Genomic DNA, 55804 nt, shown 5'->3' with positions numbered 1-55804 from the left:
TAACGGAGCACTTTTACTGACAAAGACTGACATCATCTGACGGGCATAGGATGACTTATGAGAACGCCACTGATCACACGTGAAGGCTATCAACGCTTAAAACAGGAACTCGACACCCTATGGCGTGAAGAGCGTCCAGAAGTCACTAAAAAAGTGACCTGGGCTGCCAGCCTTGGCGATCGCAGTGAAAATGCTGATTATCAGTATAACAAAAAGCGGCTGCGGGAAATCGACCGCCGGGTCCGCTACCTAAGAAAGAGTCTCGAAAATTTACGGATTGTCGATTATTCCCCACAACAGGAAGGTAAAGTGTTCTTCGGGGCGCGGGTGGAAGTAGAAAATGATGCTGGGGATATCAAGACCTTCCGTATCGTCGGTTACGATGAAATTTTCGGTCAGAAGAATGCCATTTCTATCGACTCGCCAATGGCCCGAGCGTTACTGAAAAAGCAGGAAGGGGATGCAGCACAGGTCACCACCCCGGCCGGTGAAGTCACTTGGTATATCAATGAAATTGTTTATCCGGACGCAGAGTAGGAATAGTGCCCAAAGCCCGTCCGGTGACTGGCATTTTAAGCGCTCAGTCCGTATAACTGTCCGCTGGAAATTAACCTCGCTGAAACCTGATGCTAAAGATGAAAAATTCGCTAAGCCACATTATTGCCGGTGAACTTCAGGTCCGTGCAGAGCAGGTCGATTCTGCTGTGCGTATGCTGGACGAAGGGAACACCGTGCCGTTTATTGCACGTTATCGTAAGGAAGTGACCGGTGGGCTGGATGATACCCAGTTACGTCAGTTAGAGACACGACTGAGCTATCTGCGCGAGCTCGATGACCGCCGTCAAACTATCCTCCGCTCCATTGATGAGCAGGGAAAAATGACTCCGGCACTGTCCGATGCTCTCAATTCCACCCTCAGTAAGACCGAACTTGAAGATCTCTACCTGCCTTACAAACCAAAGCGGCGCACCCGCGGGCAGATCGCTATCGAAGCAGGCTTGGAACCGTTAGCCACCCTGCTGTGGGAACAGCCGCAGCATGATCCCGATACCGAAGCGCAAGCCTTTGTCGATGCAGACAAAGGGATTACCGATAGCCGTGCAGCATTGGACGGTGCCCGCTACATCCTGATGGAAAAATTCGCCGAAGATGCCGTTCTGCTGGCAAAAGTGCGTAACTACCTGACAAAACACGCCCATCTGGTATCACGAGTGGTGGAAGGTAAAGAAGAGTCTGGCGCTAAATTTCGCGATTATTTCGACCATCACGAACCTCTTTCCTCTGTACCTTCTCACCGTGCGCTGGCCATGTTCCGCGGCCGTAATGAAGGGGTATTACAGCTGTCCCTTAACCCAGACCCGCAGTCTGAAGAGCCGCCACGGGAGAGCTACGGTGAAACCCTGGTTGCCGATCACCTACAGGTTATTTTCAACCAAGCACCGGCGGATCGCTGGCGCAAAACCGTGATCAGCTGGACGTGGCGTATCAAGGTGCTGCTGCACCTGGAAACCGAACTGATGGGCACACTGCGCGAGCGCGCCGAAGATGAAGCCATTAATGTGTTTGCCCGTAACCTCAGCGATCTCCTAATGGCTGCCCCGGCGGGCATGCGTGCCACCATGGGCCTCGATCCCGGCCTACGGACCGGCGTTAAAGTGGCGGTTGTCGATGCCACCGGCAAACTGGTGGCCACCGATACTGTTTACCCACATACTGGACAAGCCAGCAAAGCAGCGGCCAGTGTGGCTGCCCTCTGTGCTCGTCATCAGGTGGAACTGGTGGCGATCGGTAACGGTACCGCTTCCCGCGAAACCGAACGCTTTTATGCCGAATTGCAAAAACTCTATCCGCAGGTCACCGCCCAGAAGGTGATCGTCAGTGAAGCAGGTGCCTCGGTCTATTCGGCTTCCGAACTGGCGGCACTGGAGTTCCCGGACCTGGATGTATCGCTGCGTGGTGCGGTGTCTATTGCCCGTCGTCTGCAGGATCCGCTGGCCGAACTGGTGAAAATCGAACCGAAATCTATCGGTGTTGGTCAGTATCAACATGATGTCAGCCAGAGTCAGCTCGCCAAAAAACTGGATGCGGTGGTCGAGGACTGTGTAAACGCCGTCGGCGTCGATCTCAACACGGCATCCGTGCCCCTACTGACCCGGGTTGCCGGACTGACGCGAATGATGGCGCAGAATATCGTTAACTGGCGTGATGAAAACGGTCAGTTCCGCAACCGTCAGCAACTGCTGAAAGTCAGCCGCTTAGGGCCAAAAGCCTTTGAACAGTGTGCCGGATTCCTGCGTATCGGCCGAGGTGAAAACCCGCTGGATGCCTCAACGGTACACCCGGAAGCGTATCCGGTCGTGGAGCGGATTTTACAGGCTACCGAACAGAGCCTCAGCGATTTGATGGGGAACAGCAGTGCCGTCCGTGCGCTGAATGCCTCACAATTTACCGATGAACGCTTTGGTCTGCCTACGGTCAATGACATCCTGAAAGAGCTGGAAAAGCCGGGCCGTGACCCACGTCCGGAATTTAAAACCGCCACCTTCGCGGAAGGTGTTGAGACGATGTCTGACCTGCAGCCGGGGATGGTATTAGAAGGCTCAGTGACCAACGTCACTAACTTCGGGGCTTTTGTGGATATCGGTGTCCATCAAGATGGTCTGGTCCACATTTCGTCGCTGTCTGACAAATTTGTCGAAGACCCTCATCAAGTGGTGAAAGCTGGGGATATCGTCAAAGTGAAAGTGATGGATATCGACCAGCAACGCAAACGTATTGCCCTGAGCATGCGACTGGATGAACAACCGTCTGAAGCCCGCTCTGCATCACGTAACGGTCCTGCGTCCTCCTCACCGGCACGCACCGCCCGCCCGGCGAAACAGCCCGCGTCTCGGCAAAAACCAGCCGGCAACAGTGCGATGGAGGATGCACTGGCCGCCGCCTTCGGTAAAAAACGCTGATTGACCTGATAGCTCCCGACCTTGGGAGCTATCAGCCATCAGGCTGCGGTGACTTCTTGCGTCAGGGTGATCTCTAGGGACGCTCGATCCGCTAAACTACCTGCTAGTTTCTGAAATGGCGCCGCTTTCTCATGCTTATCCAGATGCTGCTGTGATTGCCAACGCTCCAGCATAATAAACTGCAACGGGTTACTGATATTCTGATGCAGCACATAGGACTCACATCCCGGTTCGCCCTGTACCTCACTGACAGCGGTTTGTAATGCTTGCGCCACCGTCTTTTCTTCACCGGCATGTGCGGTGATCACGGCGATAACGTTAATGACCTGACTCATATCGGACCTTCTTGGTTACAGGAAAGGATCCCGGCAGCATTTCCGGGAGGGGTCATTGCAGTATGCGACGGTAATAGGGAGAAAAACAGTCTCGCGGCGGCAGAATGGCACCCAAGGTGAAAAACGGGTGCCGAACAGATTATTTATAGACTTCCGCGGTGGCGCTGATACGCCCGTGCTCACGTCCAGCGATCACTTTAAAATAGCGACCACCTTTTTCATCAGCCAGTTTTGACAGATGCGCCTTCGCATCCATCGGTGAAGTGGTGGCCGCCGTCGTTGAGACAGTGCCAATTTTTTCCAAATGCTGGCTGTCGATATCAGCCTGAGTGATTTCTTTTGCAGCCAATGCCGGTAAAGAAACGGTACCAGCGATCAGGGCGGTGACGATCAGGATTGTCAGTTTCATCATTATTATTCTCTGCGCAAAGGATAGATTACCCGCTCAACGCGTCGATTCTCCCTACAGGAAAGTCCACGCATCTTCAGCGGACCAGAGGTAGACAAAAAACACTCACTAACAGAAATAGCCCCGCTTTAGTTAATGGGCCACTGCCCAACACCGCTATTTATCAAATTTGTGAGAAGTCCGTCAAAATTTGGCTGAAAAAGTCAGGATGAGAGATAAAAGGCGCATGACCGGCTTTCGGGATCACCACCGAATGACCGTTCCCGCTGAGTGTATCCACTCGCGGCACAATGTCTCGTGGAACCAGTGCATCCAGAGCACCGTAAATCCGCAATGAGGGTACTGAAATCTCTGCCAGCCGAGGACGAAAGTCCGTGTTCTGTAACAGGCTCAGCCCGGCATTCAACACTCTAACCTCAGGCAGTGGCTGAGTTAATACCGCCTCCCGCAATGCTACCGCATCTTGACGAGCAGAAGGTGTTCCCAGGGTCTGTAACGCCATAAAGCGTTCGACCGTTTTTTCAAAGTGCTGGCTGAGCTGGTGTTCAAAACCTAACAGCACCGATGGCCGGATACCCGGCCAGTCTCCCTGTGCAGCAAAACAGGGAGAAGTCGCCGCCATGATCAAACCTTGCAGTCGCTGTGGAACCTGCAGGGCCAACTGAGTTGCCACCAGCCCCCCTAGGGACCAGCCGAGTACCAGTGAGCCTTCCGGTAACTGGGGGAGTAACGCTTCGCAGAGTGCGGGCAGGGTGAGCGCCGGGGTATCACGACTGCGTCCGTACCCGGGCAAATCGACCAGATGCAGACGAAAATGCGGGCAAAGCCGCGTCAGGATGCCACGCCAGACTTCAGAATTCATCCCCCAGCCGTGCAATAGCACAAGATCGCGTTTTCCCTCTCCACAGGTGTGCCAATAAAGGGACATGATGGCCAAACTCCGTCAAATAAAAGAGAGCATAGCATGTTCATTTTCAGGACAAATTGCTGGCTGTGCCAGTTACCGGTGGTGGCACAGGGGCGCGGGATTTGCAGCTTCTGTCTACGCCAGTTACCGTCAATGGGCTCACTCTGTAGCCGCTGTGGCCTGCCGGCTGCCCCGAAGACCCGAGAATGTGGTCGCTGTGTACAGAAGCCGCCCCCTTGGCAAACGCTAATCTGTGCCAACGGTTACCAGCCCCCCCTGAGCCGGCTTTTGCATCAATTTAAATTTTCCGGAAATACCGCACTGGCGGTGATGTTGGCAAAACTGATTTTGCTAAGCTGGCTACAGCAGCGCAGAATCTACGGTCTACCACGACCAGACCTGATCCTCAGCTCACCCCTTCACCCTCAGCGGTTATGGTCACGGGGCTATAATCAGTCTGAGCTGCTGGCTAAGCCGCTGTCGCACTGGCTTTCCTGCCACTATGCACCGGATGCTCTGCTACGGGTACGTAAAACCGCCGTCCAGCATCGCCTTAACCATCGGCAGAGACAACGTAACTTGCATCAGGCGTTCAGGGTCACCCAGGACCTCTCCGGATTGAAAGTGGTGCTGATAGACGATGTCGTAACCAGTGGCAGCACTGCCGCGGAAATTACCCGCCGACTTCAGCAGGCAGGCGCGGCGATGATTCAGGTGTGGTGCCTGTGTCGTACCTTGTAGAGTCACGGTGATGGGCGTATTATCACCTACTGTTTCAGTCAACTATTGAGCCATACTATGATCCGTATTACTGATACTGCCCAGGAGCATTTTGTTAAGCTGCTCGCCAAACAGGAAGAAGGCACCCAGATCCGTGTTTTCGTGATCAATCCGGGAACCCCGGGCGCGGAATGCGGAGTCTCTTATTGCCCACCGGATGCGGTAGAAACTACCGATACCGAGCTGAAATATGAGCATCTGATTGCTTATGTTGATGAGTTGAGCGCTCCTTATCTGGAAGACGCAGAAATCGACTTTGTGACCGACAATCTGGGTTCACAACTGACCCTGAAAGCGCCCAATGCCAAAATGCGTAAAGTGGCCGATGATGCGCCATTAGCGGAACGCGTGGAGTACATGCTGCAGGCGCAGATTAACCCGCAGTTAGCCAGCCACGGTGGTAAAGTCTCGCTGATGGAAATCACCGACGACGGCTATGTGATCCTGCAATTCGGCGGGGGCTGCAATGGTTGTTCCATGGTCGATGTGACCTTGAAAGAAGGGATCGAGAAAGAACTGCTGACCACCTTCCCAGAGCTGAAAGGGGTCCGTGATTTGACCGAGCACCAGCCCGGCGAACACTCCTATTACTGATAGACCGTTTATCCATCGCCTTGTGCGGTGGATAAACGTTATGGGTTAGCACAGTACCAACTGTACCTTCTGCTGGTTAATCACCTTCAGTAATTCTTCCGGCGGCTGTTTATCGGTATACAGACTATCCACCATGCCGATATTTCCTAGGCTTACCATCGCATTACGTCCAAATTTGGAATGGTCAGTAACCAGCATCACATTACGGGAGTTCTCAATGATCGCCTGCTTAGTACGGACTTCATGATAGTCAAACTCCAGCAGTGTGCCGTCCCGGTCAATACCACTGATGCCGAGGATACCGTAGTCGAGGCGGAACTGAGAAATAAAGTCCATGGTCGCCTCGCCAATAATACCGCCATCCCGTGAACGCACATCACCACCTGCCAAGATCACACGGAATTCCGGTTTCGCCATCAATAACACCGCGACATTCAGGTTATTAGTGACCACCTGCAAACGTTGATGGTTCAACAGCGCATGTGCAACCGCTTCTGGGGTCGTACCGATATCGATAAATAGGGTTGCCCCTTCCGGGATCTGCGCCGCAACGCTGCGGGCGATACGTGCTTTCTGTTCAGAAAACATCATGCGCCGATCATGCCAAGCAGTGTTCTCTGCACTGGAAGGCAATGCCGCCCCACCGTGATGACGCTGGATCTGATTCTGCTCTGCCAGATCATTCAGGTCTCGGCGAATCGTCTGCGGGCTAACCGAAAAATGCTCAACCAGCTCTTCGGTACTCACATAACCCTGACGTTTGACCATTTCAATAATCACATCATGGCGTTGAGTCTGCTTCACTCTGCTCTCCCCGACAGGTTTTCCCTGCATACTCTGTTAACGTTTATGCCGTTTTGCAGCGGCTTGACTATCAGTAAAGGCCATGGCCAGACCGACCAGTAGCCCAGTAAAGTGCGCCATATTAGCAATATCCATACCGAACATACCGTAGTAGCCCACCACCAACCACAGGATCGAGAACACAATCAGACCTCGTTCCAAGAAGACGCCGCTTTGTGGATCACGTTCACCCCGCAACCAACAATAGCCCATCAGCGCATAGACGACACCGGATAACCCACCAAACCAGATGCCACTGTATTTCGCCTGCATCCAGCCACTGAGTAAGGCGGAGATCAGCGCGATCACAAATAGCTTTCCGCTACCGAGACGTTTTTCGACCAACCCGCCCAAGTACCACCACCACAACAGGTTGAACACGATATGCAGCAGCGAGAAATGCAGAAATGCATGGCTGACCCAACGCCAGACCTGAAAATACTGATCCGGGCCATCTGGCCAAGATAACCAGCGTAATACGGTTTCATCCCCGAGGATCTGCATCAGAATAAACACTGCGATACAGATAACCATCACACCCAGGGTCAGCGGACCGGCACGTTCACGGATATTGCGCCAGAACTGCCCGCGTGGATAGGACATCTGTAAGCCTTTACCGCCACTCTTCCAACTGGCTTCCTGATAACGCGGATGGTTAGGATCTTGGAGAAAACGGCTTAACTCAGTTTCGGTTAACGTCAGTTGCTGCCCATCATCCAGCCATAACAGATAATGTTGCTGCTGTGGTTCAAGATGTAATGTCACGCCACGGGTAGCCATATAATCGACAAATGCTTGCGCCATCCGTGGATTCGAAAACTGTGTAATACATTTCATGAAGGTGCCCCAGGTTGCTGCTACTCGTGGGTGAGTTCGGAACGGATCTGCGCCGGAAAAGCAATACGCCACGCATCAAAGCCACCATCCACGCTATAGACCTGATCAAACCCTTGGTTAATCAGATACTGTGCCGCCCCTTTACTGCTGTTGCCGTGGTAACAGAGCACCAATACAGGCTGGTCAAAATCCGCTTTTTCCATAAACGCATTCATAGTGCCGTTAGTCAGATGAAACGCCTCTGCCACATGTGCGGCCTCGAAACTCTGCGGATCGCGGATATCCACCAGCACCGCTCCCTGCTGTAACAGGCTGTCGGCTTGCAGGACATTAATACATTCGTAGGTTTCCATTTCATATTCTCTAATTAAATCAGCTCACAGTCGTCCATTGTAACCTGATCTGGCCCTTCCGATAATCGGATAAAAATAGCGGTGCTGCTTTTTTGTTGTGCGGTTATGTTACCTGTATCACGCTAAATTGTTTTAAATAGGTTAATTATTGGCATGTATGTTTGTTTTCGATTACTATTACGTTCGAAAACGAACATAACGATGATTATTCCGAACACCGGAGGAAGAAACGTGGAAACCAAAGATCTGATCGTCATCGGCGGGGGTATCAACGGTGCAGGGATTGCAGCAGATGCTGCAGGACGCGGCCTGTCGGTGTTGATGCTGGAAGCCAGGGACTTTGCGTGCGCGACGTCCTCTGCCAGTTCAAAATTGATCCATGGCGGGCTACGCTATCTGGAACATCATGAATTCCGTCTGGTCAGTGAAGCCCTAGCAGAACGCGAAGTACTGCTGAAAATGGCCCCTCACTTGGCGTTCCCAATGCGTTTTCGCCTGCCGCATCGTCCGCATCTGCGTCCAGCATGGATGATCCGTATGGGACTGTTTCTGTACGATCATTTAGGTAAACGAACCAGTTTACCTGCCAGCCAAGGGATCCGCTTTGGCCGTGACTCGGTACTGAAACCCGAAATCACTCGCGGTTTTGAATACTCTGATTGCTGGGTTGATGATGCCCGCATGGTCGTGGCAAATGCTCAATCAGTGATCGAACACGGCGGTGAAGTCAAATCCCACACTCGAGTTACCCGTGCTTGGCGGGAAAACGGCCTGTGGATTGTCGAAGCAGAAAATACTGATAACGGTGAACAGCTCCGCTGGCAGGCGAAGGGATTGGTGAATGCCGCTGGGCCATGGGTGAAAGAGTTCTTTGATGACAGCCTGAAGATCAAGTCTCCGTACGGGATCCGCCTGATCAAAGGTAGCCATATTGTGGTACCGCGGGTGCATACCGGCAAAGAAGCTTATATCTTACAGAATGAAGATCACCGTATCGTATTCGTGATCCCGTGGATGGATGAGTTCTCGATTATCGGCACCACCGATGTCGAATATCATGGCGATCCGAAACAGGTTGCCATTGAAGAAAAAGAGATCGACTACCTGCTGACAGTGTTTAATGTCCATTTCCGCCAGAATCTGACGGCGGAAGACATTGTCTGGACGTATTCCGGTGTACGCCCGCTGTGTGATGATGAATCGGACTCACCGCAGGCAATTACCCGTGATTACACCCTGGATGTCCATGATGATCAGGGTAAAGCACCGCTACTATCAGTATTTGGCGGTAAGCTGACCACCTACCGTAAGCTGGCTGAACATGCGATGGAAAAATTGGCGAAATATTACCCCAATGCTGGCCCGGCTTGGACCAAACAGAGTGTGCTACCGGGTGGCCACTTCTCCGGCAGCCGTGAGGATTTTGCCGCTAGCCTACGCAGACGCTATCCGTTTATCAGCGCCTCCATGGCAATGCACTATGCTCGTACGTATGGCAGTAATACTGAAAAATTGCTCGGCGATGCGCAGTCGCTTGACGATCTGGGCGAGAATTTCGGTCATGAATTCTATGAAGCTGAGTTGCGCTATCTGGTCGATCATGAATGGGTGTATGGTCTGGATGACGCTATCTGGCGTCGAACCAAACAAGGTATGTGGCTGACAGAACCGCAACAAGCGCGTATCAGTGAGTGGCTGAGTTCACAGCATGCCCCAGTGTCGGTACCGCCATTGGTGACCCCACAGCCAGTGAGTGAAATCTAATCGATTCACACAAAAAAGGCGGCACCCGTGCCGCCTTTTCTACGCCTATCGATTACCCTATCAGCCAGCCAGTTGACGTAGCATTCTTCTCAGCGGCTCAGCGGCGCCCCACAACAACTGGTCACCGACAGTAAAGGCTGACAGATATTGTGGCCCCATGTTCAGCTTACGTAAACGCCCAACTGGGGTTGTCAGCGTCCCCGTCACCGCGGCTGGTGTCAGCTCGCGCATTGACAGCTCACGATCGTTCGGTACCACTTTTACCCACTCATTGTGGCTAGCGAGCCGCTGCTCTATCTCACTGAGCGGAATATCCTGCTTCAATTTCAGCGTAAAGGCTTGGCTGTGACAGCGCAGTGCACCGACCCGCACACACAGCCCGTCTACTGGAATAATACTTGGGGTAGCGAGGATTTTGTTTGTCTCTGCCTGACCTTTCCACTCTTCTCGGCTCTGCCCGTTTTCCAGTTGTTTGTCGATCCACGGAATCAAACTACCCGCCAGCGGCACGCCAAAGTTGTCCGTCGGCAGCGTCCCTGAGCGGGTGAGATCAGTGACTTTACGCTCAATATCTAAAATGGCAGACGCTGGGTCCTGCAGCTCTTTCGCCACATTATTATGCAGCATTCCCATCTGAGTCAGCAGTTCGCGCATATGGCGAGCACCACCGCCGGAAGCGGCCTGATACGTCGCCACTGATGCCCACTCGACCAAATCACTAGCAAACAGACCGCCCAGTGACATCAGCATCAAGCTCACGGTACAGTTACCGCCAACAAAGGTCTTGATGCCTTTATCCAGACCCTGCTCAATGACCTTCTGGTTAACCGGATCGAGAATGATAATCGCATCATCATCCATACGCAGGGTTGAGGCCGCGTCAATCCAGTATCCCTGCCAGCCGGAGGCGCGCAGTTTTGGATAAATATCGCTGGTGTAATCACCTCCCTGGCAGGTAATGATAATGTCCAGCGCACGCAGAGCCTCAATATCACTGGCATCCTGCAAAACACCGTTTTCCCGGCCACCGAATGACGGGGCAGGCTGTCCATGTTGGGACGTTGAGAAAAAGACCGGATTGATCGCGTCGAAATCACGTTCTTCGCTCATTCTGGACATCAGTACGGAACCAACCATACCGCGCCAGCCAATAAAACCTACATTTTTCATGTTATGCCTGCTTATCCTGTATTCTGAATCCTGAGCCGTTACATCATATTGCCAAGAACATTGACAACCGATCGCCAAATTATACGATCTGCGGGTAATATAATCCGCTCCGGGCCGCGAGATGGATGAAAAAAGAGACGTCGCCAGTAGAAACCGGCCCCGGATGTCATTATCGGATTTACCTATGACCCCCAACTCTACAAAATGCACGCTATCTGGCAAGTGAATAAATACGATACGCCAGCCCTTTTTAATCATTATGCTAATAGTCGCGTTTGACAAAGGATACCCACCCCCTAATGACCGAGATGATTTCCGTTACCGTATTGCTGTTGCTGATCATGGACCCGCTGGGCAATCTACCGATCTTTATGTCGGTACTGAAGCACCTGGAGCCACGCCGCCGCCGGATCGTAATGATCAGAGAGCTGGTGATTGCCTTGGTCATCATGCTGATTTTTTTGTTTACCGGTGAGAAAATTCTCGCCTTTCTCAACCTACGTACCGAAACCGTGTCAATTTCCGGCGGTATCATTTTGTTCCTGATCGCCATTAAGATGATTTTTCCGGGACAAGAGAGCGGCGGATCTGGCAGTGGGCTACCGGTAGGGGATGAGCCGTTTTTGGTACCACTGGCGATCCCGCTAGTGGCTGGACCTTCACTGCTGGCCACCCTGATGCTGATGTCCCATCAATATCCAGGGTCGTTGGGAATGCTGGTGGTCGCACTGCTGCTGGCTTGGGCGATCACTTCAACGGTGCTGCTGATGTCAGGGGTATTTTTGCGGTTGCTCGGGGATAAAGGGGTTAATGCGCTTGAGCGCCTGATGGGATTGATCTTGATTATGCTGGCGACGCAAATGTTCCTCGACGGCATCCGAGCCTATCTGAAGCTATAACTGATGGGGCGCAGCACATCACTGTGACTGCGCCCATTGCTAGACGCTTAGCTGAGAAGCGAAAACGCTAACATACCGATAAGACCACCGGTAGTCCCGAGGATGGTCTCCATCAGGGTCCAGGTTTTCAGCGTTTCCGCTTCTGTTGCGCCGGTAAACCGCCCGAATAACCAGAATCCCGCATCATTCACATGACTGAAAATGATGGAGCCACCGCCGATGCAAATCGACAATGCCGCCAGTTGTGCCCCACTGTAATGCAGGGGCTCAATCACTGGCGTGATCAGTCCGACAGCCGTCAGGCAGGCGACTGTCGCTGATCCCTGAATGATCCTCACCGCTCCGGCCAGTACAAAACAGGCAACCGCGACTGGTAGACCGGCGCCAGCAATGGCATCACCCAGTGCCGGGCCAACGCCAGAGTCGACCAGGACCTGTTTAAACACGCCCCCGGCACCGATCACCAGCAGAATAATGCCCGCCGGTTGCAGAGCTTCTCCGCAAATCTGCATCACCCGCGACTTTTCCATACCCTGACGACGTGCTAGACCATAAATGGTGATCAGACAGGCCAAGAGAATAGCGATAAACGGATGACCGATGAACTCAAGGATATGGTCAGTACGGCTGCCGTGGGCAACAAAATGGCTGCCAATGGTCTTCAGCCCCACCAGTACCAGCGGGAACAGGATCAACGATAAACTGAGGCCGAAAGAAGGCAGCTTGTCTTTGACCGCTGGTGGGGTCAGCTCCTGCTCCGGTAACGGAAAATGCACGTAACGAGCAATCAGCGAACCGAACAACGGCCCGGCAATGAGCATGCCTGGAATGGCGGCACACAGGCCCAGCAAAATCATCCAGCCAAAATCAGCATGCATCTGTGAGGCCAATAACATCGGTGCCGGCCCCGGCAAGACGAAGGCTGCGGCTGCGGCTACCCCAGCAAACAGTGGGGTCACCAAACGTACCAGATTCCCGCCGGTACGACGTGCCACCGCAAAGGCAATACTGATTAATAGCACAATCGCGACTTCGAAAAATAAGGGTAAGGCACAGATAAATCCAGCGATCCCCATGGCGTAATGGGCTCGCTTTTCACCGAAAGTACTCAACATCCGAGACGCTATTTGATCCACTGCACCGGTTTCATGGAGGATTTTGCCGAACATCGCCCCCAGCGCAACCACGATGGCCAAGAATCCGAGAGTACCGCCCATACCTTGCTGCATGGTGGCCGTGATTTTTTCAAGGGGCATACCTGACAGCAAGCCAGCACCGACCGAGACCAGCATCAGCGCCACAAAGGCGTGTAAACGGGCTTTCATCACCAGCAATAACAGCAGCAGCACAGAGCCCGCCGCCGTCAGTACCAGCGTTGCAGTGCTTATCATGGTCAGCCCCTACGCAATTACCTGTCTGATGGCCGCAATAGTGGCTGCGACAACCTCGTCCACTGACTGATGAATATCAACGTTGATGACATCCGTTTCATCATCACCTGGCTCTTCCAGTGTTTCAAACTGCGTCACCAACATCGCTGGCTTGAAAAAGTGTCCTTTACGCGCCTTCAGCCGGGCTTCGATGGTATCGAAATCCCCCTGCAGATAGATAAATTTCAGATTGCTATTACCTTCACGCAAGATATCACGATATTTTTTCTTCAGCGCCGAGCAGACAATCAGCGACGTTTCCTGGGTGCGCTGCATAGCAAAGGCGGCATCATTGATCGCTTTTAGCCAAGGTTTGCGATCCTCATCATCCAAGGGATTACCGTCAGCCATTTTCTGAATGTTGGCGCGTGGGTGAAGAAAGTCACCGTCAAGAAAGGCGGTCTGTAATTCGTGGGCAACCCGATTGGCAACCACTGATTTGCCGCTGCCTGATACGCCCATCAGGATAAAGACGTAATGTTGTGAAGAAGATGAGGCCATTAGATGCTCCGACAAATGTTACCGATAACAATTCATCAAAACATTGTCATGAGTCGTTCATTTTCTGGCAACAGTTAAAATATAAAAAACATCAAACTGTGAACCAAATCATAAAACTACTTAAAGACTTCCGCCATTTTCGATCGTAAAACCGAGATCTCGGACAGGCTCCGCAATTGGCTCACCACGGAGTCGTTGCAGTAGCAGCGAGGTCGCCACCTCGCCAATACGTTTACGGGGAGTGACTACCGTCGCCAACGCCGGGGTGACCACACGGGTGATATCATGGCCGTGGAAGCCAGAAATCGCTATCTGTTGCGGAACCTCTATCCCTTGACGCTGGCACTCGAACATGGCCCCCACTGCCAGGTCATCGTTGGTACAGCATAGGCTATCCATCTGCGGGAAACGCTGCTGGGCTTCGCAAAACAACAGTGCCCCGGTTGTGAAGGAAGACGCCATTTCGCTCATCACCGAACAAGGCATCAGCCCCGCCTCTTCCATTGCTCGGCGATAACCCTGTTCTTTGAGAAGAGTACGTTCATCAAGACGCGCACCGAGATAGACCGGTGCACGATAACCCCGAGAAAGTAGACGCTGAGTCATTTGCCGAGTTGCCTCAAGGTTATCAAACCCGACCGCCATATCCAGGCAAGGTGAGACAGCATCCATAATTTCCACCACCGGAATCCCGGCGGTTTCCAGCATGCGTAACGTGGCTGTAGTATGGGTCCTTTCGGTGAGGATCACCCCGTCGACATTCCAGCCCAACAGTGAGCGGAGTTGACGTTCCTCTTTTTCCGGCTGATAACCGAAGTGTGCCACCAACGTCTGATAACCGGCAGCATCGGCTACGGACTCAATCCCCTGTAGGACATCGGCAAACACATGGTTGGTCAGAGAGGGTAACAGGACGCCGATGGCTCGGCTGGTAGAATTGGATAACATGTCAGGGACTCGGTTGGGGATATAGCCCAATTCATCCAATACCACCGCAATACGCTCCCCGAGGGCGGAGGAGACCTGTTCCGGATGACGCAGATACCGGCTAACCGTCATTTTGGTCACCCCCAGCTTGTCTGCAACATCTTGAAGGACCGGCCTTTTTTTCTTTATTGTCATAATACTCACCCTTGGAGAGACCCGTTTGAGTTTAGCATTATTTGACGACACAAAAATGTCCTGAGAGCGATCTCGCTCACAGGACATTATTTTTAAAGTGTAAAGCCGTTTGTCAGACCGTCGGGAGATCGAAAATCAACACTTCCGCGGCACTGTCTGCCTGCAGACTGAGCAACGATTCCTGATGCAGCGCTAGCGCATCGCTGGTACTCAGAGACTCGCCATTCAGCGTGACATCGCCCTTCACGACCTGCACCCAGTAATTGCGACGACTGTCGAGGGTCAAGCTGCCGGTTTCACCCTGTGTCAGTGCCCAGCGCGATAACGTCATATCCTGCCAGACTTTCAAAGACCCTTCGCGGCTATCTGGGGTCAGAACCCACTGCCGTCCCTGCGGGGCATCAAACTTTTTCTGCTCATAACGCGGCTCTACCCCTGCTTGCTGCGGGATGATCCAGATCTGATACAGGTGTAGAGGTTCACTTGCACTGGCGTTATATTCTGAGTGTCTGACACCGGTACCGGCACTCATAATCTGAAATTCACCAGCCGGGATCTGCTCTTTGTTACCCATGCTATCCTGATGTTCGACGGTGCCGGACAAAACATACGTCAGGATTTCCATGTCCTTATGAGGATGGGTGCCAAACCCTTGTCCTGGGGCAATCACATCTTCGTTAATCACTCGCAGTGCCGAGAAGCCCATAAATTCTGGGTCGTAATACTCCGCGAAGGAAAAGGTGTGCCAACTGTCCAGCCAGCCATGTTGGGCATGGCCACGCTGCTCTGCTTTACGTACATAAATCATGTCAGACTCCTTAGCTGTTAAGGTCAGTCTGAACCGGATCCGTCAGAAAAAACAGCGGAATAAGTTCATCCCTCTGTTCAAAAAAAATGAATAAACGTCGGTGGGTAGCGCAAATAAAAAAAAGCCAGCCTGGCAGGCTGGCAAAGTCATATCGGAAGCAATGTGAGCAATGTCGTCACCCGGCAGGATGTGTCACAGAGCCTGAACGGGATGTGGTAATAATAATCATTATCATTACTATTTGTAAAGCCAGATCGTGGTTTTTTTTTCTTCACATCAGTGATCGGACTATACTCAAGGCAGTAAAAGGTCATGTGGGAGGGGAAAAGATGTTGTGCCGATACATGCTTATACTGAGTCTATTACCGCTATCAGCAATGGCAGCCCTACCTACAACCTCTTTCAATCAGGAGCCGGGGCTAAGGCTGAATCCTTCACAACAACGGCTGAAACAGCAAATGCTGCAACAGCAGCAGCAGCAACAACAGACACTGCGCGAAGATCGCACCAAGCAGTCACAGAAAATCCAGCGCCGGATCCGCCAGCAGCAGGCACAGGCCCGCGAGCGGATCCGTCAGGCCAGCCCGTAAACACTAAGGCTGGCCTTACTGAAATTGCGGGCCGATAAGGTCAATACGGTCTGTGCAGATCATATCCACCCCCCAACCCAGTAATTCCCGAGCACGATATGGGTCGTTGACCGTATACACCAACAGACGTAATCCTGCCTGTTTAAGTTCCCGGGTACGGGCTGCATCGAGTAAACGATGATTGAGGTGTAGCGCCACACACTCCAGCCTGTCGGTCAGTGCCTGCCAATTGTCTCGCCATTCGTCCAGCAGTAACCCACGGGGTAACCCCGGTGCTGCTGCCTGAGCCGCGGCAAGCGATGCTATGGAAAACGAAGAGAGTAACGGCGCGGTCATCCCCTGCCAGAGCTTGTCTGCCTGTTGTGCTACCCGGGTGCCGGTCACTACCTCCTCACCGGGACTCGGTTTAATTTCGATATTGGCCATCATGTCGTATTGCTGGCAACGCAAAGCCACCTGCTGCAAGGTGGCCAAAGGCTCACCTTGAAAAGACTCACCAAACCAAGCGCCGGCATCCAAGCGTGATAGGGACTGCCAACTCTGCTGTCCGGCAAGGCCATGACCGTTAGTGGTCCGATTAACATCATCGTCATGTAGCAGAAAGACCTGCTGATCCGCCGACAGTTTGGCATCAAACTCAATCATCCGCTGCCCATAACGATGGCCGATATCAATCGCAGCAAGGGTATTTTCTGGTGCTAGACAACCACCGCCCCGGTGGGCAACGATATGCGGGTAAGGCCAGAGCGATGTTTTCATTCCAGACGCTGTCCTGTTGTGCTGTCAAAATAGTGCTGAGCGGCAGGAGGAAGTGCCAGCCACAGCAGTTCACCGGGTTGAGGCCGCTGCTGGTGAGGCAGACGAACCACCAGCCGGTGCCCGCCAATGCTACCATGGACCAGATTATCAGCGCCGAGAATTTCCAACGTCTCCACTTGCATCGGGAGCGCCCCTTCTTGTACCTCACTGCACTGGATATGTTCTGGGCGGATCCCCAACGTGAGGGAGTTGTTTGCCAGAGAAGGCAGCTGGCGGTCTAAGGCGATCAACAGTCCCGGTCCAATCAGTAACGCCCAGCCGTCAGCACTGACCTGTACCGGCAATAAATTCATCGCCGGTGACCCGATAAACGCGGCGACAAAGGTGGTAGCCGGTTTCTCATAGATCTCTGCCGGTGACCCAACTTGCTCGACAATTCCTTTATTCATCACCATCACTCGCTGTGCCAAGGTCATGGCTTCCACTTGATCATGAGTGACATACAGGCTGGTGGTTTTCAAACGTCGGTGTAGTTGTTGTAGCTCCAGTCGCATCTGTCCCCGTAACCGCGCATCCAGGTTAGATAAGGGTTCATCGAACAGAAACACCGAGGGTTCGCGCACCATCGCACGCCCCATTGCCACCCTTTGTCGCTGTCCACCAGAGAGTTCTCGAGGATAGCGCGACAGCAGATTATCCAGCTCCAGACTTCTGGCTGCCGCTAGCACACGCTGCCGGACAGACTCTTTACCCATGCCACGAATTTTTAGGCCATAGCCCATATTTTTTTCCACTGACATATGCGGATATAACGCATAGTTTTGGAATACCATCGCAATCCCACGGTCTTTCGGTTCCAGGTGCGTCACACATTGGTTATCGATATAAATATCCCCTGAGCTGACGGTTTCAAGCCCAGCGACCATGCGTAATAAAGTCGATTTTCCACAGCCGGATGGCCCCACCATTACCATAAATTCGCCGTCGGCAATCGTAATATCCAGTGGCTGAATAATCCGGTTTTTACCATCATAGGATTTAGTTACTGCCTGAAACTGTACATTTGCCATCGATTATTTCTCACTCTCAACCAGACCTTTTACAAAGGCGCGCTGCATAATAATGACGACCAGCAACGGTGGGATCATGGTCAGTAACATGGCAGCCATGACCAGATTCCACTGCGTGACGCCTTCTCCCAGCGAAATCATGCTGCGGATCCCAGCGACCGCGGTACTCATCCGCGCATCACTGGTCACTAACAATGGCCAGAGATACTGATTCCAGCCGTAAATAAAGGTGATCACAAACAATGCTGCCAAATTGGTACGCGACAGCGGCAGGACAATATCGATGAAAAATTGCACCGGACTGGCTCCGTCAATACGAGCGGCTTCCATTAGCTCATGGGGTAAAGACAGAAAAAACTGTCGAAACAGGAAAGTTGCCGTTGCGGATGCCATCATCGGCAAGATCAACCCGTTATAACTATTGAGCAAGTGCAATTGGGAGACCACTTCCACCGTCGGGAAAATACGCACCTCGACCGGCAACATCAGAGTCATAAAAATCATCCAGAAGAACAGCTGACGTAGCGGAAAACGGAACCATACTAGGGCGAACGCAGAGATCATCGAAATCGAAATTTTCCCGATAGTGATCCCTAGCGCCATGGCGAGGCTATTTAACAACATCTTACCCAAAGGCGGGCTATTTGGGTTGACACCCTGAGTCCATAACCGTGTGATGTTGTCCCACAAATGACCTCCGGGGATCAGCGACATCGGTGCTTGGAATACCTGATGGTTATCCAGGGTCGCAGCCACAATCGCAATATAAAGCGGCAACAGAATAGCCAGTAAAGCACCCCACAGCATCATGTGGCAGAAGATATCCAGCCCGCGACGATTTTCAATCATTGGTAACGCACCTTACGCTCGATAAAACGGAACTGCAGGACGGTCAATCCCCCCACCATCATCATTAGAATGACGGATTGGGCTGCCGAGGCACTAAGATCAAGACCGGTAAATCCTTCACGATAGACTTTATAAATCAGTGTGGTGGTCGCCTGTACCGGCCCGCCTTGGGTCGCAGCATCGATCACCGGAAAGGTATCAAAGAAGGCATACACCAGATTCACGACCAACAGAAAGAAACTGACCGGGGTGATAAGTGGTAATGAGAGGTGGGTGAAACGGCGAACAGGCCCAGCACCGTCTAGAGCTGCAGCTTCGATTAACGAACGTGGCACAGACTGCAGGGCGGCAAAAAAGAATAAAAAGTTATAACTGATCTGTTGCCACACCGAGGCCAGTACCACCAGAAACATCGCCTGACCACTGTTTTGTGCGGTGTTCCACTGCCAGCCAAACTGCTGCAACACGTAACTGATCACCCCAATGCCGGGACTGAATAAAAACATCCACAACACCGCCGCAATCGCTGGTGCCACGGCATACGGCAATAACAGCAAGGTCTGATAAAACTTTTTCAACCGCAGAACATGATCCACCATTGCAGCCAGCAATAACGAGAGGATCAAACCGATACCGGTAACCAGAACACTGAAGATCAGCGTCGTTTTAAAGGAATCCAAGTAGTAACGGTCATGGAATAATGCAGTGAAGTTTTCCAGACCCACAAACTGCGAGGAGAACCCGAAAGGGTCTACACTCTGCACCGAATACCACAGGGCTTCGGCGGCAGGCCAGATAAAAAAGATCAGGGTTACCGCCAGCTGCGGTAACAGCAGCAGATAAGGCAGCAGACGCTGACGGAAAACAGGGCGAGAAGATGACATATTACGACGCCTCAGACGGTGAGGGCCTACCCTTTGCTGTGATCCACAGCAAAGGGTGGCGAAGAGCATAGACTTATTGAACTTGTCTTTGGAAGCGTTGTAACAGCTGATTACCCCGCTGTACCGCATTATCCAATGCTGTTTTCGGACTCTGCTGACCGGTCCAGACACCTTCCAGTTCTTCATCTATAACAGTACGGATCTGCGGCATATTGCCAAGACGCAACCCTTTGGTAAAAGGCAGTGGCGGCTTATTCATCATCTGCTGCATAGCTATGTCAGCGCCCGGATTTTTGTCATAAAACCCCTGCTGACGGCTTAGCGTATAAGCCGCAGTGGTGGCCGGCAGGTAGCCGGTTTTCTGATGCCATTCTGCGGCAATATCTGGCTGGGCGAGGAATTTCATAAACTCGGCGACACCTTTATAGACCGCAGGGCTTTGTCCGCGCAGGACCCATAAACTAGCTCCACCAATCATCGCATTCTGAGGAGCATTCTTGACACTGGCATCATAGGGCAGTTTCCCTACACCAAAATTAAATTTGGCATACTGGCGAATATCGGCCAGTGAGGCTGAGGAGGCGGTCGTCATCCCACATTCGCCGCTGTAGAATTTAGCAGTAGACTCGTCTTTACGCCCGTAGTACGTAAAGCTGCCAGCTTTGTTCATCTGTTCCAGCATTTCTATATGGCGGATCTGCTCTGGGCCATTAAACACCAGTCGGGCATCCGTTCCGTCAAACCCATTGTTTTCGGTGGCGAAAGGCAACCCGTGCCAGGCACTAAATTCCTCCAATTGGATCCAGCCCTGCCAGCCGCTGGCGTACCCACAATTCATCCCAGCTTGACGCAATGCAGCCGCATCCTTTGCCAGTGCCTGCCAAGTAGCGGGCGGTTGATCCGGATCCAGACCTGCTTTACGGAATGCATCTTTGTTGTAGTAGAGTACCGGCGTAGAACTGTTAAAGGGATCAGAAAGCAGATGCCCGGTTTTGGCATCGCTGTCATAACTGGCGATGGTAGGGACATACTGTTTCTCATCAAGGGGAACACCGGCATCGCGGAACACCTGCCAGACCGGAATGATGGCATGGGACGCCATCATGGTCGCCGTACCGACCTCATACACCTGCAAAATAGCCGGAGCCTCACCACTACGCACTGCCGCAATACCGGCAGCTAGGCTCTGTTCGTAATTCCCTTTATAGACAGGGATCACTTTATATTGCGGGTGAGTCTGGTTAAAACGCTGTGCTAACGAGTCTACTTCACTGCCTAAACCACCTTCCATAGAGTGCCAGAACGGAATATCTGTGGCGGCAAAGGCTTGACCAGTCAGTCCTGCGGCCAATAGCAGTCCTGCGGTATAACGACGTAATCTGAACACTGACATAGTGATTTCCTGTAGCATCGATTTCACTGAAAGAGATGCGAGCTAACATGACACTAAAAAATGACAGTAACATGACGCCTTTATGTCAGTGCGTTTACAGTGGGGTGACACTCCACAATAGGGGAAGACGTTTACTCATGAAGGGAAAAGCCGTGGTCATAGGCAACAAAAAGGGCAGCACTGTGGCCACCCTTAATCAGTCTCTGCGCTAATCAGGCTTCGATTGCCACACGCAGTTTTTTCATGGCATTTTTTTCAAGCTGGCGCACACGCTCTGCAGAGACACCGTACTTATCGGCCAGTTCCTGAAGAGTGGTTTTGCTGTCATCATCTAACCAGCGAGCACGGATAATATGCTGACTGCGTTCGTCCAAACCTTGCATCGCATCGCTTAACTTATCGGCCGCGTTGGCTTCCCAGTTATCTTCTTCAATACCTTCCGCAAAGTCAGACGCTTTATCCTGCAGATACAGCATCGGTGCCATCGATTTCCCTTCGCTGTTTTCGTCTTCCGGCGTCGGGTCAAAGGTCATATCCTGAGCGGACATGCGGGATTCCATTTCGCGCACATCTTTACTGCTGACACCCAGTTCACGCGCCACCATCTCCACTTCATCTTGGTTAAACCAGCCAAGACGCTGTTTGGTTTTACGCAGGTTAAAGAACAGCTTACGCTGAGCTTTAGTGGTCGCCACTTTCACAATACGCCAGTTACGCAGCACGTATTCGTGGATCTCTGCTTTGATCCAGTGTACGGCAAAAGAGACCAAACGTACTCCGACCTCGGGATTAAAACGGCGTACCGCTTTCATCAGGCCGATATTTCCTTCTTGGATAAGGTCAGCCTGTGGCAGACCATAGCCTGAATAATTACGAGCGATATGAACCACAAAGCGCAGATGAGACAGGATCAGCTTTTTCGCTGCATCCAGATCGCCCTGGTAATGCAGCCGTTCAGCCAACGCTTTTTCCTCATCAGCTGTCAACATAGGACAGCCGTTGGCGGCCCGGATGTAGGCATCCAGATTACCCAGAGGAGCAATAGCTAATGCTTGCATTTCTTTGGTCATTCAAACCCTCTCAAAATAGTGAGTAGTAGTGCCTTGTCCTGACAGACAGCCTTACATTATGTCAGCCGTGTCGAAAGATCGAAAGCGATGAGTGCTATTAATTATTAAGACCATAAAGTTATCCACAGGTTCAACTTTATTTGTGAATAATTTATACCTGACAAAAGACTGGCGGGAGAATTGTTCCCTGCTCCCCCGATACTCGGCAACAGAGAACAATTATAGCAAAAAAATATGTCTTCAGATTACTGCGGTGTAAAACGGCGTAAATGTTGCGCAGTGGCCATCCATGCCGCGATCCAGCCGACAATGGCCGCAACCAGCAGCAACAGCAGTGCCTCATCGAATGAAAAACCTTTCAGATCAAAGGAGGTACTGAACACACTGGCGACATGCGACACCACCGACTCAAGACGGAAAACCAGAATTTCCGATAAAATCAACGAGACAACCGCGCCAGACAGACCCAGCATTGCGCCACCATAGACAAACGGACGCAGGATAAACCCATCAGTGGCCCCGATCAGTTTTTGGACATTTATCGTATCTCGGCGGGCAAAGATACTGAGCCGCACGCTGTTACCAATCACCAAGAACACGGCCACAACCATAAGCAAGCCGATCATCAACGCCACTTGGCCTACCAACCCGGTAAGTGCAGAGAGCCGCGCAAACCAGCTGTCATCCATACGGACTTGATCAATACCGCTAACTTTCGCCACCCGGTCACGCAGGGTAGCCATAGTGTCAGAGTTCTGGAAATTGAGCGCAGGGGTAATGATGGCCACCGCCGGTAAAGGGTTTTGCTCCAGCATATCCATAGCACCGCCGAAGCCAGACCAGTTACGGAACTCATTCAATGCTTCATCGCGGCTCAGGTAGTCGACATGCTGGACACCCTGAGTCTGTTTCAACTGATTAATCACATTCTGCGCAGCGTTATCGTCGAGGGTTTTCGACAGATACACCGTCAACTGCGGTGCCGGATACCATTCGGAAGCCGCCTGATCGACGTTTTTCCAGACGATATAACAGACGCTGGGCAGCGTCAGTGAAATCGCGATCACTAGAACGGTCAGCAGAGTGGCAAGCGGCTGACGCAGCATATCCGCCAGCATTCCGCGCCAAGCATAATGCCACTGTTCCTGCCAGCCGCCCCGTAACGCTTTCTCTTTGGAGACGCGCTTCGCAGGCTTTGTCCGGGCTTTGGCCGCTGGCGCTTTTTTCACCCGGCGGTTGACCTGATTACCCTTGCCAAACTTCATGCCACTCCCCCATGCAAACGTCCCTGACTGAGGGTCATTACACGATAGTTCCTTCTAGAAATCAGGGACATATCATGCGTCGCCATCAGGACAGTAACACCAACGCGGTTAAATTCTTCAAATAAACGCAGAATATCTTCTGATAAAGCGTGATCCAGGTTACCGGTAGGCTCATCCGCCAGCAGTAAGGCCGGTTTATTCACTACCGCACGGGCGATACCTACCCGCTGCTGTTCACCGCCGGATAACTGGATCGGGAAACTTTTCGCTTTGTCGAGTAGACCCACTTTATCCAGCGCCGCAGAGACTCGGCGGCGAATGTCTTCACCGCTGGCACCAGAAATAATCAGCGGAATGGCAATGTTGTCATACACGGTTCTATCCATCAGCAGGTGGTGATCTTGGAAAATCATACCAATCTGCCGGCGCAGAAACGGGATTTCACTGTTGCGCAGACGCGTAATATTATGGCCACTGAACCAGATCTGACCGGCACTTGGCCGTTCAATACCACAAATAAGCTTAAGTAATGTACTCTTACCGGCACCGGAATGACCGGTCAGAAATGCCATTTCTCCTTGGCGCAGATGAAAATCCACACCCTGAAGCGCCTGGCGTCCTCCCAGATAAGCTTTACTGACCTCTTCAAAGCGAATCATCCAAATTATTCCTCTCGGGCAAACAATGCCTCTATAAAGTCGCCAGCCTTAAACGGCCGTAAATCATCGATGCCTTCACCGACACCGATGTATCGGATAGGGATACCAAACTGATCTGCCACGGAGAAGATAACCCCCCCTTTAGCAGTACCGTCTAGCTTGGTCAGGGTGATCCCGGTCAGCCCTACCGCGTCATTAAACAGTTTTGCTTGGCTCACCGCATTCTGCCCAGTACTGGCATCAATGGTCAGCATCACCTCATGAGGTGCACTGTCGTCCAGTTTGCTCATCACACGGGTGATCTTTTTTAGCTCTTCCATCAGGTGCGATTTGTTTTGTAGGCGTCCGGCAGTATCTGCGATTAACACATCAATACCGCGTGATTTTGCTGCCTGAATGGCATCAAAGATCACTGACGCGGAATCTGCTCCAGTATGCTGAGCAATCACCGGAATGTTGTTACGCTGTCCCCAGACTTCCAATTGCTCAACCGCCGCCGCACGGAAGGTATCGCCCGCCGCCAGCATGACCGATTTTCCTTCGGACTGGTACTGACGGGCCAGCTTACCGATGGTGGTGGTTTTACCTACGCCATTGACACCGACCATCAGGATAACAAACGGTGTTTTTCCTTCAATATTCAGCGGTTGCTCAACATTGTTCAGAATAGCGGACATTTCTTCTTTCAGCAGGCCGTATAATGCCTCAGCATCCCGTAGCTGTTTACGGCTAGCATGTGCGGTCAGGTTGTTGATAATCTTACGGGTAGTTTCAACCCCCACGTCAGCGATAAGTAATTGTTCTTCAAGCTCTTCAAATAACTCATCATCGATTTTTTTACCGCGGAACAGGCCAATAAAACCCGAACCGAGATTCTGGCGAGTTTTCACCAGACTGCGCTTTAAACGGGCAAAAAAGCCTTCGCGGGTCGGGCGTTCCTGCTCGGTAATAATGCCATTTTCTACAACCGCCGGTAGCGCCTCTTCCGGACTAATCTTAGCCTCAATTTCTGGGGAAACGGCCGGTTTCTCTTCTTCTAGCACGGTTTCGGGCAGAGTTGGTTCCGACTCCTTTATGATTTCTAGCTCAGGGTCGGGCTGCGGCACGGTTTCAGGCTCTGGTTCCGGTAGGACTTCCGGCTCTTTGACAGGTGCCTGTGGCGACAGCGGCAATTGCTCTGTCGGCTCTGGCAGCGTTTCCTGAGGTTCATCCGGCAGTGCTGTAGGCAGTGACTGTTCGACTTCGACTCGTTGCACAGCCGGTGAGGCGATCTCGCTAGCGGCCGGTACGGCAGGCGCAGAGTCCCCACTGTTCATTCCCGGCAGTTCCGGTTCGACCAGTGGCTCTGGCTCTGTTACATCAGTATCAGGCAGTGTTACCGGCGCGGTAGCCACCGGATGTTCAGCTGTTTCTTCCACGGCAGCCGTATCGCCGCTATGTGGCGACGGTTCCGGATGCTGTGTATTCAGAGGCTCGTCAGGAGTTTCCTGATGGGATGCCGGGGACTCCGTTGACGCACTCTCCGGCGTATTGACCTCACTGGTCTCTTGCTGTTCTTGTTTCTCCTCATCACGACCAAAGCCCAACCAGGAGAAAAAGCCCCGTTTTTTTTCTTTTGCCATTATCCAGCAACACTCCTTTAGGCCCAGATCAGGGAAGGATCAACACTTCCATACTGTAAAATCCGGGACTTTTGTTTGATAGTTCAAATCCCTGCCGGTCAGACAGTACCCACAGGGATCGCGAATGCATAGTCAGATAGTCTATCATTTTCCCACTATCGCATTACAGCACCCTTTTTTACCGTTTCTTATCATGTCCGTGACCGTTACACTAGCTGACAACGTATAATGAGCGCCCATGAAAATGAAGAAATCCCCAAGGACACCGGCAGGTGCCGGACAAATACGCATCATCGGCGGCCAATGGCGTGGCCGTAAGCTGCCGGTACCGGTCAGCGCCGGGTTGCGCCCGACCACCGATCGGGTCAGAGAGACCCTGTTTAACTGGCTAGCCCCGTATCTGCCAGAGGCCCGCTGTCTAGACTGCTTTACGGGCAGTGGTGCCCTCGGTATCGAGGCTTTATCGCGCTATGCTGAGCAGGTCACCTTGCTAGAACTGGAGCCGGCAGTCACTCGCCAGCTAACGGCGAATCTACAGACCTTGAAAAGCACTCGGGGCAAGGTCATCCAAGGCAACGCCCTAACATGGCTGGCAGGTCAGGCCGCTGAACCTTACGATATTGTGTTTATTGACCCACCTTTCCGTAAAGGTCTGCTGACGGAGACCTTCGCACTGCTGGAAAACCAGGGCTGGCTGGCCACAGAGGCGCTGATCTATCTCGAATGTGAAGTGGAACAAGGTACGCCAGAAGTGCCGGCCAATTGGCAGTTACACCGTGAAAAAGTTGCCGGTCAGGTCGCTTATCGTCTTTATCAGCGTTCGCGTTCAGCGGCGCAGGGAGAATAAATTATGTGGATCACCTGTGGCCGCCTACTGATGGCTTTTGTCTGGTTGTTTTTACTAGGCAATATTATTCATCCGGCACCTAAGCCGCTGAAATACTTTATCGATGTTGCCCTGTTTTTTATGGTGGTGATGCACGGCTTACAACTGGTACTACTGCGCGCCACTCAGGATAAGTCACAGCCGCCGTTAAGCGGCCTGACTCAGGCAAAGATTTTCTTCTTCGGTGTCTTTGAACTGCTCGCTTGGCAGAAAAAAAACGCCCCGAAACCTTAAGAATACCAGAGCTGCCCCCTCAGTGACTCCCTGGGGTAAAGCTAATAAACCGGGTGCCCTGCATTTTCAGTGCGCCCCGGTTACCGGGAGTACAGCCCTGATACTGCGCTTCACTCATCAGAACATTGAAATTTTCCCCTACGGGTTCGCGGCGGAACGTCACTTCATAACTGAGCGTTTCACCGGCAATCACTTCCCGCTGGCGGGTATGACGGTCAGGGGTCGGGAATGCCCGCTTACTGACTACCACGGCCTGCTGGGTCGCTACCGGGGCCGCATCATTGCGAGCATTTTCATTGCGCTGTTTAAAAAACTGACTCCCTGCCAGTACGATAATCGTACCAATCACAATGATTAATATCAGGGGAGGTCTAACCATTCGGGGCTCCTTTACAGTCGATGATAAAAAGTCACATCATTTACCTGCATTTTTTCCAGAACGCGGTAATAATCGTTGAACATGCTGGCGGCGTCATAGAGACTCTGAATAACAACAGTATTAACTCACTCCGCTGGATTTAAAGAAGCTGAAGGAAAGAAACTATGTTGTGGTCATTTCTTGCGGTGCTGTTTTCAGGCTGGCTGTATATTGATGCCTCTTATCGAGGACCGCGCTGGCAACGCTGGCTGTTTAAGCCGGTGACCTTCTTACTGATGCTGGTCTGGGCTTGGCAGGCACCCGTTCAGGCGGTAACCGATTATCTGATCCCGGCCGGATTAGTGGCCGCCCTAGCTGGTAGCCTGTTAACCATGCTGTCACGTCAGCAGATGATGTATGCCTTTGGCGCGATGTTTCTCTCCTCATTGCTGTACACCCTGTACCTGACCCGCAGCATCACCTTTACCCTGAGTTGGCCGCTACCCGTCACTTTCCTAGTGATTGGGATTGCCGTGATCGCTGTGATCTGGACCGGTCTTGAGGAGTTACGCTGGCCAGTGTGTACCCTGCTGGGTATGACCTTGGTCATGTGCTGGATAGCCTCTCTGCAATATGCCGCCCAGCAAACAGATAAGACGTTATCATTGATGGCCGGTGCAGATTTACTGTTGCTGGCACATATCTGCGGGCTGATCAGCCTGTTCCGGCGGCGTTTTTCCGCTGACCGGGCGATTGTCGAGGGCCTATTTATCCTCGGACATTTTATGATTGTCCGCTCACTGTGGCTGATGTAGTCCCGAACCTTATTGCCCCTTTTTGATCAGGTATTGAAAGGGCAGTTCTGCAGTATTTTCCGACAGTAGCTGGTGTTCCATAAAGCGGCAGAACCCTGGGATATCACGGGTTGTTGCGGGATCATCGGCGATGATTAGTAAAGTTTCTCCCGGTAGCATCGTACGGATAGTCTTGCGGACCATCATCACCGGCTCCGGACAACGGAGTCCCAGGGTATCTAAGGTATGATCTGCCGGGTGATTTGTTTCGCTCATAACATTCTCTGACTGCCGTAACGGATCACTATTCTACCTCCCGCCCTTCCCCCAGACAATTCCCATCGCAGCTGCCTTGCATTACCCGCTAAAGCAGGTAATATGCGCCGCTTTGTTAAGCAGTACCTGTGATTCAGGGAGCCGCTTCCCTGAAATGTGTTATGGGTTCCCTCACCCCCAGATAAAAAAGGCCTGAAATGCTATTTACTCCCCGCCAGCGCCTGCGTGCGCGTATTGTTCTGTCTGTGTTTCATTTACTGATTATTATTTCCAGTAACTACCTAGTGCAGTTGCCAATCAATATTTTTGGTCTGCACACCACCTGGGGTGCATTCAGCTTTCCCTTTATTTTCTTGGCCACCGATTTGACGGTCCGCATTTTTGGCGCATCGATGGCACGGCGGATTATTTTCCTCGCCATGCTGCCCGCCCTACTGTTCTCCTACCTGATCTCCTGCCTATTTTACCAAGGAGATTGGCAGGGCTGGCAGGCCCTGCAGCATGTGAACACGGTGGTAGCCCGAATTGCCCTAGCCAGTTTTATGGCGTACGTCCTAGGCCAGTTACTGGATATTGCGGTGTTTGATCGCCTGCGCCGCCTATCACGCTGGTGGCTAGCGCCGGCGGCATCGATGTTTTTCGGTAATATCAGCGATACCTTTGCCTTTTTCTCTATCGCCTTTTATCACAGCAGCGATAGTTTTATGGCACAGCACTGGGTGGAAATTGCCCTGGCAGACTATAGCTATAAGGTGCTTATCTGTTTGATCTTTTTCCTACCGGCCTACGGTCTGTTACTCAATGGCTTGCTGAAAGTACTAGCCGGCAAAAAACCGGTATCGGTGACAGATTCAGCGCATGCTGAATGATCATTGCCGTGACACAGGCTAAGATTTGGTGACAAACAACGGATTGCTTTTCTGCGCCATTTTCGTTGTGATCACACTAGGTCAATATTAAAAGGAATTCAGATGCATAAGATTATCAGGTACCTCAGTGTCGGGTTACTGGTTATCGGGCTGGCAGCCTGTGATCAGAAGAAAGAGACGCCCGGCAGTGAAGGCACAGATGCCGCACAGCAAGCAGCCCAGACCATTACCCTGCCAAAGGGGAAACTGAGCTTTACGCTGCCGTCCGGAATGTCAGACCAGACCGGTAAGCTGGGCACCGATACGCACAATATGCATGTCTACGCCAACAACAACGGTCAGCAGGCAGTAATTGTGATTATCGGTGACAATACCAACGAGGGTCTCGATGTCCTGACTCAACGTCTAGAACAACAGCAGCGTAGCCGTGACCCGCAGTTACAGGTAGTGTCCGATAAGGCGATTACCCTCAGTGGACAGCCAGCCCAACAGCTGGATACTGTCATTTCGGCTAAAAACCAGACCAACTGGTCGACAGTCGTGATGACCAAGATAGACGGTAAACTGGTCACCCTGCAGATCTCCCTGCCGGCGGATAACCAGGCACAATCGCAGACTACCGCTGAAAATATTGTCAACACCATTACGCTACAGTAAGCCGTAATCAGCTATCTGCCCTTCCCGGGGCAGATATCTTCTTTTCATATCACCGAGTTTCGTGTCCTGATAAAGATATCGCCGACACCCCGCTGTTTTTACGGGATCCCCTCGCGACTCTCGTCACCACAATCCGCCCAGATACTGGGTGCTTTTTAGCCAAAAATGACTTGAGCCATCAAATAAAGTTATACTTGGCTACTTATAAGACTAAAAATTCAGAAAATTTATTGTCGTGTCAGCACGAGAAAAAACGATATTTAGCATCTATGCTGAGTATCGACGGTAATATTTTCACACATTCATTACCGACTAAACATGCTGATAATTTATGATCAAAATACAGGTATGCATATGAAATTACGTAGGAAGCGTATAAAACCCATAGCCATAGATGATGTCACGATTATTGACGACACCCGGTTACGCAAAGCGATCACCGCTGCGGCACTGGGTAATGCCATGGAGTGGTTCGATTTCGGGGTATACGGCTTCGTTGCTTACGCCCTAGGCCAGGTGTTCTTCCCTTCCGCCTCACCGGGTGTTCAGATGATCGCGGCACTGGCGACCTTCTCTGTTCCGTTTTTAATTCGTCCTCTTGGCGGTGTGTTTTTCGGCATGCTGGGGGATAAATTTGGCCGCCAGAAAGTGCTATCCGTCACCATTGTGATTATGTCGATCAGTACCTTCTGTATCGGCTTGATCCCGTCCTATGCCAGCATTGGCATCTGGGCCCCTATCTTGCTGCTGCTCGCCAAAATGGCACAGGGCTTCTCGGTAGGTGGCGAATATACTGGTGCGTCTATTTTCGTGGCGGAATACTCACCGGACCGTAAGCGTGGGTTTATGGGCAGTTGGCTGGACTTCGGTTCGATTATCGGCTTTATCCTCGGGGCCGGAGTGGTGGTACTGATTTCTGCGATCATCGGTGACCAGCGCTTTACCGAATGGGGCTGGCGCTTGCCGTTCTTCCTTGCCCTGCCGCTTGGGATCATTGGCCTTTACCTGCGTAATGCACTGGAAGAAACCCCAGCATTTAAACAGCACGTGGATAAACTTGAACAGGGTGACCGCGAAGGGCTGAGCGATGGCCCGAAAGTCTCATTTAAAGATGTCGCCACCAAACACTGGAAAAGTCTACTGACCTGTATCGGTCTGGTGATCTCTACCAACGTGACCTACTACATGCTGCTGACCTATATGCCCAGCTACCTGTCACATAACCTGCACTATTCCGAGGACCACGGTGTACTGATCATTATCGCCATTATGATCGGCATGCTGTTTGTGCAGCCCATCATGGGGATGCTCAGTGACCGCTTTGGCCGTCGTCCGTTTGTCATTATCGGCAGTATCGCCTTGATGATCTTCGCCATTCCGGCCTTTATGCTGATCACAAGCCACGTACTGGGACTGATCTTTACCGGTCTGCTGATCCTAGCGGTGATCCTCAATGCCTTTACCGGCGTGATGGCCTCGACGTTACCAGCGATGTTCCCGACCCATATCCGCTACAGTGCACTGGCCAGTGCTTTTAACATCTCGGTCCTGGTTGCCGGTCTATCTCCAACTCTGGCAGCCTGGCTGGTTGAGAGCACCAATAACCTGTTTATGCCCGCCTACTACCTGATGATTATTGCAGTGATTGGCCTGCTGACCGGTATCTTTATGAAAGAGACCGCTAACCAGCCCCTGAGGGGTGCCACTCCGGCAGCCTCTGACTTGGAAGAGGCGCGTGAGCTGTTACAGGAGCATCACGACGGTATCGAGCAGCGTATCAGCGATATTGACGAAGAAATTGCTCGCTTGGAAGCTAAACGTAAAAACCTGGTGTACCAACACCCAGATATTCACGAATAATGCTCTGCTCCCCCCTCCGCCGCCCAGTGGAGGGGGTTCTCTCCTAAATTGGCACAGACAGCATCGTCCCGCTGCCGCAAAAGGAGTACACTGAATCAACATTTCTAATCAATGCAGAGTTAAAAATGTCTGACTTTTCTATCGTACAACGTCCAAGAAGACTGCGTAAAAACGCGTCCGTCCGTGAACTGTTCCGTGAAAATTCCCTGAGCCTCAATGATCTGGTGCTGCCTATCTTTGTAGAAGAAGGGCTGGATGACTATCAGCCGATTAACGCCATGCCGGGCGTAGTGCGTATCCCAGAGAAACGTCTCGCCTATGAGATTGAGCGTATCGCTAAGGCCGGTATCCGTTCGGTGATGACTTTCGGTATCTCCCATCATTTAGATGAAACCGGCAGTGACAGTTGGGCTGAAAATGGTCTGGTATCTCGTATGTCGCGTATCTGTAAAGATACCGTCCCAGAGATGGTGGTGATGTCAGATACCTGCTTCTGTGAATACACCTCCCACGGTCACTGTGGCGTACTCTGTGACGGTCAGGTCCATAACGACCAAACCTTGATAAACCTCGGTAAACAGGCTGTTGCCGCTGCCCATGCTGGGGCCGATTTTATCGCCCCCTCCGCAGCCATGGACGGACAGGTACAGGCGATCCGTCAGGCACTGGATGCTGCCGGTTTTACTGATACGGCCATCATGTCTTATTCGACAAAATTTGCGTCGTCTTACTACGGTCCCTTCCGCGAAGCTGCCGGTACCGCACTGAAAGGAGACCGTAAAACTTATCAAATGAACCCGATGAACCGCCGTGAAGCGATCCGTGAGTCCCTGCTGGATGAAGCCCAAGGCGCGGATGCCCTGATGGTAAAACCAGCGGGTCCTTATCTGGATGTGATCCGCGATATCCGCGAGCGTACCGATTTACCGCTAGCGGCTTATCAGGTCAGTGGCGAATACGCGATGATTAAGTTCGCCGCACAAGCTGGCGCGATCGATGAGCAGAATGTGGCACTAGAGAGCCTAGGGGCGATCAAGCGTGCCGGGGCGGATATTATCCTTAGCTACTTTGCCCTCGACCTGGCTGAAAAAAACCTGATTGGTCGTTAAGACTCTAGGTAGCAAAAAGGCGTCCGCATGGACGCCTTTTTTGTGGGGGCAGAGCCTTATTTGTTCTCTTCAGGCTCGTAATATTGTACACCTATAGTGATACGTTCGCGGCCAGTGGCGACGCGGTGACGGTTAGTATCACGCAGGGAATAGATACAGCCACAATATTCCTGCTGATAGAAACGCTCGCGCTTACTGATGTCGATCATCCGCTTCGAGCCCCCGCCTTTGCGCCAGTTAAATTCCCAGTACATCATGTCCGGGTAACGGGCGGCAGCACGGACACCACAATCATTAATCTGATTCATATCTTTCCAGCGCGAAATCCCCAATGATGAGGTGATCACCGGAAAACCATGCTCATGGGCATAGAGGGCGGTACGTTCAAAGCGCATATCAAAGCACATGGTACAACGCTCACCGCGTTCCGGAGACCATTCCATGCCTTTGGCACGTTCAAACCAGTTATCCCGGTCGTAGTCTGCATCAATAAAGGGAACACCGAATTTCTCTGCAAAGCGGATATTCTCTTCTTTACGCAACTCATACTCTTTGAGCGGGTGAATATTCGGATTATAGAAAAAAATCGTGTACTCAATGCCCGAGGCCAACATGGCCTCCATCACTTCTCCGGAACAGGGGGCGCAGCAGGAGTGCAGTAAAACTTTATTGTGACCGCCAGGCAAAGGCAGGGGTTTTCTCTCGAAAGCGTCAGACATACTCAGATTTCCAAAACGTAGCAACAGCGAATTAGCATGATCAGGTCAGAGCCTGAAGCTAAAGTGTACAGCATATCGGCGGCGGATGCTTTCCCATACCGCCTTCTTCGGCAATGAAACTTTTGCTATGTGGGGAAAATCTGGGTTCTAGCTCAGTAAAGCGCGCCAGCAGACTCGGGGGTTTTTAAACGTGACAGAGCGGCGGTAAAAGCCTGTAACTCGCTGTCAAGACGGCGACTGATCCGCTCCTCAACGTGTATTTCACTGCCCTGCTGGACAATCTGCGAATCATCAGCAAATACGCCGTGCAGAATATCACGGGCTTTAAGGGCACTCAGCACCGGTTTCAGGGCATAATCAATGGCCAACAGATGAGAACTGCTGCCCGCTGTCGCCACCGGCAATACCACTTTGTCTTCCAGTGCCCGCTCCGGCAATAAGTCGAGAATTGTCTTCAAGACCCCAGAATAGGCCGCTTTATACACCGGGGTGGCAATAATGATGCCGCTGGCACTGGCCAAGTCCTCGCGAAACAGTGAGATGGCCGGTGCATCAAAACGGGCTTGGATTAAATCCGCCGGTTCAAAGTGCTGGATATTCCAAGGGATCACCTCTATATCCTGAGATTCAAGAAACGTCTGGCTGAGTGTCAGTAGATGTGTGGAACGTGAAGGATACCGAGGACTTCCGGCCAAAGTGATTACCCGCATCTCTCCCCCTTAGCATAGGCCATTGGCGCAGGAAAATTGAGGGAGAGATAATGGCAGAGGCCACCGGAGAGGAAAAATACTTTATCCGGCAAAGCAATTGCAGGATCCAGCTAAACGGATAGTATTGACTTAGGACATCCGGTAATCAGGTTGCTTAATTAAGGTCTCAAGCTGCGGGGCAATCTCCGTTTCCCAGACGGTAGTTTTCCACTGTTCTTGTGGGACAAAACTGAGGGCCACACTGACCGACCCTTCGCGACTTTGCAGGTATTTCTGCATAAGCTGCGTCATCTCTGCGGCCAGTTCACTTTTTTGTTGTTCCGTCAGTTCCCGTGGAAAGGCTTTAATATCAATATGCGGCATACTCTTCACTCCGGTCAGAAAATACGGTTATCTGCGTTCCGTCACAGCTATAGATCAATACTCATCACCCCGAACCCTATCACGGTAGCTATCCCAATCGAAACGCACCCACATACTGTTGCCAAGACGCATACGGTCCATCACCCTATCTCCCAGTAAGGCGTTCATCCCTTCATGGTTGAGGTTGGACAGCATTCCCGTTGGACGTTTCGAGGATGAGCGGCGGTCAACAATCTGGTTGATGATCACTTTCTCATAGCGGGATTCGGTCTGCATGCCGATCTCATCAATTACCAGTAAATCGACGCTGCTGAGATCGTGCAATAGCCGTTCTTCGGTCAGGGTACTGCCACCACTGAACGTACCCTTCATATTTGACATCAGGTCAGCCACGGTAACAATTAGCACACTTTTCCCCCGCAGGATCAGGTCATTACCGATCGCGGCCGCTAGGTGATTTTTCCCAGTGCCCGGACGTCCGGAAAAGACAAAGCTGGCAATGCTATGTTCAAATTCGTCAGCGTATTGCCGAGCCATTGCTAAGGCTTTGCGCTGTCCTTCACTCTCAACACGGTAGTTATCAAACGAGCAGTTCATATGCAGCTCGCGGATACCAGAGCGCCCCATAATACGTTGCATTTTCATGGCTCGGTTCTCCCGAAATACGGACTCTGAGCGGCGGCGGCCTTCTTCTTGGTTCCACGCCAGCAGATCTTCACCGTTAGTGAATTTCGGCTGTACGCCGGCAGGCATCAGTCTTTGTAACCGGCTAAACAGATTTTCTGGTGTTTTCATTATTCCCCTCTGAAACCATTGGGTATCTGACGGTCAGGCTCGGCGACTTCGGTGCTGTCACGCCGTCCTGCCAGCGGCTTATTCATGCGGCCGGTTTGCAGCGAACGGGCCAATTTCTGCTGCCATTGAACGTGATGAAAGACGCGCCCTTCAGCCTGCCAGTACGCCACAAAAGCGGCCAGTTCTTCACTGCTGACCGGCTCACTTAAGGCAATTCCCCATAGTGCGGCTTGACGCTGGAAATCCGGATCCGGTTGCCAGCCCGCGTACATCGGAAACTTACCTGCTGGAGCCCGTGCCGCTGGCGCCTGCGGTGTAAAAGGTTCAAAAAATTGCTCATCCAGGGTGACATCTGCTGGTTTTTTCAAAGAGGCTTCTGCCGCCAGTAATACTGCCAGACGTTCAGCAGTGATCGCGTACAACGCTGGGGCATTATTATGAAAAACCGCAAGTGTGCCCTGCTCCGCACCTTGCAGGGCAGACAGCGGATCTTGGCTGAATTCATTCAACCCGATGATTGTTGACGATAAAAGTTTAACCGGCATGACATAACCTGAATGTGTAAAATTAACTATCCCCGGACAGGGTGAGTGCAACGGGGAGACTCTGTATATAGTGTATCAATTTTGTCGATACGGGTCGCAAAAACATCACCTGTTTATCCCCTGCTAAACGGCTCTAGCACCTAACGTCCGATGCAGCTAAGAAAAAGGAGTCTGCGCGATGGAACAACGCTGTCAGTGGGTCAGCGATGACCCACTCTATATCCGTTACCATGATGAGGAATGGGGCGTACCACAAACCTCATCGCAGGGATTATTTGCCCTGTTATGCCTGGAAGGGCAACAGGCCGGTCTTTCATGGATCACTGTACTGAAGAAACGTGAAGCCTATTACCGCCTTTTCTATAATTTTTGCCCGCAAAAAATGGCAGTAATGGGCGAGCAGGAGGTCGAAAGGTTACTCCAATACCCTGAGATTATTCGTCATCGCGGTAAAATTAATGCACTGATCAGCAATGCCCGTGCCTGGCTGACGATGCAGCAGGCAGAGGAATCATTCAGCGAATTTATCTGGCAGTTTACCGGTCATCAGTCGCTTATCACCGAACGGTCCGCGGATCAGCCGCCGTTGACCCAAAGTGATGCCTCAGTACAAATGTCAAAAGCACTTAAAAAAAGGGGTTTTAAATTTGTAGGGCCCACCATCTGCTACGCTTTTATGCAGGCCAGCGGCATGATCATTGACCACCAGTCAGACTGCTTCTGCCATCCACGTCATGCGCATCGCACTGATTGTCGGTAAAAACAGTCTGCGAGATAGACAACCGTCGCTATCAGGCTCGAATACCGTGGCACAGACAGGCATAATCTGCACTCCGCGCCACTAACCGGTAGCTTAACCAGGAGATGGAATGACTAACAGGCCGACCCGCGCCACGATCAGTGATGTAGCCAAAGCCGCAGGTACCGGAAAGACCAGTGTCTCCCGCTATCTGAACGGAGAGCAACAGTTGCTCTCTCCGGCCCTGAAAGCCCGCATTGAACAGGCGATAAGCGATCTGGACTACCGCCCCAGCCAAATGGCACGCAGCCTAAAACGTGGGCGTACCCGTCTCATCGGGCTTATCATTGCCGATATTACCAACCCGTATTCGGTAGAAGTGATGTGCGGTATTGAAGCTGCCTGCCGGGACTACGGGTTTACGCTTTTGATGTGCAACACCAACAATGAAGTAGCCTTGGAACAGTATTATATTCAGTTACTCAGCAGCTACCAGGTGGAAGGTCTGATTGTTAACGCCGTCGGTATGCGGGAAGAAGAGCTAAACCGGCTGCTGAAATCACGACTGCCAATGACGTTGATTGACCGCAAAATTGAAGGCGTCGACTGTAATGTGATCGGCCTGAAAAATGGCGAAGCTTCACAGCAAGTGACCCATCATCTGATTGACCAAGGCTTTAATGCACTGCTGTTTATCAGTGAAATCATCGGTTCGGTAAACACCCGACGCGAGCGTCAGCAGGCCTTTCAGGAAACGGTGGCACATACAGAGGGGATCTGCAGTGAAAGTGCAGAGATTTCACTACAACAGCCAGAGAAATTACGTCACTGTATTCTCGACTTTCTACAGCGTCATGCGCAGCAGTCCTGTGCCATTGTGACAGCGAACGGCACCCTGACACTACAGGTCATGAAAGTGTTACAGGCAGAAGGTTTAGAGTGTGGCCGCGACCTGGGTCTGGCCGGTTTTGACGAAATGAGCTGGTCCTCGCTGACCGGGCGGGGGATCACCACCCTAAAACAGCCGACCCATCAGATTGGCTATAGCGCATTGAAAAGCGTAATTAGCCTTATCAAGCAACCGGAGAAGGCCCCTACCGAACAGTTCTTCAGCGGCGAACTGATTGTCCGAGGCTCAAGCACACTGGACTGATCCGCTGTCTCTTCCGTAAATTTTTTATGGCTGAAATCAGTAATCATCCCTTTACCTGACAAGGATGGAACCGATACCATTCTAAAGGTCACACTCTGGCAACATGGGTATAGGAGCAGGATATGGCAGCAGACATTATTGTCGTCACCGGCGCTTATGGACGAAAACAGGTGGCTGATGCCGGTGGGCAACAGGCCTTTATTCCGGTGATTGCCGAAGCCGGGGCTGATGGGGTGGAAATCCGTCGTGAGCTGTTTACAGACTCGCCACTCCGGCAACTTCCGGCATTGGCTACCGCCATACGCAATCACTCCCTGACCGCCTTTTACTCGGTCCCGGACCCGCTATTCAGTGCTAACGGCGTGATTAACCCGCAGCTTCCGCATTTTTTTGAGGAAGCGGAGCAATTGGGGGCTACGCTGATTAAATTTTCCCGTGGCTGTGCCTGTGGCGAGATTAGCGCAGAGAAATTGGCCGAACATTTAGCAGCGTCACCAGTGCCGGTAACGCTGGAAAATGATCAGACGCCAGGCGGGACCATTACTGCGATGGAACAGCTGATGGCCCGTTATGGGCAGTTACCACAGATAGCAGGGATGACCTTTGATACTGGTAACTGGTGTTGGCTGGGGGAGTCTCCCCTTGAAGCCTGTCAACGTCTGTCCCGCTATGTCAGCTATATTCATCTAAAGGTGGCCACGCGTGGTCAGTCTTCACTGCATGCCACGCCACCGGCGCTCAGCGGCGGTGACTGGCAGCATTGGCTGGCGGCATTACCGGATACTGTCCCACGTGGCATTGAGTTTCCGTTAGTCGGCGATGATCTGCTAGCGGTTACCCGACAATATGTCAGTTTGCTGCGTGATCACTGACCGTTCAGCCGCAAACGCTATCATCTGATGTGCCTGGGGCGGCACAGCCGACAGCAGCCTTATCTGCTGAAGGTTTGCCGCATCAACAAATCACTTAACAGTAAGAGAAACCGCAAATGAAACCCTCTGTAATACTTTATGAGTCACTTCCCGACGATTTACTCAGCCGTCTGACAGAGCATTATCAGGTCACCGAAGTGAATGGCCTGGATGCGGATACCGTGGCTGCCCATGCGGAGACTTTTAAGCAAGCCGTCGGTCTGCTTGGTTCCGGCGGCAAAGTAGACCAAGCACTGCTGGATAAAATGCCAGCGTTGAAAGCCTGTTCCACCATCTCTGTCGGTTACGACTTGTTCGATGTCGAGGCGTTGAATCAGCGGAGTATCGCCCTGATGCACACTCCTACCGTGCTTACTGATACGGTGGCTGATACCGTTTTGGCACTGATGCTCGCCAGCGCTCGCCGAGTCACCGAACTGGACAGTTGGGTCAAAGCGGGCCACTGGACTCAGAATATTACGCCTGAGCAATTCAGTATCGATGTACACCATAAAACTCTGGGGATCTTAGGAATGGGGCGTATCGGCAAAGCCGTCGCGCAACGGGCCCATTTTGGGTTTGATATGAACATCCTCTACACTGCCCGTTCGGCCCATACCGATGCCGAGGAACGTTACTCAGCGACTCGTTGTGGACTGGACCAATTGCTGAAGAAGAGCGACTTTGTCTGCGTGATTTTGCCAATGACTGAGCAGACCCGGCACATGATCGGGCCAGAGCAGTTGGCAATGATGAAATCCAGTGCCGTTCTGATTAATGCAGGCCGTGGCCCTGTGGTCGATGAGCAGGCATTGACCCAGGCTCTGAAAGAAAAAACAATCTATGCCGCCGGACTCGATGTCTTTGAACAGGAACCCGTACCAACAGATGCGGAGTTACTGACCCTACCGAATGTGGTCACCCTTCCCCATATCGGTTCAGCCACCCACGAAACCCGTTATGCCATGAAGAAAGATGGCCTAAATAACCTGCTGGCCGCACTGTCTGGCCATACAGATAAGAACTGTGTGAACCCTGATGCGCTGAAAAAGGCCTGATATTCCCGTTATCAGTTCAGATAAAATAGCCATTGCGCCCGCTATATGCGGGCGTTATGGTGTTAAATCCTTTAATCCGTAGGTAATCGGTCAGCAATGCAATTTTCTCAGTTCGGTAACAAATTTACACGCCAAAGCGGTATTAGCCGCCTGATGGAAGATATGGGTGCTGGGCTACGCACCCCAGGTACAGTGATGTTGGGGGGAGGAAATCCCGCCAAAATTCCTGAAATGGAGGCTTATTTTGACCAGTTGCTGGCGGAGATGCAGCAGAGTGGACAACTGAGTGAAGCCTTGTGCAATTACGACGGACCGCGGGGTAAAGCGGTGCTGTTGGAGAGCCTGGCAGTACAGCTAAAACAACAGTGTGGCTGGGATATTTCCGCGAAAAACATTGCCCTGACTAACGGTAGCCAAAGTGCCTTTTTCTATCTGTTTAATCTATTTGCCGGACGACAGGCCGACGGTTCTCTGCGCAAAGTATTATTTCCGCTGACCCCTGAATACTTGGGCTATGCCGATGCGGGGCTGGAAGAAGATCTGTTTGTCGCCGCCAAGCCGTCACTCAGCCTGTTACCGGAAGGTCAGTTTAAATATCATTTGGATACCGATAACCTGCAGGTCGATGAAAATATCGGTCTGATCTGCGTCTCGCGCCCCACTAACCCAACCGGTAATGTGATCACCGATGATGAACTGGCGTATCTCGACCATCTGGCGCAGCAGCACAGCATCCCACTACTGATCGACAATGCCTATGGTTTGCCGTTCCCAGGCATCACCTTTACCGAAGCTACTGCCCTGTGGAACCCGAATATCATTCTGTGTATGAGTCTGTCCAAATTGGGGCTGCCGGGCGCACGTTGCGGAATTATCGTCGCCAGTGAAGAGGTGATTAGCGCGCTCGGGAATATGAACGGCATTATCAGCCTCGCGCCCGGCAGTATCGGCCCGGCCATCGCCAATGAAATGATCCGCCGTAATGACCTGCAGCACCTGTCTGAACAGGTAGTAAAACCTTATTACCAGCAGAAAGCCACAGACACCATCGCACTGATCCGTCGCTATCTATCTGAACAACAGTGCCTTATTCATAAACCAGAAGGAGCTATCTTCCTATGGTTGTGGTTCCGTGATCTGCCGATAACAACCGAAGAGCTTTACCAACGTCTAAAAGCCCGTGGCGTATTGATGGTGCCCGGCCATTTCTTCTTTCCTGGTCTGGAAGAAGAGTGGCCTCACGCTCGGCAGTGTATGCGCATGAACTATGTCCCGGAAAATGCGGAAATTGAGCGTGCGATGCGTATTCTGGCAGAGGAACTGGCGTTAATCGCCGGCTGAGATCTCTTCTTTACAAGGTTCATGATGCGTTTTACCGACCTGTTACTGGCACTGTGTGTGGTGATTATCTGGGGCGTTAACTTTGTGGTGATCAAAGTCGGCCTTGAGGGAATACCGCCTTTTTTACTGGCAGCCCTACGCTTTATGTTGGTCGCCTTCCCGGCCTGTTTTTTTGTTAAACGACCAACGGTACCGCTAAAATGGCTGGTCGCGTATAGCATGACCATCAGCTTTGGCCAATTTTCTCTGCTGTTTCTCGCCATCACATTAGGGATGCCTGCGGGTCTGGCATCACTGATCATTCAGGCACAAGTGTTCTTTACCCTATTGTTCAGTGCTTGTCTGCTGCGGGAGAAACTGCATACCTGGAATCTTGCCGGGCTGGTGGTGGCTATTGCCGGTATGATCCTGCTGGTACAGCACAGTCTCGTAGGCCAAGGCGGCGGCATGACGCTGACCGGCCTGCTATTAACTCTGGCTGCCGCCTTTTCTTGGGGGCTGGGCAATATCAGCAATAAGGTGATTATGCGCGATTATCCGGTACCTGGATTGTCGCTGGTGGTCTGGAGTGCCTTGATCCCAATCCTGCCCTTTGTTCTGTGCAGCCTATGGTTTGAAGGGCCGACCACCATCATGCGGAGCCTGAGCGGGTTTACGGTCAGTGGTGTCTTCTCGGTACTCTACCTGTCATTGCTGTCAACACTGGTGGGCTATGGACTGTGGGGCAGCCTGTTAGGACGCTACGAAGCGTCTAAAGTAGCACCAATGGCGCTGCTGATCCCGGTGGCGGGGATTATCAGTGCCGCGCTGTTGTTGGGTGAAACGATCTCTCGTGGCCAAGTGATCGGTATTGTCGTGATCATCGCTGGATTGATGATCACCACCCTCGGCGGCCGTTTTATTGTTCGGCGACGCACGGCTACGCTCCCCTAGACAGCAAAACGCCGCACTCAGTGCGGCGTTTTTAGTGTTCATCAATCAGCGGCTCTGGCTGATCTCAATCCGACGGGGTTTCAACTCTTCAGGCGTGACCCGCTCGAGATCAATACTGAGTAACCCATTCTCCAGTCGAGCATCGCAGACCACAATATGATCGGCCAGCTGGAATTTACGCTCAAAATTACGCTCAGCGATGCCTTGGTAGAGATATTTTTTCTCACTCTGCACATCAGGATGTGAACCGCGTATCATCAACATATTGTCATGAAAGGTAATATCCAGTTCATCTTGGGAAAAGCCAGCCACCGCAATGGTGATACGGTAGTGAGTCTCATCCACCAGTTCTACATTGTAAGGAGGATAGCCTCCGTTCGCCTGATTAGGGTTGCTTTCAAGCAGGTTTACCAACCGGTCAAAACCAATGGCGGAACGGTACAGTGGGGAGAGATCAAAATTTCGCATACATACTCCTGATTTATCAGCAAGTCAGTGTTACCTTCCCAGTGGGACAGGTTAATTTTGCCCAGGCCCCCTTCCGGCAGTACCTGTGACGTTATACAGTAAGTGGGGACGCTGGTGTTTTTTTCAACCATACATGGATTTTTTGCGTCGGGAAGTCAGAATTGGCATACACTCAGAGGAGTTATCATTCTCTGCGTCATGCTACCCAGACGGCCCGAAGAAAGGCACAATAGAAGGGACGACAATAATGAAAATAATGAGACGGATCCCGGCCGCTGGCGTTATTGCTTGGTGCGCGATCTCCTCCAGTGGCTGCTCTAGTATAATGTCTCATACTGGGCCGGATCAGGGCTATTATCCAGGGACCCGTGCTAATAACCAGATCTTGGGTGACAGTGCGACCCGCTGGCCAATTAAAACACTGGCGGTGGTGGATTACCCGTTCTCCGCAGTGATGGATACCCTATTACTTCCTTGGGACTATTACCGAAAGGACCAGGGTAGCGAAGGAAGCTCGCTACGGGCCAGCGTCGCCCGCAGCGAAGTATTGGCCAAGACCCATGAAAATGAGCCTAAGGTGATTACTGCGGATTTACCGGCACAGTAAATAACTGGTTCCAGCCTGCAACGCTACGTGAATACGCGAGACTTTTTCCGTCTGGCGACCAGACTACCGCATCGCCGTTGGGCGGGATTTCCGTCCGCGGCGTCAGCCGCTGACAATTACCGCTGTGAATATCACACTGCATCACGCTGTGATCACTGATAAAAGCCACCCTGTCTGCCGAAGGATGCCAGTTCACTACCGAACTGATGCTGTGCGCCAACTGGGTAATTTGCCAAGGTTCGCCACCGTTTGGCGACAGTCCCCATAACTGAATAATGCCTTGATCATCGGCCATCAGAAACGAGATCACGCTACCGTCTGCAGAGGTCCGCAGCCAGTGGCGAGGCTGTAACGCGACACCGCGGCTGAAAGTCAGGCGACGCTGCATCACACCGGCTGGTGGTGCAGGTAAACAATCTTCCCGTCCCTGTAACGGTACAGCCCCTGCCAACGCATACTCTGCGGGATCCTCGGGCAGGTCGGTGATAAAAATTTCTGGCACTTTCTCCCCTGCCGCGGAGAGAGTATCGCCGATAAACACCAGTGCCCTTCTCTGCCAATCGCCATTGGCTTTACGATAACCCCGTTGCCCTATCCAGCCTTCTTCGTAGGCACGGTTGATCTGATCACTGCCGGGAGCCGGCGAAACCGTCGTGTGGCTAACCAATACACAAAAGTGGCTGCCGTTGTACTCACGAGGATGATGACCAGGAACCGTGACGGAATGTAACGGGACAGCGATCCCAACGTTGCGCAGATCTTGGGCCAGCGAGCGTTCATGCATCACATGGTCATTGTAGGTAAAACTGAGAAACTGCCCTTCGGCATCGAACATATGGACATGGCTACCGCCGCGTAAGGCTCCCGGTGTATAGGGAGGCGTAATATCGCAGGCATCCAAGGTCTGTGCCTGGTTCTGCTCGATAATCACGCCGCGACGATGGTGGAAATCGTAGTGCCAGTCGCTGTCCGGATTTTCCGGGCCATGAATGCAGACATACCTCCCGGGAATTCGCGGGCAACAGGTTACTACGCCGACACAGGCCTGCTGTGTCGCCTGATAAATCACTTCACTGATCCCAGTGGTTACATTGACCCGCTCAACGATCTGGCTGTTAAAGGTGGCCTCTGGCGGACGGAGGTCATACACCAACCACTGGCTGTCGGCACTCCAGATACGATCGTTGGTCAATTGATGATGACGAGGAGCAAAGGTGATCTGCTTTTCTTGCATGGGTGATTTCCACTGTTTCAGGGCAGTGGGTGGAATATGCAATATTCTGACAGTGCGGTCACCTGTTTATTCCTAATCCAAGGATAACAGAAAATCGGCATAGGGCACTTTTCTGTTCTCCGCTTAACGGTTAGCCGAGCTGGGATAGTGTAATTCTGCGGTCATAAAGATTCGGTTAGTATCGCTGGCACTGATAATGGTGTACGAAGAAGCCCCCTCTGCTTTCGCCTGAGCCGCAATTTTCGCTTCCGTATTATCAAGGGTACTGCCAGTGGCAGAGACCGTCTCAGCGTAGGTACCAAACGAGAATACGGCCAGTGCTGTTGCCATGACTACAGCAGAAATCGTTTTCATCACTCTACCCCTTGTGTTCACACTGCACGGCTTCCAGCCAGCGGAGTGTTTCAAGATTTTAGAGGTTCTGGTCGTTTCAGACCGTCCGCAGCAACATCGGCGAGCTTATTTATGCAGCTGGGCAGTCATATACACGCCATTATCTGCGCGGGCACTGGTAATGGTGTAGGAAGAGGCACCTGCTGCTTTGGCTTGGGCGGCAATACTGGCCTGAGCACCATCCAAGGTACTGCCAGTCGCAGAAACCATGTCGGCGGCAAAGGCACCAAATGACAGAGCAGATAAGGTGGCAGCGGTAACTAAAGTAGTGAGCGTTTTCATCGTAAATTCCTTCTTGTTGATTACACGGCGCTGTTCATCCTGTCGAACCGTCGGTAATACAGTGGATCATTAAAATAAAGAGATAATGTGAGTCTGAGCCGAGACCCGATTATTTATGCAGCTGGGCAGTCATATACACGCCATTGTCAGTGCGGGCACTGGTAATGGTGTAGGAAGAGGCACCTGCTGCTTTGGCTTGGGCGGCGATATGAGCCTGAGCACTGTCTAACGTACTGCCGGTGGCGGAAACCATGTCGGCGGCAAAGGCACCAAATGACAGAGCAGATAAGGTGGCAGCGGTAACTAAAGTAGTGAGCATTTTCATCGTAAATTCCTTCTTGTTGATTACACGGCGCTGTTCATCCTGTCGAACCGTCGGTAATACAGTGGATCTTTAAAATAAAGGGATAATGTGAGTCTGAGCCGTGACCCGATTATTTATGCAGCTGGGCAGTCATATACACGCCATTGTCAGTGCGGGCACTGGTAATGGTGTAGGAAGAGGCACCTTCTGCTTTGGCTTGGGCGGCAATACTGGCCTGAGCACCATCCAAGGTACTGCCAGTCGCAGAAACCATATCGGCGGCAAAAGCACCAAATGACAGGGCAGATAAGGTGGCGGCAGCGGCTAACGCTGTTAGGGTTTTCATGATTAACTCCTCAATAATAAGAAACGGTGTATCTTGCGTTGAAGTTATAATACCCCACGTTACTATTAGCTGATTAACAGAAAATGCGATCGTCGTCACGTTAAGACAGTCAAGCCGCAACTCTCTGTTAACAATAATTAAATTTATCTGCGACATCGTATGACTAGGCGGCCAAGAGGCATCAGGGGAAAGAAGAGAAAGGGGGAGACAGTGCCTAACAGCGGGTGGGTAGACGACGGGCACAAAGAATATGCCCGTCAGGGGTGATTAACCGTTGAGTGCCCAGCGCTGTATCGCCTGTGCTACCCCGTCTTCGGCATTAGTTGCCGTCTGATAGCGGGCCTGCTGCTTAACGCTGTCAATGGCATTTCCCATTGCCACGCCATAACCTGCATAAGAGAGCATCGCTAAGTCATTTTCCTGATCGCCGACGGCCATCACTTCATCCGCCGTGAAACCAAGCTGCTCTGCCAAAATACGTACCGCTTGGCCTTTATTGACCTGCTTATTAAGGATCTCTAGGTAATAAGGGGCACTTTTCAGCAGAGTATAATTCTCTGTGATCTCTGCAGGCATTTGCGCAATCGCGTCATCCAACCGCGCTGGCTCATCCACCATCATCAGTTTCGGGAAACGCAGTGTCGGATCCATCTGCTCGACAGCACGATAGCGCAACGGGATACCGGTCAGAGAGACTTCGTGCACCGTGTAATGGCTGATATCCTGGTTAGGGGTATACAAATGGGTCTTGTCTAGGGCTTGGAAATGTACCCCGAGTTGACGAGCAAGCTGTTCGAATTTCAGATAGTCATTATGGTCGAGAGTCACTTCCGCGACACAACTGCCGTCTTCGGCCCGCTGCACCAGCCCACCGTTATAGCTAATACAGAACTGGCCAGGGATATCCAGCCCTAGCTCTGCCACATATTTTTTCATGCCGATATAAGGCCTGCCGGACGCTAATACCACCACAATACCCTGTGCCCGAGCGTCATGGATTGCCTGTTTTACTGCAGGGCTTATCTGATGCTCTGGGGTCAATAGTGTGCCGTCCATATCAAGTGCTATCAGTCTGATTGCCATAACGTCCTCATTTTCCGTAAACAGACTTTCGATGCTAACGTGTTTACGCTAGCACTGATAGCATTTCACCGTCTAACAGCCCTTCAGATCACAGTTTGTCGCTGCAAACGGTTAATTTTTCTGTCAGGTCCTCTAGGATCCAGTGTGGTCTTTGAAGGTTAGCCAGACTGAGGATGAACAGACACATCAAAGCTAAACCATTGCTGATTGAGGCGTTTAAAACTTCCGTCCTGATACATATCAGTAATAGCCTGATTAATTTGTTTTTTTAGTTGCTCCTCTCCCTGTTTTGGGAAACCGATGCCAGTGCCCTGCCCGAATAAGGCTGGGTCTTTGACTTCTTTGCCTTTCAGCGCGAAATCCGCACCCTGCGGCTTTTTCAGAAATGCGTCACTGGCCGAGACGGCATCGTCCAGCGTCGCATCCAAACGACCTGCAGAGAGGTCTGCGTAAATCTGGTCAGGAGAGGCATAGGTGACCACCGTCACGCCCTGTGGCTGCCAGTATTTATCGGCGTAACTTTCAAATACTGACCCCTGCTGGACACCGACCCGCTTCCCTTTGAGTGAAGCAGCATTGGGAAGATAGTGGCTAGATTTGGCGGCCACCAGATAGACAGGCGTGGTGAAAAGCGGTACAGAAAAATCGATGGATTTCTGACGTTCCGCATTAATCGACAGTGATGAGAGGATCATGTCAAATTTTCTTGCCTGCAAGGCAGGGATCAATGAATCAAAGGGTAGAGATATAAACTGGCATTGCCTCTCAATTTTGTGGCAAATCGCTTTACCCAGTTCCACATCGAATCCCGCCAGTTGCCCGTGACTGTCCGTATATTCAAAGGGGGGAAAAGTGGGGTCAATCCCTATGGTGATTGGGGCGGAGTGTGCCGAGGCCAAGCCAGCCGACAATAACAGCGGCAGAAAGACTAAACGAGTATAAGGCATTGTTCACGCTCCTAAGGGTGCCGGCTCACTGATGAAAACGCTCTGGTCTGAAATCAGCCAGCATCGGATGACGGGTGCCACAGAGAATTTCCCCGCTCAGTAATTCGCCAATAATCAGCGCGAGAGTGGCACCGGAATGAGTAAATGCAACAAAACATCCTTCATATCCCGGAACGGCCCCAACTACCGGGAAGCCGTCAGCAGGCACCGGCTTAGGGCCAGCCTTATATCCTGACAGTGTCAATGGAGCAGGAAGAGACAAAATCCGATCTGCTTCCGCAAAGAGCTGTGTGGTGATCGCCTCACTGACTTGGTAACTATCGTCAGCCTGCCGTTGGATATCATCGACATACCAACTATGGTCAATCGCCAGCGCCTGTCCTGGATGAGGGCGTAGTGCCACCCGTGGTGTGTTAAATACCCGCTCCGGTAAACTGTCGGCCGGTTCACTGAGCGCCAGCATCGACAATACCGAGCCATCCGGTAACCTATATCCTAAAGAGGCCAACAGTGCTGGGGTATCAGCACCACAGGCAATCAGTACCTTATCGAAGTTTTCATGGCTGCCATCCGGCAGCCTAATCCCCGTAATTTGCCCGTCATCACCGCTAACCGGTCGCACCTTACCGCATCCAGTACGGCTGATCCCGCCACAGACAGTCAATGTCGCCAGCAGCCGCGTGATCAAGTCAGGCAGATGCACCCACCCTTCCCCTGGGTTGAACAGCACCGGGCTGTCCGACGCCTGTGGGTTGACCCGAGGTTCTATGGCACTCACCGCGTCTACTGATGGGTAAAATTCTGATGCATAACCGTGCGCAGTTTCCGCCTGATGCCACTCCGTCACTTCTTTGGGATCCGACCAGAATATCCCTCCTGGAAACTTCAGCCAGTCAAACGGGCCTTGCTGATGATGCAATTGTTGATAACGGGCAATACCCGCCATACGCAGCTGATAATAAGTGTCCGGCCAGGGGCCGGAAGCATTCAGCCAAGAGAGAGAACGGCCTGAAGCGCCGGATGCCCAATCAGTGTCAGTAAAGAGGGTCACTGCCGCACCGGCTTGAGCAAGGTGGGTGGCGCAGGAGACCCCGATGACTCCGCCGCCGATTACCGCTATTTTCATCGCATCCTCCTGAGGTTTTCCGCCAGTATTGACCTGATCTGCGGTCGATAAAAATAGGATTTACTGATAGCTAGGTCGAAGCCAGTCGCTTACGGGTAAAAAAAAACCTCCCTGCACGCAGAGAGGTTTTATCAGTACCGAGGACAGATTAGATATCGATATTCGCCGCTTTTAAGGCGTTTTCTTCGATAAAGGCGCGACGTGGTTCCACAGCATCCCCCATTAAGGTGGTAAACAGCTGATCTGCGGCGATAGCATCTTTGATGGTAACGCGCATCATACGACGGCTTTCCGGATCCATAGTGGTTTCCCACAACTGTTCTGGGTTCATCTCACCCAGACCTTTATAACGCTGTACTGACAGGCCACGGCGAGACTCTTTCACCAGCCATTCAACGGCCTGCTCAAAGCTTGCCACTGGCTGACGGCGTTCACCCCGTTCGATAAAGGCATCTTCTTCGATAAGACCGCGTAACTGCTCGCCCAAAGCATTAATTTTCTGGTATTCCGGGCCAAAGATAAACTCGGAGTCCAGCGGATAATCAGTATCCACGCCATGGGTACGGATACGCAGTACCGGCTCAAAACGTTGATGCTCGCGGTCTTCACGGACAATACCGATATAGGCACTGCCGTGCTGCTCGCGTTCCGCCAAGGAAGCTACCAGCTTATCCAACCACTGCTGCACCGCCGACTGCTCTGACAAGTCGCTCAGGGTCGAGTGATACACTAAGCCCCGCAGCAGTGCTGACGGATAACGGCGGGTCATACGCTTAATCATTTTCTCAGTGCTGTTGTACATAGAGACCAGATTTTCCAGCGATGCACCGCTCAGAGCTGGCGCACTCGCGTTGGTATGCAGAGTGGCACCGTCCAGAGCGATAGCGATCTGGTACTGGTCCATGGCATCATCGTCTTTGATGTACTGTTCCTGCTTACCTTTTTTCACTTTATACAGTGGCGGCTGGGCAATAAACACGTGACCGCGTTCGATAATTTCCGGCATCTGGCGGTAGAAGAAGGTCAGCAGCAGCGTACGAATGTGCGAGCCATCGACGTCCGCATCCGTCATGATGATGATGCTGTGATAACGCAGTTTATCGGGGTTGTACTCATCACGACCGATACCACAGCCCAATGCGGTGATCAGGGTTGCCACCTCCTGCGAAGAAAGCATCTTGTCGAAACGCGCTTTTTCCACGTTCAGGATCTTACCTTTCAACGGTAATATGGCTTGGTTTTTACGGTTACGGCCCTGCTTGGCAGAACCACCCGCGGAGTCCCCTTCCACCAAGTACACTTCGGACAGGGCCGGATCGCGCTCCTGACAGTCCGCCAGCTTGCCTGGTAAACCGGCCAAATCCAGCGCCCCTTTACGGCGGGTCATCTCACGGGCACGACGAGCGGCTTCACGGGCACGGGCCGCATCGATAATTTTACCCACCACGATTTTTGCATCACCCGGGTTTTCCAGCAGGTATTCGGCCAGCAGTTCGTTCATCTGCGATTCCACCGCCGATTTCACCTCAGAGGAGACCAGCTTATCTTTGGTCTGTGAAGAGAATTTCGGGTCTGGGACTTTTACCGACACTACGGCAATCAGACCTTCACGGGCGTCATCACCGGTAGCGCTGACTTTGGCTTTCTTGCTGTAGCCTTCTTTATCCATATAGGCGTTCAGGGTACGGGTCATCGAGGCTCGGAAACCGGCCAGATGGGTACCACCGTCACGCTGCGGAATATTGTTGGTAAAGCAGTAGATGTTTTCCTGGAAACTGTCGTTCCATTGCAGCGCAACTTCAACGCCAATCCCATCTTTTTCGGTACTGAAATAGAAGACATTGGGATGGATCGGGGTTTTATTTTTATTTAGATATTCAACAAATGCGCGGATACCACCTTCATAGTGGTAGTGATCGCTCTTATCCACTCGCTTATCAATCAGGCGGATAGAGACCCCAGAGTTGAGGAATGACAGCTCACGCAGGCGTTTAGCCAGAATATCGTATTCGAAATCGGTCACATTGGTGAAGGTCTCGTGACTGGCCCAGAAGCGGACGGAGGTCCCACTGACGTCAGTTTCACCAATCACTGCCAGCGGTGCCGTCGGCACACCGTGTTGATAGATCTGCTGATGGACTTTACCATCACGGCGAATAGTCAGCTCCAGTTTTTCAGACAGAGCATTCACCACAGAGACACCGACACCGTGCAGACCACCAGACACTTTATAGGAGTTATCGTCAAATTTACCGCCTGCATGCAGCACGGTCATGATGACCTCGGCTGCCGAGACTCCCTCTTCAGGGTGGATACCGGTCGGAATACCACGGCCATCATCCTGTACTGACACTGAGTTGTCAGAATGGATGGTCACGGTGATTTCCTTACAATGCCCTGCGAGTGCTTCGTCGATGGCGTTGTCCACAACCTCGAATACCATGTGATGCAATCCGGTACCATCATCCGTATCACCGATGTACATACCGGGGCGTTTGCGTACCGCATCAAGCCCTTTCAGGACTTTGATACTGGAGGAGTCATAAGAATTCGACATCAACGTTTCTCGCTCATTTAATCTTCGGGTTGAAGGGCTATTTTACCTTTTTCTACGCTGAACATCTTGCCCTTTTCGTCATTCATGTCGATAACGTGATCAACACTGATAGCGCTGACAAAAACCTGCGCTTTTGTCGCCTTAAGACGGGCTGCAAGGATCTGACGCCGCGTGTCATCCAGCTCAGAGGCAAAATCATCAATCAGGTAGATACAACGTCTTCCGCTGTGACGTGTCAGGTACTCACCCTGCGCCAAGCGCAGAGCACACATAAGTAATTTCAGCTGTCCGCGGGACAGCAAATCTTCCACCGGCGTCCCGTCGGCACGGATGCGGAAATCCGCTTTATGGGGACCACTGGCGGTATAGGTCAGGGCACGATCACGCTCGAAACTACGTTCCAGCAGCTCAGCATAGTCTGTCTCTTTATCCCAGCCACGCTGACAGGAAAACGTCAGCGTATATTCCGGCAGAAACTGCTGGCAGGTCGCCTTGATTTCACGGGTGATCTCATCACTGTAGGTCTGGCGCCAATCACTGATTTTATGGGCTAACGGTGCCAGTTCCTGGTCCCAATGACGTAACTGCCGATAATGGCTAACCTGGCGCAGCGCAGCATTACGCTGTTTCATCAGCCGTCGCAGGTCGTTCCAAGCATTGAAGAATCCCGGAAAATTATGAAAGCAGCCCCAGTCGATATAGGCACGACGGTATTTCGGCCCACCAGTTAACAGGGTAAAGCCTTCTGGGGTAATCAGCTGCATTGGCAGTAACTGTGCCAGTTCAGCGATTTTGTGGCCATCACTGCCATCAATGCGCACTTTACTCTCGCCGCTACGATCTTTTGACAGGCCGATACTGTGCTGGTGTTGATCGTCTTCAAGGCGACCGTGCAACACAAAGGCTGATTGATCATGCCGGATCACCCGCCCAGTTTGTAGACTGCGAAACGCACGTCCGTGCCCAAGGGTGTAAATGGCTTCCAGCACACTGGTCTTACCACTACCGTTGGGGCCAATCAGGAAGTTCACCCCTTCGGCCAACGGCAGGTCAGCATGGGGAATATTACGAAAGTCTTTAATGATCAGACGGGTCAGGGCCATACATCAGTCCGCGGGCGAGGGAATCGTCATTCAGAGAAGCAGTTCCCCGCGATATTCACGGGGAACAGAAGGCCGGGAACCGGCCAGATCCGGACTAGAGGCGCATCGGCATCACAACATAAGCGGCATGCGGGCTGGCCACGTCTTCGATCTGTACACTGGAGACCGAGTCAGTGAGTAACAATCTGACATTTTCGCATTTCAGAGCATTCAGGACATCCAGCACGTAACTAACATTGAAGCCGATCTCCAGCTCACTGCCCTGATAGCTGACATCGAGGATCTCTTCCGCTTCTTCCTGTTCTGGGTTATTCGCCGTGATCCGTAACTGGTTTTCGGTGATAAATAGACGCACCCCACGGAATTTTTCATTCGACAGGATAGCCGCACGGGCAAAGGCCTGGCGCAGGATATCGCAACCGGATTCCAGGGTTTTGTCCGGATTTTTCGGCAGAACACGGCGATAGTCAGGGAAGCGGCCATCCACCAGTTTAGAGGTGAAGATAAAGTCACCGACATGGGCGCGAATATTGCTGCTGCCAATCTGCACCTGTAACGGCGTTTCACCGCCATCCAGCAAACGTACCAGCTCCACAACCCCTTTACGTGGCACAATCACCGAATGGTCAGGTAAAGACTGACCGACCGGCATTGAGCAAACAGCTAGGCGATGTCCGTCGGTGGCCACAGTACGCAGTTCTTCCCCTTCGGTTTCAAACAGCATGCCGTTCAGATAGTAACGGACATCCTGATGGGCCATTGAGAACTGAGTGGCTTCTATCAGTCGTTTCAGGGTCGCCTGCGGCAGAGTAAATTCAACTTCGCTTTGCCAATCATCCAGATTGGGGAAATCGGCAGCCGGTAACGTCGACAGTGAAAAACGACTGCGTCCGGAACGCACCAAGATCCGATCATTTTCGAGAATGACATGGATCTCTGCCCCTTCCGGTAACCCGCGACAGATGTCCAGGAACTTACGAGCCGGGACAGTGGTTGCTCCTGACTCATGGGGCTGGCTAAGGGCTACGCGCGCCACCATCTCCATTTCCAGATCGGTGCCGGTCAGTGATAACGCGCCATCGGTAACCTGCAGCAGCAGGTTTCCGAGGATCGGCAACGTCGGACGTCCCCCAAGGGGGCCACTCACTTGCTGTAAGGGTTTGAGCAATTGCTCTCTTTCTACAATAAATTTCATAGCGTCAGGAAGATAATGTTCTGATTAAATTGGAGAAATCTTCTTTAATATCGTGACTTTCTTCACGCAGCTGCTCAATTTTACGACAGGCATGCAGAACTGTCGTGTGGTCACGCCCGCCGAAGGCATCACCGATTTCCGGCAAACTGTGGTTGGTCAGCTCTTTCGCCATCGCCATCGCCATCTGACGGGGCCGGGCCACCGAGCGCGAACGACGTTTTGACAGCAGATCAGCCACTTTAATTTTATAGTATTCTGCAACGGTTTTCTGAATATTGTCGATGGTGACAAGCTTTTCTTGCAGTGCAAGTAAATCACGCAATGCTTCACGGACAAAATCGATGGTGATCGCACGACCGGTGAAATTCGCGTTGGCAATCACACGGTTCAGTGCCCCTTCCAGCTCACGGACGTTGGACCGCAGGCGCTTAGCAATAAAGAAGGCCACCTCACCCGGCAGGCGAATTTTATTTTCGTCCGCTTTTTTCATCAGAATAGCCACCCTAGTTTCCAATTCTGGCGGCTCAATCGCTACCGTCAGTCCCCAACCGAAACGGGATTTCAGGCGGTCTTCCACCCCGTTAATCTCTTTCGGATAACGGTCAGACGTCAAAATAATTTGCTGATTACCTTCCAGCAGGGCATTAAAGGTGTGGAAAAACTCTTCTTGGGAACGCTCTTTATTTGCAAAAAACTGAATATCATCGATTAACAGCGCATCCACCGAGCGGTAGTAGCGTTTGAATTCTTCGATGGCATTGTTCTGCAAAGCCTTAACCATATCCTGAACAAAACGTTCAGAATGCATATAGACGATTTTAGCATTCGGCTTTCGAGCAATAATGCCGTTACCGACCGCGTGCAAAAGGTGAGTTTTCCCTAAACCGGTGCCACCGTAGAGAAACAGTGGGTTATAGGCACCGCCCGGGTTATCTGCCACCTGTCGGGCCGCCGCCCGCGCCAGTTGGTTAGATTTACCCTCGACGAAGTTATCGAAATTATGGCGGCTGTTCACGTTAGAGCGGTAAGCCACTTCTACCGGTGCGGGTACTGAATCCCAACTTGGGCGCCCACTCGGAGTACTGACAGTCACCGCCGGTACTGGTGTTACAGGTTCAGCGATCGCCTGACGAGATGTTGTCTGGCTAACCGCTGGTGCCTGAGCCGTAGCGGCCGCCGGACGAGCACCGACTTCAAAACGTAACCGTGGGATCTCAGAACCACAAAATTCATTCAGCAGGCCATTAATACTGTTGATGTATTTGTCCCGCACCCAGTCCAGTACAAAGCGGTTTGGAGCATACAGAGCCAGAGTGTTGTCGTTCAATTCAGCTTGTAACGGACGGATCCACATACTGAATTCAGTGGCAGGTAATTCATCCTGCAAACGGGTAAGGCACTGTTGCCAAAGCGTTAGTGACACGGCGGACTCCACTGGTACAAAAAAAGACAAGAATTGGTGCTAACTTTTTGAAAAAAAAGGTTATTGATGCAGACGGAGAAATCGCCTGCTGCAATGTTCTGCAGTAAGTTACCGCTAAACACCCCAAGAGGATCGTTAACGGAACGACAGATCATAACGCAAAGCGGGCAAGAGATCCTCCTTTTCTACACGGTTTTCACCCATTTTATCCACAGGATTTTAGAATGGTACTGCCCCGCTCACGCTCTATACAAAAAAGGCAAATGCCTTCTCCGTAGACATTTGCCTCGCGGCGAAATAAAACAGCGACTTTTTTCTGCTCTGATCATCAGATGATCCTGAACGATCCTTGCTCTTTGCTGCCAAGCCCGTATAATTCTCACCCTGTTTGTCAGCATCGGTCCTGTTTATCTGGGTCAAAGGCGCTGCCAGACAGGCTTTATCGAGGCATAAAGGTGTCATTATTCGCGGAAGTAAATTGACTCAGGACTGTACAGTTATTACAATCCCGCCTCTTTAATTAAAATACACTGAGGCGTCGGTCGGTTTACTG

At 51.9% G+C, this 55804-nt stretch carries 61 protein-coding genes; 21 read left to right on the top strand and 40 right to left on the bottom strand.

Translation table 11 applies throughout. From position 1 onward, the window contains the following. Positions 1 to 57: 57 nt before the first annotated feature. Positions 58 to 537: a transcription elongation factor GreB gene (gene greB / locus DW47_RS0105425; protein WP_029685369.1), complete on the top strand. Its 480-nt coding sequence runs from the start codon at positions 58 to 60 to the stop codon at positions 535 to 537. 98 nt (positions 538 to 635) lie between these two features. Next, complete coding sequence (locus tag DW47_RS0105420) at positions 636 to 2960, top strand: Tex family protein (RefSeq protein ID WP_029685368.1); 2325 nt, start codon at positions 636 to 638, stop codon at positions 2958 to 2960. 38 nt (positions 2961 to 2998) lie between these two features. Here DW47_RS0105420 and DW47_RS0105415 read toward each other — a convergent pair whose 3' ends face one another. The 3 genes from DW47_RS0105415 to bioH form a co-directional block, all read right to left on the bottom strand. Continuing rightward, positions 2999 to 3295, bottom strand: a complete 297-nt coding sequence (locus DW47_RS0105415) for a putative quinol monooxygenase (protein WP_029685367.1) — start codon at positions 3293 to 3295, stop codon at positions 2999 to 3001. Between the two features lie 139 nt (positions 3296 to 3434). Continuing rightward, on the bottom strand, positions 3435 to 3704 hold the full coding sequence (locus DW47_RS0105410) for a YdgH/BhsA/McbA-like domain containing protein (RefSeq protein WP_029685366.1): 270 nt from the start codon (positions 3702 to 3704) through the stop codon (positions 3435 to 3437). 163 nt (positions 3705 to 3867) lie between these two features. Then, a complete protein-coding gene (gene bioH / locus DW47_RS0105405; protein WP_029685365.1) occupies positions 3868 to 4635 on the bottom strand; it encodes a pimeloyl-ACP methyl ester esterase BioH in 768 nt (255 codons plus the stop codon). A gap of 33 nt (positions 4636 to 4668) precedes the next feature. On the opposite strand from bioH, the gene gntX reads away from it, so the two are divergent. Together gntX and nfuA are read left to right on the top strand one after the other, a co-directional pair. Continuing rightward, entirely contained in the window at positions 4669 to 5352 is a 684-nt protein-coding gene (gene gntX, locus DW47_RS0105400; RefSeq protein WP_029685364.1) for a DNA utilization protein GntX, read from the top strand. A 57-nt stretch (positions 5353 to 5409) separates the two neighbouring features. Continuing rightward, complete coding sequence (nfuA, locus tag DW47_RS0105395; RefSeq protein WP_029685363.1) at positions 5410 to 5985, top strand: Fe-S biogenesis protein NfuA; 576 nt, start codon at positions 5410 to 5412, stop codon at positions 5983 to 5985. Between the two features lie 45 nt (positions 5986 to 6030). On the opposite strand, the gene DW47_RS0105390 is transcribed toward nfuA, so the two are convergent. From DW47_RS0105390 to glpE, 3 genes are read right to left on the bottom strand one after another with little or no spacing between them, the layout of a single operon-like run. After that, the gene (locus DW47_RS0105390) at positions 6031 to 6789 is read right to left on the bottom strand and encodes a DeoR/GlpR family transcriptional regulator (protein WP_029685362.1); all 759 of its coding nucleotides are present in this window, start codon (positions 6787 to 6789) and stop codon (positions 6031 to 6033) included. Between the two features lie 36 nt (positions 6790 to 6825). Then, a complete protein-coding gene (glpG, locus tag DW47_RS0105385; RefSeq protein WP_029685361.1) occupies positions 6826 to 7665 on the bottom strand; it encodes a rhomboid family intramembrane serine protease GlpG in 840 nt (279 codons plus the stop codon). 20 nt (positions 7666 to 7685) lie between these two features. After that, complete coding sequence (glpE, locus tag DW47_RS0105380; protein ID WP_029685360.1) at positions 7686 to 8018, bottom strand: thiosulfate sulfurtransferase GlpE; 333 nt, start codon at positions 8016 to 8018, stop codon at positions 7686 to 7688. A 231-nt stretch (positions 8019 to 8249) separates the two neighbouring features. Between glpE and glpD the strand changes: the two genes are divergently transcribed. Continuing rightward, positions 8250 to 9782, top strand: coding sequence for a glycerol-3-phosphate dehydrogenase (glpD, locus tag DW47_RS0105375; protein WP_051150834.1), 1533 nt, complete (start codon positions 8250 to 8252; stop codon positions 9780 to 9782). A 60-nt stretch (positions 9783 to 9842) separates the two neighbouring features. On the opposite strand, the gene asd is transcribed toward glpD, so the two are convergent. Beyond that, complete coding sequence (gene asd, locus DW47_RS0105370) at positions 9843 to 10952, bottom strand: aspartate-semialdehyde dehydrogenase (protein ID WP_029685358.1); 1110 nt, start codon at positions 10950 to 10952, stop codon at positions 9843 to 9845. Positions 10953 to 11251: 299 nt separating this feature from the next. Between asd and DW47_RS0105365 the strand changes: the two genes are divergently transcribed. Then, positions 11252 to 11851, top strand: coding sequence for a YhgN family NAAT transporter (locus DW47_RS0105365; RefSeq protein WP_029685357.1), 600 nt, complete (start codon positions 11252 to 11254; stop codon positions 11849 to 11851). A 47-nt stretch (positions 11852 to 11898) separates the two neighbouring features. Here the strand turns inward: DW47_RS0105365 and gntU are convergent, their stop codons facing one another. From gntU to DW47_RS0105345, 4 genes are all read right to left on the bottom strand, one after another. Then, positions 11899 to 13239: a gluconate transporter gene (gene gntU / locus DW47_RS0105360; protein WP_029685356.1), complete on the bottom strand. Its 1341-nt coding sequence runs from the start codon at positions 13237 to 13239 to the stop codon at positions 11899 to 11901. Between the two features lie 12 nt (positions 13240 to 13251). Continuing rightward, positions 13252 to 13782 (bottom strand): gluconokinase, encoded by a 531-nt coding sequence (gntK, locus tag DW47_RS0105355; protein WP_029685355.1) that lies wholly within the window; start codon positions 13780 to 13782, stop codon positions 13252 to 13254. Positions 13783 to 13902: 120 nt separating this feature from the next. Continuing rightward, positions 13903 to 14898, bottom strand: coding sequence for a gluconate operon transcriptional repressor GntR (gene gntR, locus DW47_RS0105350; protein ID WP_029685354.1), 996 nt, complete (start codon positions 14896 to 14898; stop codon positions 13903 to 13905). A gap of 118 nt (positions 14899 to 15016) precedes the next feature. Next, the gene (locus DW47_RS0105345) at positions 15017 to 15712 is read right to left on the bottom strand and encodes a pirin family protein (protein WP_029685353.1); all 696 of its coding nucleotides are present in this window, start codon (positions 15710 to 15712) and stop codon (positions 15017 to 15019) included. 344 nt (positions 15713 to 16056) lie between these two features. Between DW47_RS0105345 and DW47_RS17470 the strand changes: the two genes are divergently transcribed. After that, on the top strand, positions 16057 to 16302 hold the full coding sequence (locus DW47_RS17470; RefSeq protein WP_161606691.1) for a DUF2756 domain-containing protein: 246 nt from the start codon (positions 16057 to 16059) through the stop codon (positions 16300 to 16302). Positions 16303 to 16317: 15 nt separating this feature from the next. Here the strand turns inward: DW47_RS17470 and ugpQ are convergent, their stop codons facing one another. The 9 genes from ugpQ to ftsY all read right to left on the bottom strand — a co-directional run bounded on the left by ugpQ (position 16318) and on the right by ftsY (position 25873). Next, on the bottom strand, positions 16318 to 17061 hold the full coding sequence (gene ugpQ / locus DW47_RS0105335) for a glycerophosphodiester phosphodiesterase (RefSeq protein WP_029685351.1): 744 nt from the start codon (positions 17059 to 17061) through the stop codon (positions 16318 to 16320). Beyond that, a complete protein-coding gene (locus DW47_RS0105330) occupies positions 17058 to 18131 on the bottom strand; it encodes a sn-glycerol-3-phosphate import ATP-binding protein UgpC (RefSeq protein WP_029685349.1) in 1074 nt (357 codons plus the stop codon). Before DW47_RS0105330 ends, ugpQ begins: the two co-directional genes overlap by 4 nt. 3 nt (positions 18132 to 18134) lie before the next feature. Beyond that, on the bottom strand, positions 18135 to 18980 hold the full coding sequence (ugpE, locus tag DW47_RS0105325; protein ID WP_029685348.1) for a sn-glycerol-3-phosphate ABC transporter permease UgpE: 846 nt from the start codon (positions 18978 to 18980) through the stop codon (positions 18135 to 18137). After that, positions 18977 to 19864 (bottom strand): sn-glycerol-3-phosphate ABC transporter permease UgpA, encoded by an 888-nt coding sequence (gene ugpA, locus DW47_RS0105320; protein WP_029685347.1) that lies wholly within the window; start codon positions 19862 to 19864, stop codon positions 18977 to 18979. The genes ugpE and ugpA overlap by 4 nt, the downstream gene beginning before the upstream one ends. Positions 19865 to 19937: 73 nt before the next feature. Then, entirely contained in the window at positions 19938 to 21257 is a 1320-nt protein-coding gene (ugpB, locus tag DW47_RS0105315) for a sn-glycerol-3-phosphate ABC transporter substrate-binding protein UgpB (protein WP_029685346.1), read from the bottom strand. Positions 21258 to 21469: 212 nt separating this feature from the next. Further along, positions 21470 to 22327, bottom strand: coding sequence for an RNA polymerase sigma factor RpoH (gene rpoH, locus DW47_RS0105310; protein WP_029685345.1), 858 nt, complete (start codon positions 22325 to 22327; stop codon positions 21470 to 21472). A gap of 245 nt (positions 22328 to 22572) precedes the next feature. Beyond that, on the bottom strand, positions 22573 to 23592 hold the full coding sequence (gene ftsX, locus DW47_RS0105305) for a permease-like cell division protein FtsX (protein WP_029685344.1): 1020 nt from the start codon (positions 23590 to 23592) through the stop codon (positions 22573 to 22575). Next, positions 23589 to 24251: a cell division ATP-binding protein FtsE gene (gene ftsE / locus DW47_RS0105300; protein WP_029685343.1), complete on the bottom strand. Its 663-nt coding sequence runs from the start codon at positions 24249 to 24251 to the stop codon at positions 23589 to 23591. The genes ftsX and ftsE overlap by 4 nt, the downstream gene beginning before the upstream one ends. Before the next feature lie 5 nt (positions 24252 to 24256). Continuing rightward, a complete protein-coding gene (ftsY, locus tag DW47_RS0105295; RefSeq protein WP_029685342.1) occupies positions 24257 to 25873 on the bottom strand; it encodes a signal recognition particle-docking protein FtsY in 1617 nt (538 codons plus the stop codon). Between the two features lie 244 nt (positions 25874 to 26117). Here ftsY and rsmD point away from each other — a divergent pair, with 244 nt between their 5' ends. Continuing rightward, the gene (gene rsmD, locus DW47_RS0105290; protein ID WP_029685341.1) at positions 26118 to 26720 is read left to right on the top strand and encodes a 16S rRNA (guanine(966)-N(2))-methyltransferase; all 603 of its coding nucleotides are present in this window, start codon (positions 26118 to 26120) and stop codon (positions 26718 to 26720) included. A 3-nt stretch (positions 26721 to 26723) separates the two neighbouring features. After that, positions 26724 to 26993 carry a DUF1145 family protein gene (locus DW47_RS0105285; RefSeq protein ID WP_029685340.1) on the top strand — a complete coding sequence of 90 codons (270 nt, stop codon included), beginning with the start codon at positions 26724 to 26726 and terminating at the stop codon, positions 26991 to 26993. 19 nt (positions 26994 to 27012) lie between these two features. Here DW47_RS0105285 and DW47_RS0105280 read toward each other — a convergent pair whose 3' ends face one another. Continuing rightward, on the bottom strand, positions 27013 to 27372 hold the full coding sequence (locus DW47_RS0105280; protein WP_029685339.1) for a DUF2500 domain-containing protein: 360 nt from the start codon (positions 27370 to 27372) through the stop codon (positions 27013 to 27015). A 164-nt stretch (positions 27373 to 27536) separates the two neighbouring features. On the opposite strand from DW47_RS0105280, the gene DW47_RS0105275 reads away from it, so the two are divergent. Further along, on the top strand, positions 27537 to 28166 hold the full coding sequence (locus DW47_RS0105275) for a lysoplasmalogenase (RefSeq protein WP_029685338.1): 630 nt from the start codon (positions 27537 to 27539) through the stop codon (positions 28164 to 28166). A 9-nt stretch (positions 28167 to 28175) separates the two neighbouring features. Here DW47_RS0105275 and tusA read toward each other — a convergent pair whose 3' ends face one another. Continuing rightward, a complete protein-coding gene (gene tusA, locus DW47_RS0105270) occupies positions 28176 to 28421 on the bottom strand; it encodes a sulfurtransferase TusA (RefSeq protein WP_029685337.1) in 246 nt (81 codons plus the stop codon). Between the two features lie 197 nt (positions 28422 to 28618). Here tusA and DW47_RS0105265 point away from each other — a divergent pair, with 197 nt between their 5' ends. From DW47_RS0105265 to hemB, 4 genes are all read left to right on the top strand, one after another. Beyond that, positions 28619 to 29290: a 7-cyano-7-deazaguanine/7-aminomethyl-7-deazaguanine transporter gene (locus DW47_RS0105265; RefSeq protein WP_029685336.1), complete on the top strand. Its 672-nt coding sequence runs from the start codon at positions 28619 to 28621 to the stop codon at positions 29288 to 29290. A 102-nt stretch (positions 29291 to 29392) separates the two neighbouring features. Next, complete coding sequence (locus DW47_RS0105260; RefSeq protein ID WP_029685335.1) at positions 29393 to 29947, top strand: DcrB family lipoprotein; 555 nt, start codon at positions 29393 to 29395, stop codon at positions 29945 to 29947. A 354-nt stretch (positions 29948 to 30301) separates the two neighbouring features. Further along, positions 30302 to 31807, top strand: a complete 1506-nt coding sequence (proP, locus tag DW47_RS0105255) for a glycine betaine/L-proline transporter ProP (RefSeq protein WP_029685334.1) — start codon at positions 30302 to 30304, stop codon at positions 31805 to 31807. 125 nt (positions 31808 to 31932) lie between these two features. Then, complete coding sequence (hemB, locus tag DW47_RS0105250; RefSeq protein WP_029685333.1) at positions 31933 to 32916, top strand: porphobilinogen synthase; 984 nt, start codon at positions 31933 to 31935, stop codon at positions 32914 to 32916. 56 nt (positions 32917 to 32972) lie between these two features. Here the strand turns inward: hemB and DW47_RS0105245 are convergent, their stop codons facing one another. From DW47_RS0105245 to dnaT, 5 genes are all read right to left on the bottom strand, one after another. After that, positions 32973 to 33635, bottom strand: a complete 663-nt coding sequence (locus tag DW47_RS0105245; protein WP_029685332.1) for an epoxyqueuosine reductase QueH — start codon at positions 33633 to 33635, stop codon at positions 32973 to 32975. A gap of 152 nt (positions 33636 to 33787) precedes the next feature. Further along, positions 33788 to 34345: an NADPH-dependent FMN reductase gene (ssuE, locus tag DW47_RS0105240; protein WP_029685331.1), complete on the bottom strand. Its 558-nt coding sequence runs from the start codon at positions 34343 to 34345 to the stop codon at positions 33788 to 33790. A gap of 129 nt (positions 34346 to 34474) precedes the next feature. Continuing rightward, the gene (pptA, locus tag DW47_RS0105235) at positions 34475 to 34708 is read right to left on the bottom strand and encodes a tautomerase PptA (protein ID WP_029685330.1); all 234 of its coding nucleotides are present in this window, start codon (positions 34706 to 34708) and stop codon (positions 34475 to 34477) included. Between the two features lie 54 nt (positions 34709 to 34762). Then, a complete protein-coding gene (dnaC, locus tag DW47_RS0105230; RefSeq protein ID WP_029685329.1) occupies positions 34763 to 35503 on the bottom strand; it encodes a replicative helicase loader DnaC in 741 nt (246 codons plus the stop codon). Next, positions 35503 to 36048: a primosomal protein DnaT gene (gene dnaT, locus DW47_RS0105225; RefSeq protein ID WP_029685328.1), complete on the bottom strand. Its 546-nt coding sequence runs from the start codon at positions 36046 to 36048 to the stop codon at positions 35503 to 35505. Before dnaT ends, dnaC begins: the two co-directional genes overlap by 1 nt. Positions 36049 to 36226: 178 nt before the next feature. On the opposite strand from dnaT, the gene DW47_RS0105220 reads away from it, so the two are divergent. The 6 genes from DW47_RS0105220 to DW47_RS0105195 all read left to right on the top strand — a co-directional run bounded on the left by DW47_RS0105220 (position 36227) and on the right by DW47_RS0105195 (position 42183). Beyond that, a complete protein-coding gene (locus DW47_RS0105220; RefSeq protein WP_029685327.1) occupies positions 36227 to 36808 on the top strand; it encodes a DNA-3-methyladenine glycosylase I in 582 nt (193 codons plus the stop codon). A gap of 109 nt (positions 36809 to 36917) precedes the next feature. Next, positions 36918 to 37940, top strand: a complete 1023-nt coding sequence (locus DW47_RS0105215; protein WP_029685326.1) for a LacI family DNA-binding transcriptional regulator — start codon at positions 36918 to 36920, stop codon at positions 37938 to 37940. Positions 37941 to 38062: 122 nt separating this feature from the next. Beyond that, complete coding sequence (locus DW47_RS0105210) at positions 38063 to 38812, top strand: sugar phosphate isomerase/epimerase family protein (RefSeq protein WP_029685325.1); 750 nt, start codon at positions 38063 to 38065, stop codon at positions 38810 to 38812. Positions 38813 to 38928: 116 nt separating this feature from the next. Further along, a complete protein-coding gene (gene ghrB, locus DW47_RS0105205; RefSeq protein WP_029685324.1) occupies positions 38929 to 39909 on the top strand; it encodes a glyoxylate/hydroxypyruvate reductase GhrB in 981 nt (326 codons plus the stop codon). Between the two features lie 96 nt (positions 39910 to 40005). Then, on the top strand, positions 40006 to 41250 hold the full coding sequence (locus DW47_RS0105200; RefSeq protein WP_029685323.1) for a valine--pyruvate transaminase: 1245 nt from the start codon (positions 40006 to 40008) through the stop codon (positions 41248 to 41250). Positions 41251 to 41274: 24 nt separating this feature from the next. After that, positions 41275 to 42183, top strand: a complete 909-nt coding sequence (locus tag DW47_RS0105195) for an EamA family transporter (RefSeq protein ID WP_029685322.1) — start codon at positions 41275 to 41277, stop codon at positions 42181 to 42183. 45 nt (positions 42184 to 42228) lie between these two features. Here DW47_RS0105195 and ibpA read toward each other — a convergent pair whose 3' ends face one another. Beyond that, positions 42229 to 42651 (bottom strand): small heat shock chaperone IbpA, encoded by a 423-nt coding sequence (gene ibpA, locus DW47_RS0105190; RefSeq protein ID WP_029685321.1) that lies wholly within the window; start codon positions 42649 to 42651, stop codon positions 42229 to 42231. Positions 42652 to 42898: 247 nt separating this feature from the next. On the opposite strand from ibpA, the gene DW47_RS0105185 reads away from it, so the two are divergent. Further along, complete coding sequence (locus DW47_RS0105185; protein ID WP_029685320.1) at positions 42899 to 43258, top strand: YceK/YidQ family lipoprotein; 360 nt, start codon at positions 42899 to 42901, stop codon at positions 43256 to 43258. Here DW47_RS0105185 and DW47_RS0105180 read toward each other — a convergent pair. The 12 genes from DW47_RS0105180 to dnaA form a co-directional block, all read right to left on the bottom strand. Continuing rightward, the gene (locus DW47_RS0105180) at positions 43233 to 44492 is read right to left on the bottom strand and encodes a YidR family protein (protein ID WP_029685319.1); all 1260 of its coding nucleotides are present in this window, start codon (positions 44490 to 44492) and stop codon (positions 43233 to 43235) included. The two genes, DW47_RS0105185 and DW47_RS0105180, sit on opposite strands and share 26 nt — an antisense overlap. A gap of 123 nt (positions 44493 to 44615) precedes the next feature. Continuing rightward, positions 44616 to 44846: a YdgH/BhsA/McbA family protein gene (locus DW47_RS0105175; RefSeq protein WP_029685318.1), complete on the bottom strand. Its 231-nt coding sequence runs from the start codon at positions 44844 to 44846 to the stop codon at positions 44616 to 44618. 105 nt (positions 44847 to 44951) lie between these two features. Continuing rightward, entirely contained in the window at positions 44952 to 45167 is a 216-nt protein-coding gene (locus DW47_RS0105170; protein WP_029685317.1) for a YdgH/BhsA/McbA-like domain containing protein, read from the bottom strand. Positions 45168 to 45276: 109 nt separating this feature from the next. Next, positions 45277 to 45492 carry a YdgH/BhsA/McbA-like domain containing protein gene (locus DW47_RS0105165; protein WP_029685316.1) on the bottom strand — a complete coding sequence of 72 codons (216 nt, stop codon included), beginning with the start codon at positions 45490 to 45492 and terminating at the stop codon, positions 45277 to 45279. 109 nt (positions 45493 to 45601) lie between these two features. After that, a complete protein-coding gene (locus tag DW47_RS0105160) occupies positions 45602 to 45817 on the bottom strand; it encodes a YdgH/BhsA/McbA family protein (protein WP_029685315.1) in 216 nt (71 codons plus the stop codon). A gap of 267 nt (positions 45818 to 46084) precedes the next feature. Next, positions 46085 to 46900, bottom strand: coding sequence for a sugar-phosphatase (yidA, locus tag DW47_RS0105155; RefSeq protein WP_029685314.1), 816 nt, complete (start codon positions 46898 to 46900; stop codon positions 46085 to 46087). A 158-nt stretch (positions 46901 to 47058) separates the two neighbouring features. Next, positions 47059 to 47847, bottom strand: a complete 789-nt coding sequence (locus DW47_RS0105150) for a transporter substrate-binding domain-containing protein (RefSeq protein WP_029685313.1) — start codon at positions 47845 to 47847, stop codon at positions 47059 to 47061. Positions 47848 to 47872: 25 nt separating this feature from the next. After that, positions 47873 to 49033, bottom strand: a complete 1161-nt coding sequence (locus tag DW47_RS0105145; RefSeq protein WP_152473135.1) for an NAD(P)/FAD-dependent oxidoreductase — start codon at positions 49031 to 49033, stop codon at positions 47873 to 47875. A gap of 88 nt (positions 49034 to 49121) precedes the next feature. Further along, positions 49122 to 51530: a DNA topoisomerase (ATP-hydrolyzing) subunit B gene (gene gyrB / locus DW47_RS0105140; RefSeq protein ID WP_029685311.1), complete on the bottom strand. Its 2409-nt coding sequence runs from the start codon at positions 51528 to 51530 to the stop codon at positions 49122 to 49124. Between the two features lie 17 nt (positions 51531 to 51547). Continuing rightward, complete coding sequence (gene recF, locus DW47_RS0105135; protein WP_029685310.1) at positions 51548 to 52633, bottom strand: DNA replication/repair protein RecF; 1086 nt, start codon at positions 52631 to 52633, stop codon at positions 51548 to 51550. Between the two features lie 94 nt (positions 52634 to 52727). After that, entirely contained in the window at positions 52728 to 53828 is a 1101-nt protein-coding gene (dnaN, locus tag DW47_RS0105130) for a DNA polymerase III subunit beta (protein WP_029685309.1), read from the bottom strand. A 4-nt stretch (positions 53829 to 53832) separates the two neighbouring features. Then, complete coding sequence (dnaA, locus tag DW47_RS0105125) at positions 53833 to 55251, bottom strand: chromosomal replication initiator protein DnaA (RefSeq protein ID WP_029685308.1); 1419 nt, start codon at positions 55249 to 55251, stop codon at positions 53833 to 53835. Positions 55252 to 55804: the final 553 nt, after the last annotated feature.

The organism is Tatumella saanichensis (genome assembly GCF_000439375.1).
Taxonomy (GTDB): Bacteria; Pseudomonadota; Gammaproteobacteria; order Enterobacterales; family Enterobacteriaceae; genus Tatumella; species Tatumella saanichensis.
This window is presented reverse-complemented; position numbering and strand designations above follow the sequence as displayed.

What these genes read in the sequence shown, in the direction of transcription:
- greB (WP_029685369.1), top strand. Translation starts at nt 58, where the DNA reads ATGAGAACGCCACTGATCACACGTGAAGGCTATCAACGCTTAAAACAG.
- DW47_RS0105420 (WP_029685368.1), top strand. Translation starts at nt 636, where the DNA reads ATGAAAAATTCGCTAAGCCACATTATTGCCGGTGAACTTCAGGTCCGT.
- DW47_RS0105415 (WP_029685367.1), bottom strand. Translation starts at nt 3,295, where the DNA reads ATGAGTCAGGTCATTAACGTTATCGCCGTGATCACCGCACATGCCGGT.
- DW47_RS0105410 (WP_029685366.1), bottom strand. Translation starts at nt 3,704, where the DNA reads ATGAAACTGACAATCCTGATCGTCACCGCCCTGATCGCTGGTACCGTT.
- gntX (WP_029685364.1), top strand. Translation starts at nt 4,669, where the DNA reads ATGTTCATTTTCAGGACAAATTGCTGGCTGTGCCAGTTACCGGTGGTG.
- nfuA (WP_029685363.1), top strand. Translation starts at nt 5,410, where the DNA reads ATGATCCGTATTACTGATACTGCCCAGGAGCATTTTGTTAAGCTGCTC.
- glpG (WP_029685361.1), bottom strand. Translation starts at nt 7,665, where the DNA reads ATGAAATGTATTACACAGTTTTCGAATCCACGGATGGCGCAAGCATTT.
- glpE (WP_029685360.1), bottom strand. Translation starts at nt 8,018, where the DNA reads ATGGAAACCTACGAATGTATTAATGTCCTGCAAGCCGACAGCCTGTTA.
- asd (WP_029685358.1), bottom strand. Translation starts at nt 10,952, where the DNA reads ATGAAAAATGTAGGTTTTATTGGCTGGCGCGGTATGGTTGGTTCCGTA.
- DW47_RS0105365 (WP_029685357.1), top strand. Translation starts at nt 11,252, where the DNA reads ATGACCGAGATGATTTCCGTTACCGTATTGCTGTTGCTGATCATGGAC.
- gntK (WP_029685355.1), bottom strand. Translation starts at nt 13,782, where the DNA reads ATGGCCTCATCTTCTTCACAACATTACGTCTTTATCCTGATGGGCGTA.
- DW47_RS0105345 (WP_029685353.1), bottom strand. Translation starts at nt 15,712, where the DNA reads ATGATTTATGTACGTAAAGCAGAGCAGCGTGGCCATGCCCAACATGGC.
- DW47_RS17470 (WP_161606691.1), top strand. Translation starts at nt 16,057, where the DNA reads ATGCTTATACTGAGTCTATTACCGCTATCAGCAATGGCAGCCCTACCT.
- ugpQ (WP_029685351.1), bottom strand. Translation starts at nt 17,061, where the DNA reads ATGAAAACATCGCTCTGGCCTTACCCGCATATCGTTGCCCACCGGGGC.
- DW47_RS0105330 (WP_029685349.1), bottom strand. Translation starts at nt 18,131, where the DNA reads ATGGCAAATGTACAGTTTCAGGCAGTAACTAAATCCTATGATGGTAAA.
- ugpE (WP_029685348.1), bottom strand. Translation starts at nt 18,980, where the DNA reads ATGATTGAAAATCGTCGCGGGCTGGATATCTTCTGCCACATGATGCTG.
- ugpA (WP_029685347.1), bottom strand. Translation starts at nt 19,864, where the DNA reads ATGTCATCTTCTCGCCCTGTTTTCCGTCAGCGTCTGCTGCCTTATCTG.
- ugpB (WP_029685346.1), bottom strand. Translation starts at nt 21,257, where the DNA reads ATGTCAGTGTTCAGATTACGTCGTTATACCGCAGGACTGCTATTGGCC.
- rpoH (WP_029685345.1), bottom strand. Translation starts at nt 22,327, where the DNA reads ATGACCAAAGAAATGCAAGCATTAGCTATTGCTCCTCTGGGTAATCTG.
- ftsX (WP_029685344.1), bottom strand. Translation starts at nt 23,592, where the DNA reads ATGAAGTTTGGCAAGGGTAATCAGGTCAACCGCCGGGTGAAAAAAGCG.
- ftsE (WP_029685343.1), bottom strand. Translation starts at nt 24,251, where the DNA reads ATGATTCGCTTTGAAGAGGTCAGTAAAGCTTATCTGGGAGGACGCCAG.
- ftsY (WP_029685342.1), bottom strand. Translation starts at nt 25,873, where the DNA reads ATGGCAAAAGAAAAAAAACGGGGCTTTTTCTCCTGGTTGGGCTTTGGT.
- rsmD (WP_029685341.1), top strand. Translation starts at nt 26,118, where the DNA reads ATGAAGAAATCCCCAAGGACACCGGCAGGTGCCGGACAAATACGCATC.
- DW47_RS0105285 (WP_029685340.1), top strand. Translation starts at nt 26,724, where the DNA reads ATGTGGATCACCTGTGGCCGCCTACTGATGGCTTTTGTCTGGTTGTTT.
- DW47_RS0105280 (WP_029685339.1), bottom strand. Translation starts at nt 27,372, where the DNA reads ATGGTTAGACCTCCCCTGATATTAATCATTGTGATTGGTACGATTATC.
- DW47_RS0105275 (WP_029685338.1), top strand. Translation starts at nt 27,537, where the DNA reads ATGTTGTGGTCATTTCTTGCGGTGCTGTTTTCAGGCTGGCTGTATATT.
- tusA (WP_029685337.1), bottom strand. Translation starts at nt 28,421, where the DNA reads ATGAGCGAAACAAATCACCCGGCAGATCATACCTTAGATACCCTGGGA.
- DW47_RS0105265 (WP_029685336.1), top strand. Translation starts at nt 28,619, where the DNA reads ATGCTATTTACTCCCCGCCAGCGCCTGCGTGCGCGTATTGTTCTGTCT.
- DW47_RS0105260 (WP_029685335.1), top strand. Translation starts at nt 29,393, where the DNA reads ATGCATAAGATTATCAGGTACCTCAGTGTCGGGTTACTGGTTATCGGG.
- proP (WP_029685334.1), top strand. Translation starts at nt 30,302, where the DNA reads ATGAAATTACGTAGGAAGCGTATAAAACCCATAGCCATAGATGATGTC.
- hemB (WP_029685333.1), top strand. Translation starts at nt 31,933, where the DNA reads ATGTCTGACTTTTCTATCGTACAACGTCCAAGAAGACTGCGTAAAAAC.
- DW47_RS0105245 (WP_029685332.1), bottom strand. Translation starts at nt 33,635, where the DNA reads ATGTCTGACGCTTTCGAGAGAAAACCCCTGCCTTTGCCTGGCGGTCAC.
- ssuE (WP_029685331.1), bottom strand. Translation starts at nt 34,345, where the DNA reads ATGCGGGTAATCACTTTGGCCGGAAGTCCTCGGTATCCTTCACGTTCC.
- pptA (WP_029685330.1), bottom strand. Translation starts at nt 34,708, where the DNA reads ATGCCGCATATTGATATTAAAGCCTTTCCACGGGAACTGACGGAACAA.
- dnaC (WP_029685329.1), bottom strand. Translation starts at nt 35,503, where the DNA reads ATGAAAACACCAGAAAATCTGTTTAGCCGGTTACAAAGACTGATGCCT.
- dnaT (WP_029685328.1), bottom strand. Translation starts at nt 36,048, where the DNA reads ATGCCGGTTAAACTTTTATCGTCAACAATCATCGGGTTGAATGAATTC.
- DW47_RS0105220 (WP_029685327.1), top strand. Translation starts at nt 36,227, where the DNA reads ATGGAACAACGCTGTCAGTGGGTCAGCGATGACCCACTCTATATCCGT.
- DW47_RS0105215 (WP_029685326.1), top strand. Translation starts at nt 36,918, where the DNA reads ATGACTAACAGGCCGACCCGCGCCACGATCAGTGATGTAGCCAAAGCC.
- DW47_RS0105210 (WP_029685325.1), top strand. Translation starts at nt 38,063, where the DNA reads ATGGCAGCAGACATTATTGTCGTCACCGGCGCTTATGGACGAAAACAG.
- ghrB (WP_029685324.1), top strand. Translation starts at nt 38,929, where the DNA reads ATGAAACCCTCTGTAATACTTTATGAGTCACTTCCCGACGATTTACTC.
- DW47_RS0105200 (WP_029685323.1), top strand. Translation starts at nt 40,006, where the DNA reads ATGCAATTTTCTCAGTTCGGTAACAAATTTACACGCCAAAGCGGTATT.
- DW47_RS0105195 (WP_029685322.1), top strand. Translation starts at nt 41,275, where the DNA reads ATGCGTTTTACCGACCTGTTACTGGCACTGTGTGTGGTGATTATCTGG.
- ibpA (WP_029685321.1), bottom strand. Translation starts at nt 42,651, where the DNA reads ATGCGAAATTTTGATCTCTCCCCACTGTACCGTTCCGCCATTGGTTTT.
- DW47_RS0105185 (WP_029685320.1), top strand. Translation starts at nt 42,899, where the DNA reads ATGAAAATAATGAGACGGATCCCGGCCGCTGGCGTTATTGCTTGGTGC.
- DW47_RS0105180 (WP_029685319.1), bottom strand. Translation starts at nt 44,492, where the DNA reads ATGCAAGAAAAGCAGATCACCTTTGCTCCTCGTCATCATCAATTGACC.
- DW47_RS0105175 (WP_029685318.1), bottom strand. Translation starts at nt 44,846, where the DNA reads ATGAAAACGATTTCTGCTGTAGTCATGGCAACAGCACTGGCCGTATTC.
- DW47_RS0105170 (WP_029685317.1), bottom strand. Translation starts at nt 45,167, where the DNA reads ATGAAAACGCTCACTACTTTAGTTACCGCTGCCACCTTATCTGCTCTG.
- DW47_RS0105165 (WP_029685316.1), bottom strand. Translation starts at nt 45,492, where the DNA reads ATGAAAATGCTCACTACTTTAGTTACCGCTGCCACCTTATCTGCTCTG.
- DW47_RS0105160 (WP_029685315.1), bottom strand. Translation starts at nt 45,817, where the DNA reads ATGAAAACCCTAACAGCGTTAGCCGCTGCCGCCACCTTATCTGCCCTG.
- yidA (WP_029685314.1), bottom strand. Translation starts at nt 46,900, where the DNA reads ATGGCAATCAGACTGATAGCACTTGATATGGACGGCACACTATTGACC.
- DW47_RS0105150 (WP_029685313.1), bottom strand. Translation starts at nt 47,847, where the DNA reads ATGCCTTATACTCGTTTAGTCTTTCTGCCGCTGTTATTGTCGGCTGGC.
- gyrB (WP_029685311.1), bottom strand. Translation starts at nt 51,530, where the DNA reads ATGTCGAATTCTTATGACTCCTCCAGTATCAAAGTCCTGAAAGGGCTT.
- recF (WP_029685310.1), bottom strand. Translation starts at nt 52,633, where the DNA reads ATGGCCCTGACCCGTCTGATCATTAAAGACTTTCGTAATATTCCCCAT.
- dnaN (WP_029685309.1), bottom strand. Translation starts at nt 53,828, where the DNA reads ATGAAATTTATTGTAGAAAGAGAGCAATTGCTCAAACCCTTACAGCAA.